Raw genomic sequence first — 55406 nt, forward strand, 5'->3', positions numbered from 1 at the left:
CTGAACACCAAGATCACCGACATCACGGCGGAGGCCGGACGCGCGGCGGGTTCGTTCTACAACCACTTCACGAGCAAGGAAGAACTGCTCGAAGCGCTCCTCGACGATCTGGCGGCGGAGAGCGATGTCAACGCGTCCTCACCGGAGCACATCCCCGACTTCACCGACCCGCAAGCCGTGCGCTGGCACGTCTGCGAATACTGGAACTTCCACCGCGACAACGCCGCGACGATGCTCGCGCTGCGGCAGGCCGCGATGGTCAGCGACGAGTTCGCACGCACGTACGCGCGCTTCGGCGCCGCTCAGGCGGCGGACCTCCTCGACCACCTCGGGTACATCACCGCGGCGGGTATGGAACTCCCGGCGTCGGAGCAGGTCACGCTCGCGATGATGGCCGAACTGGTCAACGGTTTCGCGCACACGTGGCTGCTCGACCCGTCGGCGATCTCAGAAGAAGAAGCCGTCGAGGCGCTGACGCGATTCGTCTACCGGGGTTTCACCGGTCGCGACGTGTCCTGAAGGTGCGTTGCGAAAGCCACTTTCGCAACGTTGAAGGTTGCGAAAGTGGCTTTCGCAACCCCGGTCAAGGCCGGCATCCAGGGACCGTGGCCGTGACATCCAGCCGATCAGGAAGCCAGCCGCTCCACGGCCGCGTCGATCCGCTCGTCGGTCGCCGTCAAGGCGATCCGGACGTGGTTCCCGCCGGTCGGCCCGTAGAACGTGCCCGGCGCGGCGAGGATGCCACGCCCGGCGAGCCAGTCGACCGTGTCTAGCGCGGATTCGCCGCGCGTGGACCAGAGATACAGCCCCGCCTCGGAATGCGAGATCTCGAAACCGCTGTCCAGCAACGCCTTCCGCAGCACCAGCCGACGGCGCGCGTAGCGTTCCCGTTGCACGGCAAGCGCTTCGTCGTCCTTCAGCGCGGCGACCATGGCCTCCTGCACCGGCCTCGGCACGATCAGCCCGGAATGCTTGCGGATCTCCAGCAGACCGGCGACGAGCTTCGGGTCACCGGTGACGAAACCGGCGCGGTAGCTCGCGAGGTTCGCGGACTTCGACAGCGAATGGACGGCCAGCAGACCGTCGAGGGAGCCGCCGTGCACGTCCGGGTGCAGGATCGACACGGGCTCGCTTTCCCAGCCCAGCGCCAGATAACACTCGTCGGAGACCACGACGACGCCGCGTTCCCGCGCCCAGTCGACGACCTTGCGCAGGTGGTCGACACCGAGCACACGCCCGGTCGGGTTGGACGGCGAGTTCAGCCACAGCATCGATGGCCGCTGCGGACCGAGCGCGAACGTGCTGTCCGCGCGCAGCAGCGAAGCACCCGCCAGCAGCACACCGACCTCGTAGGTCGGGTACGCCACCTCGGGGATGACGACGAGGTCACCGGGGCCGAAGCCCAGCTGCCGCGGCAGCGAAGCGACCAGCTCCTTCGAGCCGATCGTCGGCAGCACAGCGGCCTCGGGAACACCCGAGATGCCGTGCCGCCGCGAAAGCGCGTCGATCGCGGCGGCCCTGAGCTCGGGGATCCCGTGCGTGGTCGGGTACCCCGGGATCTCCGACACGGAGGCGAGCGCCGTGCGGATGCTCTCGGGGACCGGGTCCACCGGCGTGCCGATCGACAGGTCGACGATGCCGCCGGGATGTGCCTGAGCCTTCGCCTTGGCCTCGGCCAGGGAGTCCCAGGGAAAATCGGGAAGAGCGACCCGGCTCATTCGCCCTGCGGGGGAAGAGCCTTGATGAAGGCGGGGTCGTGACTGGTCTTGCCGACCTTGGAGGCGCCACCGGGCGAGCCGAGCTCGTCGAAGAAGTCGACGTTGGCCTTGGTGTAGTCGTTCCACTCGTCGGGGACGTCGTCCTCGTAGTAGATCGCCTCGACGGGGCAGACCGGCTCGCAGGCACCGCAGTCGACGCATTCGTCCGGGTGGATGTACAGCATGCGGTCACCCTCGTAGATGCAATCCACGGGGCACTCGTCGATACACGCCTTGTCGAGCACGTCGACGCAGGGCTCGGCGATCACGTAGGTCACTGCGTACTCCTGCTTTATCTCTGCTTCACCAGTCTGCAACGGACATTACGCGCCCACGGGCGCGACCGGCCCGCTTAGGCCACCCTTATCGCCTACCCCGGGTATGGGCTTTCAGCGGTCTTTCCGGCGCGGCGGCGGAGTGGCCCTGCTGTCCCCAGTGATGACGAACTGCGGCGCGGCGGGCTTCGCCGCCGCTGCGTCCTCGTCGACGGCCTTTTCCGCGCCCAACGCCCGGTTGAAGCCGTCGGAAATCTCGCGAACCAGGTCTTCGTTGTGCCTGTCGTCCTTGCGCGCGATGCTCATCGGGGTCCCTCCACTGCCTTCCTTGGCACAATCTAACCGTGAACAGTGCGGAAATGCTCGAGCTCACCTGTAGCCGGGCTTGGACTCCCCTGCTGGAGAGCCGGATCGGCGACTGGCGGCTCCGCTGGGCGGACGGGTTCACCGCCCGGGCCAACAGTGCCCTGGCGATCGGTGACCCGGGAAAACCGCTGCCAGACGCCCTGCGGGCGGTCTGTGACTTCGCCCACGATCATGCCATCCCGCCGGTCGTTCAGGTGATCCAGAACACGTCTCTCGAAGACCAGCTCGCCGCCTCCGGCTGGGTCCACTATGTGGAACACCGCCCCGCGCACGAGGTCCGCCTGCTCACCGGGCCGCTTTCGCGCGGGACCTCGGCGGGAGCGGAGATTCTCGACGAGCCGACGTCCGGATGGTGGGAGATGACGGCGGGCAGCGCCGACCCGCCGGAGGCGCCGCGCCACGTCCTCGGCACCGGCAAGGTCGGCTTCGGGATCGTGGAGCTGGACGGCGTCACGGCCGGCGCGGTGCGCGGAGCGGTCGTCGGCGAGTGGCTGCACATCGCCCGTTTGGAGGTACGGCCGGAGTTCCGGCGGCGAGGGCTGGCGCGCGGGCTGATGAACGCCGTGGGCGCCTGGGGCGCCGGTCAGGGCGCGAACGGGATGCTCCTGCAGGTCGCGATGGCGAACTCCGGCGCGCTGAAGCTGTACGAAAGCCTGGGCTGTACGGAGCACCACAGGTACCGCTACTGGGCCCCGGGACCCGGCGCGTGCGAGGATCGCCCGTCGTGAAGGTCGTCATTTTGGTCGGCGGAGTGGGCGGGGCCCGCTTCCTGCTGGGGGTCAAACAAGCACTGGGTCTGCCCGCGACCGGTTCCTCGCCGGACTCGCCGCACGAGGTGACCGCGCTGGTGAACACCGGGGACGACGTGTGGATGCACGGTCTGCGCATCTGCCCGGACCTGGACACCTGCATGTACACCCTCGGCGGGGGGATCGACACCGAACGCGGCTGGGGCCACGCCGGCGAGACCTGGACGGTCAAGGAGGAGCTCGCCGCCTATGGCGCCGAGCCGACCTGGTTCGGCTTGGGCGACAAGGACATCGCGACGCATCTCATCCGCTCGCGGATGCTGCGCGCGGGCTATCCGCTGTCCCAGGTCACCGAGGCGCTGTGCGATCGCTGGCAGCCGGGCGTACGCCTGCTGCCGATGTCGGACGACCGCGTCGAAACACATGTCGTGATCGACGACCCCGAAGATCCGGACCAGCGCAAGGCGATCCACTTCCAGGAGTGGTGGGTGCGTTACCGCTCCGAGCCGAAGGCGCATTCGATCATCGCCGTCGGCGCCGACGAGGCCAAGCCGGCGCCGGGCGTGCTCGACGCGATCGCGGCCGCCGACGTCGTGCTGTTCGCGCCGTCGAACCCGGTGGTCTCGGTGGGCACGACGCTCGGCGTCCCGGGAATCCGCGACGCGCTGCGCAAGACGCGCGCCAAGGTCGTCGGGGTCTCGCCGATCATCGGCGGGAAGGCGTTGCGCGGTATGGCCGACGCGTGCCTGAGCGCGATCGGCGTGGAGACCTCCGCCGAAGCCGTCGGGCGGCATTACGGCTCCCGCAAGGAATCCCCGGACGGGGTGCTCGACGGCTGGCTGGTCGCCGAGGGTGAGACCGTCGACGTGCCGGGAGTCGCGGTCCGCGACGTGCCTCTGCTGATGTCCGATGTGGACGCCACGGCCGCCATGGTGCGTGCCGCTTTCGATCTGGCTGGAGTTTCCGTTGAGTGACCACGCTTCGGCGAAGATCGAGATCCTGCCGGTCGAGGGCCTGCCGGAGTTCCGGCCCGGCGACGATTTGACCGGCGCGATCGTCGAGGCCGCCCCGTGGCTGCGTTCAGGCGACGTCCTGGTCGTGACGAGCAAGATCGTCTCCAAGGCCGAGGGCATGCTCATCCGGGTCCCGTCCGATCCCGAGGAGCGTGACGCCGCCCGGCGCAAACTCGTCGAGGAGGAATCCGTCCGCGTGATCGCGCGGATCAACCGGACGGTGATCACCGAGAACAAGCTCGGCATCGTGCAGGCGGCGTCCGGGGTGGACGCCTCGAACGTGGCTTCCGGCGAGGTCGCGCTGCTGCCGTCGGATCCGGACGCGTCCGCGCTCGCGCTGCGGAACGGGCTGCGCGAGCGGCTCGGCGTCGAGGTCGCGGTCGTGGTCACCGACACGATGGGCCGCGCGTGGCGGGTCGGGCAGACCGACGCCGCGATCGGCGCGTCCGGCCTGCGGGTGCTGCATTCGTACGCGGGCGAGGTCGACAGCCAGGGCAATGAACTCGCCGTCACCGAGGTGGCGATCGCCGACGAACTCGCCGCCGCGGCGGATCTGGTGAAGGGCAAGCTCGGCGGGACGCCGGTCGCCGTCGTGCGCGGCCTCCAGCTCACCGACGACGGCTCGACCGCCCGGAAACTGCTCCGGCCGATCGAAGAGGACCTGTTCCGCCTCGGTACCAACGAATCCATCGCGCAGGGCCGCCGGGAAGCCGTGCTCGCGCGGCGTTCGATCCGCTCCTTCACCGACGAGCCGGTCGATCCCGAGGTGCTGCGCCGCGCGGTCGGCACCGCCCTGACGGCACCCGCGCCGCATCACACGAAGCCGGTCCGGTTCGTGTGGCTGCGCGAGGAAGGCTTGCGCCGCAAGCTTCTCGACGCGATGAAGGCGTCGTGGCAGGCCGATCTCGAAGGCGACGACTTCACGCCCGAGCAGGTCGCGAAGCGGCTCAGCCGCGGCGACATCCTGTACAACGCGCCCGAGGTCGTGGTGCCGTTCCTCGTCGCCGAGGGCGCGCACACCTACCGCGACGACCGCCGGAACGCTTGTGAGCACACGATGTTCACCGTCGCCGGCGGAGCGGCCGTGCAGGGCCTGCTGGTCGCGCTCGCCGCCGAAGACCTCGGCTCGTGCTGGATCGGGTCGACGATCTTCGCGGCCGACATCGTGCGCGACGTCCTCGGCCTGGACGAGCGCTGGGAACCGCTCGGCGCGGTCGCGATCGGTCATCCCGCCGCCCTCCCGCCAGCGCGAGGCCCTGTCGAACCCGGTGAAGGACTTCTCGAACTGTGACCCTGCACGACGACGTCGTGTCCACATTGTCCGGTTGGCGACCGGCGGACGCGGCCCAGGAATCCTTGCGCCAGGCCTATCTCGGCTTCCTCGCCGCACGAGACGACGTCTGCCGCCGCGAATGCGCGGCCGGGCACATCACCGCGTCGGCCGTCCTTCTCGACGCCGACGCGGAGAACGTGCTCCTCACCCTGCATCCGCGGGTCGGGCGCTGGTTGCAGCTCGGCGGGCATTGCGAGCCCGGCGACGCGACGCTCGCGGACGCCGCACTTCGTGAAGCACGCGAAGAATCCGGCATCGACGACCTGGTGATCGACCCGGCGCCGGTACATCTCGACGTCCACCCGATCACCTGCTCGCTCGGCGTGCCGACCCGGCATTTCGACGTGCGGTTCGTGGTGCGCGCACCCCGCGGGGCACAACCGGTCCAAAGCGACGAATCGGATGATCTTCGTTGGTGGCCGGTGGATTCCCTCCCGAAAGGCTCGGAAGATCTCGCCGAACTGATGGAAGCCGCCGTGCCCGCGGCGTCCGCCCGTTAGGGTGTCGGCTGACGTTCTTAAGGGGGAATGATGATGCTGACGACGCTGACGCCATACCTGGACCGGGTCCGGGTCCACAGCAGCGGTGACGGTGACGGCTTCGGCTGGTTTCTGCTGATCTTGGCGATCATCGTCATCATCATCGTGATCGTGGTGATCATCGTGAAGGTCAACCAGGCGAAGAAGCCGCCGATGACCTTCCCTCAGAACCCGAACTTCGGCGGTGGCGGCCCGGCTCCGGGCTTCCCCCCGCCGCCCCCGCCCGCCGGCGGCCCCGCACCGCAGGGCAACTGGCAGCAGCCCGGTTTCCCGCCGCCCCCTCAGCCCGGTTTCGGCCAGGCGCCCGGCTTCCCGCCGCCTCCGGCCCCGGCTCCGGCTCCGGCGGGTTTCGCGCCGCCGCCCGGCGCCCCGGCGCTCAGCCCGTTCGGCGCGCCCGGCATGCCCCAGCCCGGTTTCCCGCCGCCCCCTCCGCAGGCCGGGCCGCCGATCGACGCCGACGCGGACCGCACCCAGGTCGTGTCCCCGCAGCAGCAGGCGGCCGCGGACCGCACGCAGGTGGTCTCCCCCGCGAACGCCGACCGCACGCAGGTCGTTTCGCCCGCGAACGCCGACCGCACGCAGGTCGTTTCGCCCGCGAACGCCGACCGGACACAGGTGGTGGCCGGTGGCACCGGTGACGCCACCCAGGTCGTGCCCGGTGGTGGCGGCGACCGGACCCAGGTGGTTCCGCCCGCCCGGTAGCCGCTTGCGTTTGTGTCAGCGATTGTGTCATCATGGCGATACGATCACTGACACAAAGGGGGAGTGGCATGGTGGTGGCACTCAGTGAATCCCAGCGGCTTCAGCTGGCCAGGATGAAGCTGCGGAGCCGGATCAAAACGCAGACGGTCGTCGTGGCCGTGGCGTTGTTCGCGGCGACCTGGGGCACCTGGTTCCTGCTGAGTCAGGAGTTCTTCGTCCGGGCTTCGGACGGCACGCCGGGGCTTTACTCGCGCCGGAAAGCCGACTGGCCGACGTTCTCCGCGTCAGCGGGCTTGATCGCGGTTCTGGTGAGCTTCGTCGTGCTGGCAGGGCTTGTCTCGTGGACCTTTCTGCGAGTGCGCAAGGCGGAACGGCGGCTGGCACGGTCGCTGCCGCGCCGGATGGCGCACGGGAAGAAGCTGGGCGTCCCCGACGTGGCGGGCTTCGGGTCGTTCGGGCTGTGGCTGCTGAGCACGATCGGCGGGATCGTCATCGGGCTGGGCATCGGCCTGTCCGCCGACGCGGCCGCGACCCGGCTGCTCGGCTTCACCTACGCGGCGGGCGTGGTCGTGCTCGGCGGGCTGTCGCTCGTTCTCGTCCGCCAGGTGATCGAGCAGCCCGCCCTGGCCGACGACGAACGTTCCCTGCGCACGGACGACGCCCTCCGCCGGAAGGATGCGCAGCTGGCCCTGGTGCCCGCCGGAATCTACCTCGGACTCCCCATGACCTCCGCGGTTCCGGAGTTCGCCGGGTGGCTGTGGTGGTTTCTCGTGGGATACGCCGCGATCGTCCTCATCGGCGCACTGGCGGCGTGGATCCGCAGGTCGGCACAGCGCCCGCCGAGCACGGTGCTCTAATCAAGCCCGCCGACAAGAGACCTGGAGCACGAAGTGATCGTCAGCGTCGACACGAACTCACCCGTCCCACCGTACGAACAGGTACGGGCCGCCTTCGCCGCGCAGATCACGGACCGGACGCTTCCCGTCGGAACGAAACTCCCGACGGTCCGCAAACTGGCCGAGGATCTGGGCATCGCCCCCAACACCGTCGCCAAGGCGTACCGCGAACTGGAAGAGACCGGCCTGATCGAAACCCGCGGCCGGGCGGGCACCTTCGTCGGGGACTCGGGTGACCAGAACCGGAAACTGGCGCAGAACGCGGCCGCCGAGTACGCGGCGATCACCCGGAAGCTGGGGTTGAGCCAGGGCGAGGCGAGCGCCATCGTGAACGCCGCACTGACCGCGAACGTCACCGCCTACCGCACGCGGCTGCAGGAACGCCCCGCGCACTGAGCCCGGCCCGATGGCCGCCGCGCCGGTGGCCGCACCGCGGGTTAGTCTCTCGGCATGGTCTTCCTTCTGGTGCTGGTGGTCGGCGTCCTGATCCTGGCCGGGATCGGCGTCGGGATCTACTTCCTGGTGAAGTCGAACAGCAAGCCACAGCCGCCCGCTCTGCCGTACCACCAGTACCCGCAGCAGCAGCCGCAGTACCCGAGCCAGCAGCAGCCCTACCCGCCGCAGGGCTGGGGCAACTGAGTCACATCGCCCGGTAGTCGCGGAGTTCGATCTTCGGCCCGAACCTCGGCCGCCGGAAACCGGCCGTCGACAGGTAGCGCACCGCGCGCTGCCGCTGCGGCGAATACGGCGCCAGCACTTCGGACATCCCGACGTCGTCGAGTTTCGTGCCGACGAGCGCGTGCCCGACCATCGACGGGATGTTGTAGTCCCCGAAGCTCACCGCGTCCGGATCGCCCCAGGCGCGCTGCGCGATCTCCGCCGCGGTCCACACGCCGATCCCCGGCACCTTCCGCAGCCAGGCCCGGCCTTCGACACCCTTCAGTTCGACGGCCTTCTCCAGCCGGGGCGCGACACGGGCCGCCGCGATCAGCGTCGTCCGCCGTTTCAGATCCACCCCGGCACGATGCCATTTCCAGTCCACAATGGAGCGGATGGCGACGGGGGTCGGCGGCACGCGCAGCCGTGACGGCCCCGGCCCTGGCGCCGGTTCGCCGAACCAGCGGCACAGTTCACCCCACGATCGCAGCGCCTCCGTGCTGGTCACCTTCTGTTCCAGCACGGCGAGCACCAGCGCGTCCCACACCCGGCCGGTCGAGCCGAGGCGCAGTCCCGGGTTCCGGCGCCGGGCCGACGCGATGACGTCGTGGTGCGCGACGAATTCGGAGTCGTCGTCGTGTGCGCCGAGCATCGCCGGGACACCTTCGAGCAGCCTGTCCGCGCCGAGCCCCCAGGCCTCCGCCTCGATCTCGCCGTCCGCGCGCCGCAGCAGCGCGAGCGTGCCCGGGCCGTCCGCGGTGTTCGCGGCCAACCAGGTGACCCCGCCCTCGGTCCGGACGACGTTGGGCGAGCGCGACCCACGGCTCAGCGGGCCCAGAACCGTGTCCAGGTCCAGCTCGAAGGCAGGACGGAATCGCACACACGGAAACTACCCGGCACTCGGCTAGGGTGAGCGGGCCACCCGAAACCGTAAGCCTACGGAGGACACCGACGATGACCGAGCGACCGGCGAAGGCCTCGATCGTCAGCGGGTACTTCAACCCGCTCCACCAGGGCCACCTCGACCTGTTCGAAGCCGCTCAGGCCAGGTCCGGCTACCTGATCGTCATCGTCAACAACGATCACCAGCAGGTCCTGAAGAAGGGCAGGGTGATCCAGGTCGAGGACGTCCGGGCCCGGATCGTCCGCGCGCTGCGCATCGTCGACGACGTGTACATCGCCGTCGAGCAGGGGCCGGGCATCAACGAGTCGTTCGACCTGATCCGCGCGGCGTACCCGGACACGGAGCTCGAGTTCTGCAACGGCGGCGACCGGCGCAACGTCGACGAGCTCCCGGCCGACGAGGTCGAGGCAGGAGCCCGGAACAACATCTCGATGATCTACGGCATCGGCGGCACGGACAAGGCCGACTCCAGCACCCGGATCCTTTCGGACATGGAAGCCTGACACCGATATTTGTCGGATGACGTTCGCGGGTCTGCTGACGGCGGCCGCTCCTAGGGCCTACCCTAGACAACACACAGTCGGCCCTGAACCCAGAGGGCCCCAGGTCAGTCGGGAGGCCTAGGGGAATGGACCCCCGTGCTCGGGCGGACGCCTTGCTCGCACGCGCAAGCGCGCGTGGAGCCTTCGTCGTGACACCGGACAACGCGACGTCTCCGATGGACTCCGCGAACACTCAGCAGATCCCCCGGTCGGTGGTCGCCGAGATCGACCGTTCGTCGGACCCGGACACGACCACTCAGCTACCGGCTTCGCTGATCGCGGAGAACGACCACCCGCTCGCGGGACCCGAACCGACGACACGGCTGGATCTGCCGGCGGTGCGGGGCGAAGGCTCGACCCAGCCGCAGCCGTACCCCCGGCGTCCCGGTACCCCTCAGCCGACCAGACCGCTGCCGCAGGCGACGACCCCGCTCACCCGGCGGCCGCCCGCCGCGCCGGTGCAGAGCCCGCTGATCGAGCAGCCGGAGCAGGAGACCGTCGAAAACGAGGTCGGCGGCTTGGTGCCCACGGTGAAGCAGAACCCCTCGGGGCGTTCGAACCTCTCGCGCCGGCTGGACGGCATCTAGCCCTTCCGCACGCGCTATGAACGGTCCGTTCCTTGCAAATTTTGCAAGGAACGGACCGTTCATAGCATCCGGATAGCCCGATCGATCTCCTTGATCGCCGCTCCCCCGCCGTACGTGGCGTTGGACAGCATCGCGACATCCAACCCTTCGGCGGGATAGTGCCGCATGAGCGAGCAAACGCCGACGTTCCCGCCGTCCTTGTAGTAGTGCCGCACCGAACCGTCCGGCGCCAGCACGAATTCGAGGCCGAAGCCGTACCAAACGCCGCTGCTGTGGAGAACCTGCGGGGTGAGGAACTCCTTCGTGCGCTCTGGGCTCAAGAGCCGCTCCTCGCGGATCGCGCGCAGAAGCCGGACGAGGTCGCCGACGGTGCAGTACGCCCCTCCGTCGGGTGAACCGATCGGCGGGTAGCTGAAGATGTTCTGCTTCCAGCCGGTGATCCGCTCGCCATCGAGGATCGGGTCCCAGCCTTCGGCGACCCTCGGCTGCGGATCACGCCGGTCGAAGAACCCCGAATCGGTCATCCCCGCGCGGTCGAGCACGGTCTCCCGGACGTGGTCGCGATACGGCCTCCCGGTGATCTCCTCGATCACCAGCCCGGCGAGGACATACCCCGAATTGCAGTACCGGCAGCCCTCACCCGGTGCGAAATTCGGTGCCCGGTAAGCGAAATTGGGCAGATGGTCACGCGTCTCGACGACCGAGTACACCGGCTTGTCGACCCACAACGCCTCGTAACTCTCGCCCGCTTCCTCGTCCGCGTCGTCGGCGATCCCGGACGTGTGCGTCAGCAGATGCCGCGTCGTCGCCCCGGCCGAGATCACCGTGCCGTCGAGGTCGATGATCTCGCCGATCGGGCGGTCGAGGTCCAACCGGCCCTCGTCGGCCAACTGCACTGCGGCGATCGAGGTGACGACCTTGGTGATCGACGCGATGTCGTACCGGATGTCCGGCGCGTTCGGCACCGACCAGCGGCGGCTGGCCAGGCCGTAGCCATGTTCGAACAGCGTCTCGTCGCCCCGCAGGATCAGCACGACCCCGGAGAAGCGGTCCTCCCCGGCGCGTTCCGTCAGCCAGGCGTCCAGTGCGGCGAAGTCCATGCACCGACGGTAACGACGACGGGGAGCCCGGTCGCGTGAATTCCGGTGGCCGGAACGACTACTTCCGGCGCGTTTCGAGTTTGAGGCGCAGCGCGAGACCGGCCTTCACCGCGAGCATGACCGGCTTCCACCGGAGACCGCGGTGACGGTCCGCGAGGTAGCGGTACGCGCTGTCGTGGTGCGCCCGCAGCATCTTCGCCGAAGCCTGCGAAGTCGAGTGCCCGCCGATGTGCATGACACTGGACGAAGGCGCGTACACGTTCAGCCAGCCGGCGCGGGCCAGCCGGTCGCCGAGGTCGACGTCCTCGAAGTACATGAAGTAGCGCGTGTCGAACCCGTCGACCGAATCGAAGGCCTCGCGACGGAACAGCTGGCAGGACCCGGAAAGCCAGCCCGCCGTGCGCTCGACCGGGGTGCCGGTCTCCTGCCGGTACTGCCGCGTCCACGGATTGCCCGGCCAGATCTTGCCGAACACCGCGTGCCCGATCCCGCGGCCGAACGACGGCAGCAGCCGGGCCGACGGGTACACGGTGCCGTCGAGATCGTGGATGAGCGGGCCGAAGGCGCCACCGCGCGGCCAGCGCTCGGCCACCTCGAGCAACGCGTCGAGCGAACCGGGCTCCCATTCGAGGTCCGGGTTCACCACGACGACCCAGCCGTAGCTGTCGTCGAGCTCCGCGACGCCCCGATTGGCTGCCGTGCCGTACCCGACGTTCTCGCCGATGCTGAGCAGCTTGACGTTGTCCCGGCGGGCGGCCTTCTCCGGCGCGCCGTCCGTGGAGTCGTTGTCGGCGACGACGACCTGGACGTCCCGGTCCGTCGCCTTCTCGAGGGTGTCGAGGAACTTCTCGAGGGTCTCGCCGGGGAAGTACGTCACGGTCACGACGGCGATCCCGTCGCCGTAGCTGGGGTGCTCAGTCACGCGGCCATTGTCCACCCGTCACCGAACGCGACTTCGGCCCCACCCCACCGGGGCGGTAGCAAAGGTCCCTTGCTCTCCGCCCGCCGCCGAGCGCGGGAGTCTTGAAGGCCCCCTTTGAGACGTTGAATGTCTCAAAGGAGGCCTTCAGGACAGCAGAGCTAGCTCGCCCGTCGCTGCGAGTGCCGATACCAAGCCTTCGCGTAAGCCTCCCGGTGCCGCTCCGCGGTCGTCGCCCACGAGAACTCCTTCGCCCGCCGAAGCGCGGCTTCAGCCAGCTCGGCCCGGCGAGCCGGGGCGTCGAGCAGTTCCGAGATGGCCGCGGCGACGTCTCCGGCGCCGACACCGCAGTAGGCGACCGCGTCCCCGCCGACCTCCGGCAGGGAAAGCCGTCGTGTCGTGAGCACGCTCGCGCCGCACGCCATCGCCTCCAGCACCGGCAGTCCGAATCCCTCGCCGAGGCTCGGATAGGCGACCAGCTCGGAGCCGCCGAGGAAACCGGCGAGCGTGTCGAACGGCAGATACCCGGCTCGGATCACCCGCAGCCGGTGCGGAACGGCGTCCAGCGCGCGTTCGACCTGCGAATCCCAGCCCGGCTGCCCGGCCAGCACCAAGGCGGGCGGGTTCGGCCTGCCGATCACGGCGTGCGCGAAGCCGCGGATCAGCGCGGGCACGTTCTTGCGTGGTTCCAGCGCGCCGAGGAAGGCGACGTACGGCGTCTTCCCGAGACCGACGGCCTTGCGCGCGGCTTCGATCTCCGCGGGCGAGGGCGGATGGAACCGATCCGGTTCGACGCCGTGGTGGATGATCTCCAGTTCCGCCGTACGCACCTGGCCGACGCGTTCCAGTTCGGCCGCCGTCGCGATGCTCGGCACGACACACAGCGTCGCGCGCCGAAGCGCCGTCGCGGTCCAGGCGCGGAAGAAGCGCGCCTTCACCGAAGAGTGCAGGACCGCGTCGGTGAAGAAGGTCGCGTCGTGCAGCGTCACCACTGAAGCGGCCGGACTGGCCAGCGGCATCGTGTAGTGCGGTGAATGGACGACGTCGGCGGCGAGCCGGCGGACCAGCCGGGGCAGGGTCGCCTGCTCCCAGGTCAGCCTGGCCGTCCTGGTCGATGTCGACGGCGAGGTGGGCACGATCCGCGCGCCGGGCGCGAGCCGGTCGTACAGCACCGCGTCCCGCGGCTGACAGACGACGGTGATCCGCGCGCCGTCCTCGTCCAGCGCCGCGACCAGCGAATCCACGTAACGACCGACGCCACCCCGGTCCGCGGGAACGGCAGTCGCGTCGATAAGCACGCGAGGGTCATCGGTCACCCTAGGAGGGTACGGCGGCGCACCAGGTCCGCGGTGGGGAACCGACAAACTGCTAGCGCAGGTGGAGTTCCCAAACCGCGGAAGCGGCTCGTTGCCAGGTGAACTCACTCGAACGACTGAGACCACTGTCACGCAGGGCTGCCGCACGCTCCGGCTGGTCGAGGACGTCGCGAAGGGCATCCGCAAGCGCTTGCGCATCGCCGACAGGGACGGCGACGCCCGCTCCCCCGGCCACCTCGACCAGGGCCGGGACGTCCGAATGCACCACCGGCACCCCGGCCGCCATCGCCTCGATCAGCGGCAGCCCGAATCCCTCCGCCCGGCTCGGCATCGCCAGCACCGACGCGCCCCGCAGCACGAACGCCAGCTCCGCGTCGCTCACCTTCCCCAGCACCCGGACGTCGGCGCCGTGCTCGCGCGCCAGCGCCGACGGGTCGATACCGCCCCAGCCCGGCTGACCGGCCAGCACCAGCGGCACGCCCAGCCGCCCGACGGCGTCGATCAGCACGTCGATGCCCTTGCGCGGCTCGATCGTCCCGATCGCGAGCACGTACCGCTCCGGCAGCGCGACCTCGGCGAATCCGGCGGGCGGCCGCACCCCGTGCGGGATCACGCGCACCGGCACCGAAACCGGCACCAGCCCGGCGAGCTCGTCCGCAATCGCTTGCGTGGGCACGGTCAGCGCCGTCGCCCGCGACGCGGCCCGCGCGATCACCGCTTTGTGCCACGCGACGCCGCGCGGGGTCAGCGTCTCGGGATGCGTCCACGGCACGGTGTCGTGCACCGCGACCGACAGCGTCCGCCCCTTCGGCACCCGGGCGGGCGCGAGCGGGGTCGGCGCGTGGACCGCGTCGCCGCCCGGCCACCACGGCAGGCCCAGCTGCCAAGCCGCGACCAGCCCGCGAGGCGGGATCGGCAGCACGCGCGGCCCCGCGACCCCCTCGACGACCGCGGCTTCGATGTCGGCGTGCCGCGCGACGACGCTCGACACCGTCCAGCCCGGCGGCGCCGTCTCGGCGAGCGCGCGCAGCAGCTCACCGGTGTAGCGGCCGGTCCCGCCGGGGACCGGCGCCAGCAGCTGCTCGGCGAGCACGACCAGTTCGGGCATGGTCTCTATTCTCTCCACCATGACCAGCACCACCGTCGTCGTGGTCACCTGGCGCGGCGCCGCGCATATCACCGCCTGCCTCGACGCCCTCGCCGCGCAGTCCCGCGCGCACCGGACCCTGGTCGTCGACAACGCCTCCGACGACGGAACGGCCGCCCTGCTCGCCGCCCATCCCTCGAAGCCCGAAGTGCTCCGGCTGCGGCACAACACCGGCTACGCGGGCGCCATGGCCGCCGCACTGGACAAAGTGGACACTCCGCTGATGGCCTGGCTCAACGACGACGCCGCTCCGGCCCCGGACTGGCTCGCGACCTGCGAAGACACCCTCGCGAAGGCGCCGCTCGCCGCGGCCGTGAGCGCCCGGCTGACGCTCGCCGACGGGACCGTCCAGTCCACCGGCGTCCGCCTGACCGCCGACGGCCACGGCGCCGACCTGCCGGAACCCGCCGACGAGATCTTCGGCTTCTGCGGGGGCGCGGCCGTGCTCGACGTCGAGGCGCTCCGTTCCGTCGGCGGCGTCCCCGCCTCCTACTTCTGCTACTACGAGGACACCGACACCGCGTGGCGGCTGCGGCTGGCGGGCTGGGACGTCGTAAGCGCCGAAGCCGACGTCACCCATCAGCATGGCGCGAGCACCCGGCCGGGTTCGGTCCGGTTCCACCTGTGGAATGAACGCAACCGCCTCCTCACCCTCCTGCGGTGTGCTCCGCGGGCGGTGGCGATCCGTCAGCTGGTGAAGTTCGCCGCGCTCACCCTGGTCCTGCCCCTCCGAGGGAAACCAGCCGCACCGAACTTCCGTCCGAGCCTCCGGTGCCGCGTCCTCGGCGACGTCGCCGCCCGCCTGCCGCGCACGCTGGTCGAGCGGCGGGCCATCGGGCGGCGGACGGCGCTCGACCGAGGCGCGGTCTGGGAGGCGTGGGCGGGCAATTAAGCTTGCCCCAATCGAGAGCAGGGAGTACGGCTTTGGCGCAGGGGGAAACGCAACCGGTCGTCTCGGTGATCGTCGTGAACTACCGGGGGGCCGCCGACACCGTCACCTGCCTGCGCGCACTCGCTGAACACGATTACCCGAACCTCGAGGTCATCTGCGTCGACAACGCCTCCGGCGGCACCGACGTGGCCGAGATCAAGGCCGCCGCACCGGGCGTCAAGCTCGTCGAATCCCCGGTGAACTCCGGCTTCGCGGGCGGCTGCAACCTCGGCGCGCGGCACGCCACCGGCACCGTCCTCGCCTTCCTCAACAACGACGCCCGCCCGGCTCCCGGCTGGGTCGGCGCGGCCGTCGCCGAACTGCGCGCGCAGCCGACCGTCGCCGCGGTGGCCAGCAAGGTCCTCGACTGGGACGGCACCGGCACCGATTTCGTCGACGCTGGCCTGACCTGGTTCGGCATGGGCTACAAACGCCACGCCGGCAGCCCGCTGGCCGACGTCCCCGCCGCCGAACACGAGATCGCCAAGGACGTCCTGTTCGCGACCGGTTCGGCGATGTTCGTCCGCGCCGGGGTGTTCGCCGAGCTCGGCGGCTTCGACGAGCGGTTCTTCATGTTCTACGAGGACGTCGACCTCGGCTGGCGGCTGAACCTGCGCGGCTGGCGCGTGCGCTACGTGCCGGAATCGCTGACCTATCACAAGCACCACGCCACGATGTCCACAGTGGACGCCCCGGACTCCGGGCGTGAGACGTTCTTGCTGGAGCGCAACGCCTTGGCGGCGCTGTACAAGAACCTCTCCGACGAGACCCTCTCGCGTGCGCTGCCCGCCGCGCTGGCCCTGGCCGTCCGCCGGGCGACGGCGCGCGGGGACCTCGACGCCACCCAGTTCGATCTCGCCAAGGGGGTCGGCCCGGCCGAAACCGGCCCCGTCGAGGTGCCGAGGACGACGTTGGCCGGGGTGCTGGCGATCGACCAGTTCGTCGAACTCCTGCCGTCGCTCGCCGAGGCGCGCGCCACCGAACAGGCCGCCCGTGTCCGCACCGACGCCGATCTGCTTCCCTTGCTGCGCAAGGCCTTGGAGCCCGCGTATCCGCTGCCGCGCTATCTCGCCGCGCACGACGTCCTGGTCGAGACGTTCGGCATCGACGCGCTCTTCGGGCAGCGCCGCAAGGTGCTGGTGATCACCGGCGACGCGATCACCGAGCGGATGGCGGGCCCGGCCATCCGCGCCTGGAACATGGCCGCCACGCTGGCCACCGAGCACGACGTCCACCTGGTGACGATCAACCCCCTCGCCGATCCGCCGCCCGCGCCGTTCCGGGTCAGCGCGGCGACCAGGCGCGATCTGGAGACGCCGATCGCCTGGGCCGACATCATCATCCTGCAGGGGCACGTCCTGGAGCTCGCGCCCTCGCTCAAAAAGCAGTACGCGCACAAGATCGTCGTCGCGGACCTGTACGACCCGATGCACTTGGAGCTGCTCGAACAGGGCAAGGGCGTGCCCGACGACAAACGGGCACTGGACCTCATCGGGGTCACCAAGGTCCTCGACGCGCAACTGGAACGCGGGGACTTCTTCCTGTGCGCGTCGGAGCGTCAGCGCCACTTCTGGCTGGGCCACCTGGCCGCGATGGGCAGGCTCTCGCCGAGGCTGTACGACGCCGACCCGACCACCCAGTCGCTGCTGTCGATCGTCCCGTTCGGCCTGTCGCCGCAGGCACCGGTCCGCACCGGCCCCGGCCTACGGTCCACTTTGGACGGTATCGGCGAGACCGATCACGTCGTGCTGTGGGCGGGCGGGGTCTACAGCTGGTTCGACCCGTTGACCCTGGTCCGGGCGATCGAACGGCTGCGGCAGCGCCGCGGTGACGTCCGCCTGGTGTTCCTCGGGATGAAGCATCCCAACCCCGAGGTCACCGAGATGGACATCGGCGCGCGCACGATGCTGCTCTCGGACACGCTCGGCCTCACCGGCAAGCACGTGTTCTTCAACCAGCAGTGGGTGCCGTACGAGGAACGCCAGAACTGGCTGCTCGACGCGAACTGCGGTGTCACGACGCATTACGAGCACGTCGAGACGACGTTCGCGTTCCGCACGCGGGTGCTGGACTACCTGTGGGCCGGGTTGCCGATCGTCACCACCGACGGCGACTCGTTCGCCGATCTGGTCCGCGAGGAGCGGCTCGGCGTCGTCGTCCCGGCCGAGGACGTGGACGCGCTGGCCGACGCGCTGGAAAAGGCGTTGTACGACGAGGAGTTCGCCGCCGGCTGCGTCGAGCGGATGGCCGCCGTCGCCCAGCGCTACACCTGGCCCGAGGCACTGAAACCGCTGGTGGAGTTCTGCCGGAACCCGCGGCCCGCCGCCGACCGGCTGCCAGGTTCGGAGGACCTCGTGGTCACGGCTCCGGTGCGGGGCAAGGAAATGCTGCGCCGTGACGTCGACCTGATCCGCGAGTATCTCGCCGACGGCGGGCCGAAGGAACTCGTGCGGCGCGTCGGCGGCCGGGTGGTCAAGGTCGCCAAGCAGAGGCTCGGCCGTGGCTGACCGCCCCTTGCGCGTCCTGCTCGACGGGACCCCGCTGCTCGGTGCCAGGACGGGTATCGGCCGGTACACCGTCGCTCTGTCCGAAGAGCTCGCCTCGATGTCCGAAGTGGACACTCGCGCGGTCGCGTTCACCTTGCGCGGCTGGCGACGGCTGCGGCACGTGCTCCCGCACGGTGTCCGGGCCCGTGGCATGCCGGTGGCCGCACGGCTGCTGCGGAAGGCGTGGCTGCGGTCGCAGCTGCCGCCGGTGGAGCTGTTCGCCGGGCCGACGGACGTCGTGCACGGCACCAACTTCGTGCTGCCCGGCCGGTTCCGCGCGGCGGGTGTGGTGACCATCCACGATCTGGCCTTTTTGGACGCTCCCGAAGAGCTCGCGCCGAGCGACCACGAGCTGCCGCGGCTGGTCCGGCGCGGCGCCCGGCTCGCCGACGCGATCTGCACGCCCACCAACGCCGTCGCCGATCAGGTCGCCGAACGGCTCGACGTGGACCGCGGCAAGATCATCGTCACGCCGCTCGGCGTGAACCCGGCGTGGTTCACCGCGCGCCCGCCGGATCCCGAGCGCCGCAAGGAACTCGGGCTCCCGGACAAGTACCTGCTCTTCGCCGGCGCCCCCGGGCCCCGGAAGGGCCTGCACTGGCTCCAGCAGGCCCACGAGGCCGCGCCGGACCTGCCGGATCTGGTGTTCGTCGGCCCCGGTTCGTTCTCGGTGGGCTCGCGTTCGCGGCACGTCGGGTACCTGTCGGACGTGAACCTCCGGCGGGTCGTCGCCGGGGCCAGCGCGCTGGTGCTGCCGTCACGCGACGAGGGCTTCGGGCTTCCGGTGCTAGAAGCGCTGGCGTCGGACGTTCCCGTGGTGTGCACGGACATCCCGGCGCTGCGCGAAGTCGCGGGCAACTGCGCGAGCCTGGTGCCCTACGAGGACGTCGACGGGCTCGTGGAGGCGCTGCGGATGGCCGTCAGCGACCCGCACGCCGTCGCCACCTCGGCCGCGCGCCGCGCCCACGTCGCGAACTTCACCTGGCGCGCGTGCGCCGAACTCACCGTCGCCGCGTACCGCCAGGCGAGCACGAAGCACTGACCTCCCGTGTTCCGTCTCCAATCACGCGAGTTCGCCTTTCAATCACGAATGATCGCCGTCTGATCACACGAGTCCCCCATCACCGCCCGTATGCCCTCCGTCCAGGAAGGGCGAACTCGCGTGATTGAAGGCGTAACTCGCGTGATTGAAGGCGTAACTCGCGTGATTGGGCGACGAACTCGCGGCAGATGCGAGCGGACTCAGGAAGCGAAATAGGCCTTCAGGGCGTCGGACCAGTCCCGAAGCGGCGCGAGACCCGCCTCGCGCCAGGAAGCGTTCGACAGCACGCCATACGCCGGACGCGCCGCCGGACGAGGGAATTCCGCCGTCGTACAAGGCTTCACGCGAGCCGGATCCGCGCCGAGCTCCGTGAAGATCGCCTTCGCGAAGCCGCACCACGTCGTCGACCCGCCACCCGTGCAGTGCAGCACCCGCTGCGAAGGCCCTTCACCCGCGGCGACCCGGCCTGCCAGCTCCAGCAGCCCGGCGGCGAGGTCGCGCGACCAGGTCGGCGCACCGGTCTGATCGTCCACTACGGACAATTCCTCGCGCTCCTTTTCCAGGCGCGCCATGGTCTTCACGAAGTTCGACCCGGTCTTGCCGTACACCCAGGACGTCCGCACGATCCAGGACCGCGCTCCGGACCCGAGCAGCGCGTCCTCGCCTGCCGCCTTCGTCCGGCCGTAGGCGTTCAGCGGGCCCAGCAGATCACCGGGCTCGTACGGCGAAGTCGCGTCACCGGCGAACACGTAATCCGTGGACACGTGGATGAGCGGCACCCCGCGTGACGAGCACGCCGCGGCGAGCACCCGGGGGCCGTCGGCGTTCACCGCGAACGCCCGCTCCTCGTCGGTTTCCGCCGCGTCCACGGCGGTGTAGGCCGCCGCGTTGATCACCACCGGCGACGTCCCCGTCGCCCGCGCCCGGTCCGCCAGCTCGGTCACCGCGGCGACGACCTGGCCGGTGTCGCGCACGTTCAGCTCCGAAGACGACGGTGCCGCGGCCTGCGGGGCCAGCGCCGCGAGGTCCTGTCCGAGCTGACCGGATCCGCCCGGTACGAGAATGCTCAGCACCTGCTCACGCCCCCGCACGGTTCTTCAGCGGCTCCCACCACGACCGGTTTCCGCTGTACCAGGCGACCGTTTCAGCCAGACCGTCCTCAAAGGACTGACGCGGCGCGTAGCCGAGCTCCGTCGAGATCTTGGTGATGTCGACCGAGTACCGGCGGTCGTGCCCCTTGCGGTCCTCGACCGGCTCGACGCTCTCCCAGTCCGCGCCGACGGCGGTCAGCAGCCGCTCGGTCAGCTCGCGGTTGGTGAGTTCCGTGCCGCCGCCGATGTTGTAGACCTCGCCCGGCCTGCCGCCGTCGGCGACGAGCTGGATACCGTGACAGTGATCGTCCACGTGCAGCCAGTCACGCACGTTGAGCCCGTCACCGTAGAGCGGGACCTTCTTGCCGTCGAGCAGATTGGTCACGAAGAGCGGGATGACCTTCTCGGGGAATTGGTACGGACCGTAGTTGTTCGAGCACCTCGTGACACAGACGGGCAACCCGTGCGTGCGGAAGAACGAACGGGCCAGCAGATCCGAGGACGCCTTCGACGCCGAGTACGGCGAATTCGGCTCCAGCGCGTGGTCTTCGGCCCAGGAACCCTTCTCGATCGAGCCGTAGACCTCATCGGTGGACACGTGGACGAACTTCCCGACCTCGGCCTCGAGCGCGGCCTGCAACAGGGTCTGCGTGCCCAGCACGTTGGTCAGCACGAAGTCGGCCGCGCCGGCGATCGAACGGTCCACATGGGACTCGGCGGCGAAGTGCACGACCAGGTCGACGCCCCGCATGAGCTCGCTGACCAGGGCGGCGTCACAGATGTCGCCCTTTTCGAACCGGTAGCGCGGATTCCCGCGCACCGGCTCCAGGTTCGCCTCGTTGCCCGCGTAGGTCAGCTTGTCGAGCACGATCAGCTCGGCGTCGGCCAAGCTCGGGTACGCGCCCGTCAGCACCTGCCGGACGTAATGCGAACCGATGAACCCGGCACCCCCGGTGACCAGCACTCGCATCCCGCGATCCTCCCTCTACGACTTCACCGACCGGCCGAGTGTGTCACGACCGGGGCAACCTTTCACCAGCCTACGGACGTCTAACACGAGGGTCAGTAGAGTTGTCGGGTAGGCACGCGTGTGCCCTGGGGAGATTCGTGGAGGACCGCACGTGACCGAGTGGCCCGGGCCACCCATTCCGGCGCGCCGTGGCGGCGGCGTCGTGGTCTTCGCCCGCCGCGGTGTGAAGGTCGTGTTCAGCCTGGTCTCGATCACGATCCTGGCGCTGACCTGGTGGGGCTGGCAGTTCATCGGTGACCCGTCGCAGGGCTTCGCGACCACGAACATCTTCGAGGACAACGGCCATCCGCCGGCGAAACCGCTGGACGGCGCGATCGACATCCTGCTCGTCGGCCAGGACAGCCGCACCGACGCGCAGGGCAACCCGCTGCCGCGCGAGGTCCTCGACATGCTGCACGCCGGCGTTTCGGACGGCGAGCGCCAGACCGACACGATGATCCTGGTGCACATCCCCCAGAACGGTAAGAAGGCGGTCGCGATCTCCTTCCCCCGCGACTCGTGGGTCGAGATCACCGGCGGTTTCGGCAAGCACAAGCTCAACAGCGCGTACGTGTACGCCTACAACGACACGTCGAAGACGCTGCAGCAGCAGGGCAACTCCGATCTCAAGGACGTCGACGCCAAGGCCAAGGACGCCGGCCGCAAGAACCTGATCGCGACGCTGGAGAAGTTCATCGGCAAGCCGAAGATGATCGACCGGTACGCCGAGGTGAACCTGTCGAGCTTCTACGAGATCACCAAGGCGATCGGCGGCGTCGAGGTCTGCCTCAACAACGCGGTCAAGGAGAAGAAATCCGGCGTGGACCTGCCCGCGGGCAAGTCGACCGTCGAGGGCGTGCAGGCGCTCGCGTTCGTCCGGCAGCGCTACGACCTGCAGAACGGCGACCTCGACCGGATCGCGCGGCAGCAGGCCTTCCTGTCGGGGCTGGCGAACAAGGTGCTCTCCTCCGACGTCCTGATGAACCCGGCGAAGATCTCCGACCTGATCGAGGCGGTGAAGAAGTCGGTCGTGCTGTCGGCGGGCTGGGACCTGCCCGAGTTCGCCGCCCAGATGCGCGGCCTGACCAGCGGAAACGTCGAGTTCCACACCATCCCGACCCAGGGCGACGCGAATATCGGCGGCGCCGCCGTGCTCCGGGTGGACCCGGCACAGGTGCAGGCCGAGGTCACCCGGCTGACGGCCGACGGCGAGACGGCACCGGCCGAGACCCCGGCCACCCTGCCGGGTGCGGAAGCGGTGACCGTCGAACTCTTCGACGGCTCCGGCTCGCCGACGGCGGCCACCGAGACCCGGAACCTGTTGCAGGGCAAGGGTTTCAAACTCGCGGCCGACACCAAGCTGAGCACCCGCAACTCGACGGTCGTCCGGTACGCGCCGGGCGACGACGACGCGCTGGCCCTGATCAAGCAGGTCTTCGGCACCGCGGTGCAGGCCGAGGCGGACCGTGACGTCGCCCCCGGCAAGGTGCGGGTGCTGCTCGGCAAGGACTACAAGGGCGCGAACGCGACTACGGCCCCGGCGAAGACTTCGATCCCCTCGAAGCCCGCTCAGCCGCCCTCCAGTGCTCCGGCGGCACCCAGCACGACGCCGATCGTCGCGGGCAATGTGCCCTGCGTCAATTAATCCCGGGTACTCAGCGTGGCCGACCTCACGGTGGCCTAGCCTTCTCCTACGATCGGACGAGCGGCAGTACAAGGGGAGGTGATCAGGGATGAGCGACGAGGAAAAGAGCGTCAACGCACGTTCTGAGCAGTTGGACGACGAAGAGCCCAAGTCCGAAGAGGACACCGATTCGGACACCGAGAGTGACGAAGAGCCCCGGTTCGTCCCGACGCCGTACCCGCGGAATCCGCCGCTCCCCCAGCCGTCCACCCCGGCCGAGGACGACGACGAAGCGGTCTCGGGCACGCTGGCCGTGCCCGAGCGCCCGCTGCGCCGCGCGGGCCGGATCACCCGCCGGATCGCGGTCGGCCTCGTATCGCTGCTCGCCCTCGGCACGACGGGCTACGCGTACGTCACCAAGGACCAGCTGCAGAACAACGTCCCCACGACGAACGCGCTGAGCAAAGCCGACGACCCCGCCGCCCCGCCCGCCGACGACGGCGCGAACGACATCCTCCTGGTCGGCAGCGACGCGCGCACCGACGCGCAGGGCAATCCGCTGCCGCCGCGGGTGCTCAAGGAGCTGCGCACCGAGGAGAAGCCGGGCGTCAACACCGACACGATCATCATCCTGCGGATTCCGAAGAACGGCGGGAAGCCCTCCGGTGTCTCGATCCCGCGCGACACCTGGACCGAGATCCCAGGCCGCGGCCAGAACAAGATCAATTCGGCCTACGGCGTCGCGAAGACCAACTACGCGAACGCGCATCGCGGTGAATCCGATCAGGCGAAACTCGAACGCGATTCCGATCAGGAAGGCCGCAAGGCACTGGTCCAGACCGTTCAGGACCTGACACAGATCCGCATCGACCACTACGCCGAGGTCAATCTGCTCGGGTTCTATCTGCTGACCGAGGCGCTGGGCGGCGTCAAGGTCTGCCTGAACCACTCGACCGAGGACAAGGACTCCGGCGCGAACTTCCGGCGCGGCGAACAGACCGTGTCGGGTGGCGAGGCGCTTTCGTTCGTCCGGCAGCGCAAGAACCTGCCGCGTGGCGACCTCGACCGCATCGTGCGGCAGCAGACGTTCCTGTCGTCGGCGCTGAACCAGGTGCTCTCGGCGGGGACGCTGACCAGCCCGTCGACGATGGCGGGCCTGATGGACGTCGTGCGCCGGTCGATCGTCCTCGACGAAGGGCTGGACCTGCTGGAGTTCGCGCAGCAGGCGAAGGGGATCGCGTCGGGCGACCTGACGTTCACGACCATCCCCGTGGTGAACATCAACGGCCGCAGCGCCGACGGCCAGAGCATCGTCGAGATCGACCCCAATGCCGTCCGGTCGTTCGTCTCCGGCCTGGTGGGCCGGGGCGGTGGCGGTGGGGCGCCAGGGGCGGCTCCGCTGCTCGCCGCGTCGAGCGTTCCCTGCGTGAACTAGCGTTGGGGGCGTGAGCCTCACCGAACTGCTGCTGCGGCCCGTGCTCGGGTCGCCCGCGAAACCGCTGATCACGCACTACGACGACAAGCAGGGCAGCCGGGTCGAACTGTCCGTGGCGACCACGGTGAACTGGGCCGCCAAAACGGCGAACTGGCTGGTCGACGAGTTCGACGTCGAACCGGGCGACGAGGTCGCCGTGGTGCTGCCGTCGCATTGGCAGACCGCCGGTGTGCTGCTGGGCGCGTGGTGGTGCGGCGCCAGGGTGGTGATGGAGACCGCGGGCGCCCGGGTGGCGTTCGTCGCACCGGGCGGCGCCTCCGACGCGGCCGCGACCGCCGTCGTCTCGCTGCACCCCATGGGTCTCGGGCTGCCCGCCGGCTCCGTACCCGATGGAGCGATGGACTACCTGACCGAAGCCAGGCTTTCGGGTGACCAGTTCAGCCCGCTGTTCCCGGTACCCGGCGACACTCCCGCACTGGGCTCGTCCACTGTGGACGAAGTGCTCGCCGAGGCTCGCTCTCGGGCTTCCGGGCTGGGACTGTCCGCCGAAGACCGCGTTCTGTCCACTGTGGAATGGGTCGGCGCGGAAGGGATCCTGGCGGGTTTCCTGACTCCGCTGGCGGCGGGTGCGCATCTGGTCCAGGTCACCGACGCAGATCCGGCCAAACTCGCTTCTCGGCGCGAAGCGGAGCGGACTACCGCGGATCTCCCCTCCTGAAATGTCATGAAAGGGTCGTTCCTGACATATTTCGTCAGGAACGACCCTTTCATGACATACGGGGTCAGGCGTCCTGGAGCTGCTTCGCCTCACGCTTGCGTCCGAAGAGCGCGTGGTCGAGCGACAGTTTGCCGGGGTTGAAACCGAGCGCGAGCCCGGCGACCGCCAGGACCAGGACGAGTTCGTAACCGCCCTGTCCGGTGAGGCCGTTGTCGAGGTGCACCGAGAGCAGAGCGCCGACGGAGACCACGACGAAGCCGAGGCCCACCAGCTGCGTCAGGAAACCGACGATGAACAAGATGGCTCCCACGATCTCCACCGCGATCGCGAAGATCGCCGCGAGCGTCGGGAGCGGGATTCCGGTCTGCTCGAAGAACTTCGCGGTGCCGTCGATCCCGTTTTCCCACTTCTGCAGGCCGTGTGCGAGGAAGACCACACCGACACCGATCCGGCCCAGCAGGAGGGCGACATCCTTGAAACGAGCGAACATCGGGTATCAGCTTTCTGGTCGGTGAATATTCAACTTACCCGGATCACGGTAGGGCACCGAACGCCTCCGGCGGCACCTCCGGAGCGTGATCGACAGGTACCCGACAGGAACTTCCGTACGGCAGAATCCCCTTCGTGACGGACGAACGACTGGTCGGGCTCTGGTCGGATGAGATCGTGCATCCGGGCAGCGTCGAGTCCGTCGACCTGGCGTTCCTGGACAACGGCTCCGGATGGCTCTATTGGTCGAGCTGGAGCTCCGAATTCGCGGTGTCGCGCTTCACCTGGGCGACTCCGGACGAACTGGTCTTGAATTTCCATCGCGCTCTCGGCGGCACGTGGTCGATCGAAGACGGTGTCACCTGTCACGAAGTCGAGTCCGACGAGAAAGAAGAGTCCGTCATCCGGCTCGGCTACGAAATCGCGCCCGGCGAGGACCCGTTCGGCAATCCGGTGACCCTGCTCTCGCTGGACCGCCCGTTGGACGATCACCTCGCGGGATCACGGTTCGCCAGGGTCGAGAAAACGGAGTCGCTCAGCGACCCGTCCGTCGATGCTCCGCGGCCAGACCCGTCCAGCCGCCACTGACGGCCAGCAACTCGAGCACCCGCTCCGCCTGTTCCGCGAATCCGGCCAGATCGGCGTGCAGCAACGCTATCCGCTCGGCGTCGAGCGGGACCTCGTCGTCGGCCCACAGCTCGATCACCGTGCTGACGGTCCACACGAGGAACTGGATGATCCGGATGAACTCCTCGGACGGCTCGTCGACGGCGCCGCGGTAGCCCGTCTCGATCTCGTCGCAGGCCGCGACCAGCTCCCGCAGCGGCCTGACGACGTCGGCCGCCGTCCCGTCCCACGCGGCCGACGGCCACGTGCGATCCCCGAGTTCGAGCCACAACCGCCAGCCGGCGATCAGCTCGGCCTCGTCGTGCGGTGTCCACGACACCGGAGCGAACCAGAACATCCTTCGAGAGTGACACCGGCGGCCCATGATCGCCGTACTTCCGTGAAGCATCTCACCGAGGGTTAAACCGATCGCCTGCGCGAACCGGCGCATCTAATCTCACACCGTGCCCGACACGAACCAGCCCTGGTCGGGCGACGACGAGAACTTCAACCGCGCCTGCCACGCACGCTGGCGCGAACGATTCAACCGCCTCGGCGACCGTCAGGGCGAGCAATGCGGCGGCTGCGCCTTCTGGGTCGCCTTGCACGGACGGCTCGGCGGCGACTACGGCGCCTGCACCAATGCGCGTTCGTCCTTCGACGGCGTGGTCCGCTTCGAACACGACGGTTGCATCGCTTTCACAGAACGCGGCGACGGATCTTTCGGCTGATGCATCCGGAGTACATGAAGGCCCCCTTCCTTGCGCCTATCGCAAGGAAGGGGGCCTTCATGTACTTACCGCAGATTCAGCCCTTGAGCAGGGCGCGCGCCATGACCATGCGCTGGATCTGGTTGGTGCCTTCATAGATCTGCGTAATCTTCGCGTCACGCATCATGCGCTCCACCGGGAAGTCGCGCGTGTAGCCCGCGCCGCCGAAGAGCTGCACCGCGTCCGTGGTCACCTGCATCGCGATGTCCGACGCGTACGCCTTCGCGGCCGCGGCCATGTAGCCGCCACGCGAGTCGCCACGCTCGGTCGCCGCCGCGGAGGCGTAGACGAGGTTCCGGGCGGCTTCGATCTTGATGCCCATGTCGGCCAGCATGAACTGGACGCCCTGGAACTCCGAGATCGACTTGCCGAACTGCTTGCGCTCCTTGACGTACGCGATGGAGGCGTCGAGCGCGCCCTGCGCGATGCCCAGCGCCTGCGCGCCGATGGTCGGCCGGGTGTGGTCGAGAGTGCGCAGCGCGGTCTTCAGGCCGGTGCCGGGCTCGCCGATGATGCGGTCGGCCGGGATGGTGCAGTTCTCGAAGTGGATCTCGCGGGTCGGCGAGCCCTTGATGCCGAGCTTCCGCTCCTTCGAGCCGACGGTGAAGCCGGGGTCGTCCTTGTGCACGACGAACGCGGAGATCCCGTTGGCCTTCTTCTCGGCGTTGGGGTCGGTCACCGCCATCACGGTGTACCAGGACGATTCACCCGCGTTGGTGATCCAGCACTTGGTGCCGTTCAGCACCCAGTGGTCGCCGTCGAGCTTCGCACGGGTGCGCATCGAGGCGGTGTCCGAGCCGGCTTCGCGCTCCGAAAGCGCGTAGGACGCCGAGGCCTCACCGGAGGCGATCGAAGGCAGCACGAGCTTCTTGAGGTCTTCCGACGCCGAAAGGATGATCGGCACCGTGCCCAGCTTGTTGACCGCCGGGATGAGCGACGCCGACGCGTCGACGCGCGCGACCTCTTCGATGACGATGCAGGCGGCGATGGCGTCCGCGCCCTGGCCGTCGTAGGCCTCTTCGATGTGGACGGCGTTGAAACCCGACTTGACCAGCGCGTTGTACGCCTCGATCGGGTAGCGCTCGTTCTCGTCGACCTCGGCCGCGTACGGCTCGATCTCCTTCTCCGCGAGGGCACGCACCGCGGCCCGCAGCTCCTCGTGCTCTTCGGCAAGCTGGTACAGACCCGGGCCGTCAGACACCTTCGTCACCTCTTCTAACCGCGTTTGGGAGTTTGACCGATGTTAGCGCTCGTTCACATGGTGCGACATCGCGAGCGCTTGTGTCTTTGACCGCAAAGTCCGTACGTTCGAGTGATGGAGCTCACCCCGTTCCCCCGGTCGCTCGATTATCCCGAGGTCCCGGTCGGCTCGGTGCTCGCAGGCGCCGCTGCTCGCTGGGGCTCCCGCACGGCCTTCGCCCACGGAGACCAGAGCCTCACCTTCGCCGAGACGTACAGCGCGGCCTGCCGGTTCGCGAACGCCCTGCGTGCCGAGGGCATCGGGCGGGGCGACGTCGTCGCGCTCCACCTGCCGAACTGCCTGGCGTACCCGGTCGCCTACTACGGAACGCTGCTCGCCGGGGCCACCTTCAGCCCGGCGAATCCCCTGCTCCCACCGGAGGACCTCGCCCTCCAGCTGGCCGACGCCCGGGCGGTCGCCGCCGTCACCGTCGGCCCGGTCGCGCGCGTTCTCGCTTCGGTGCGTGATCGGACGTCGGTCCGGCTGACCATCGTCGTTCACCCGCCGGAGGGACTTGGGCAGGGCGAGGTCGAGTTCACGGAGTTCCACTCCGGTCACTCCGACGAGCGGCCGGACGTCGAGATCGACATCTACCGCGATCTCGCCCATCTGGCGTACACCGGCGGCACCACCGGACGCTCGAAAGGTGTCCGCCTGCCGCATCGGAACGTCGTGGTCAACAGCCTGCAAAGCTCCTGCTGGCGGCTGGGCGCTGTCCCCGCTGTCGACGAGTCGGGAGACGTGATCGTCGACCAGTTCGGCGGCCCGGACGAGTGGCCGTCGCGGATCGGCACCGGGATAGCCCTCAACCTGACGCCGTGGTTCCACGCCATGGGCACCATCGCCGCGCTCAACGTCCCACTGCTCGACGGCGGCACCATCGTCCTGCACGACCGCTTCGACCCGGCCGCGTACGTGGCCGACGCCGAACTGCTGCGGGTCACCACGATCGGCGGCGCGCCCGCGCTGTTCGCCGCGTTGCTCGCCTGCCCCGAGTTTCACACAGCCGACCTGTCTTCGGTACTGACCATCGGCTCCGGCGCGGCGCCGATGAACCACGAGATGATCCGCGCGCTGCAGAAACGCTTCCCCGGCGTGCTCATCATCGAGGGTTACGGTCTCACCGAGGTCACCATGGGAGCCGTCATCGCGCCGGCCTACCGCTCCGCGGTCCGGAAGGTGGGCTCGGTCGGCCTTCCTCTCCCCGACACCGAGATCAAGATCGTCCCGGCCGAAGGCGGCGAAGATCCTTTGCCCGCCGGGGAAAGCGGCGAGGTCTGCCTGCGCGGCCCGCAGGTGATGACCGGCTACCGCGACCGCCCCGAGGAGACCGCGGCCGCGCTCGTCGACGGCTGGCTGCACACCGGCGACATCGGCATCCTCGACGAGGACGGCTATCTGTCCATTGTGGATCGTAAAAAGGACATGCTGCTGTACAAGGGATACAACGTCTTCCCGCGCGAGCTCGAAGAGCTGCTGATCACCCTGCCCGGCGTCTCGGCGGCGGCCGTCGTCGGCAAACCGGACACCGAGGTCGGCGAACTGCCGGTCGCGTTCGTGGTGCGCAGCGACGAGAACGTCACCGCCGAACAACTGCTGGAAGCCGTCGGCGCACGCGTCCTGCCGTACAAACGGCTGCGGGCGATCCACTTCGTCGACCAGATCCCGGTCTCGGCGGCCGGGAAGGTGCTCAAACGGGAATTGCGGAAGCAGCTCGCCGACTGACGCTCAGCGGCCGCGGAGGTTGCCGATCACGAACTCCGCGGCCTTGAGTGCCACCGCACACCTGTCATCGCCCCAGTACTGCGACTTGGCGTCGTTGACCTGGGAATATTGGAACTCCAGCAGTTCGGTGTCCGTGGCTCCGACCTCGACAGTGCAGGCTTTGAGCGTGGAACCGTTGTACTCGAAGGTCGGCGGATTCCCCACCTGTTCGACCGCGGGAAGGCCGCTGATCGACAACTCCCGCCAGTGGGAAAACTTCGACGGATCCCGCTTGTGCTGGTCCACCCGCTCCTCAAGACTGCCCGTGGCCGCCCGAGGAATCCCTACGGTCAGCGAGCCCGCGCGAAACTGGTCCCACTTGCAGGCGCGGTCATATCCGACGGAGTACCGCTCCGCTTTCACCTTGTCCGGCGGATCAGCGATCAGCGCGGCGACTTCAGCACGACCGAGAACGCCACAAGGGTCCACATTGAAGGAATCCAAGGGCAGTGGATCCTGCACCGGCGCGGCGGGGATCGCAGGCCCCGTCAGAGCACGCGTCGGCGGCGCGTCGAGGACTTTGCCGAATCCACAACCGACAACAAGCGATGCCGGCAAGATACAGATGCCCAAGAACAAGGATCGCACATTTTGTCCTTCCAACACTCGCAGAATGTCAATGGCCGCGGAGGGTGCCGATCACAAGCTCCGCGGCCTTGAGCACACCCGCACACCGATCGGTGCCCCAATACTGCGAATCAACCCCATCGGGATACATGTAGTCGAACTCGAGAGCCTCATCGTCCGACACACCGACCACCATCGCGCACGACTTCATGTCTCCGAGCAAATGGTACTGCGCCGCAGGCAGACCTTCGATCGACAATTCCCTCCACCCGGAGTATGTGCCCTGATTGCCGGCACTGAGCGCCGTCAGTCCGGCAAGGCTTTTTTCTTTCACTGCCGGGCTCTGCACACGCAACTGCGGCGCGTCCCGGATGACCCACGCACACCCTGTCAAAGGAGGATCCGCCCGGCTGGGCTTGACTCGATCCGGCGGATCGATGACCAGCGCGGCGATATCCTCGCGTTTCAGCGCGCTGCAAGGGTCTGCTCGAAAAGACGCGAGATCAATGGGCTGCTCGACCGGCGTAACCGGGATCGCGCCTCCCGCTTTGGCCGGCGTCGGCCGTTCCTTGAGCAACGGGTCAGGCTTGCCCGGACCGCACCCGCCCATGAGCACAGCCGCCGCGAGTACGGCGATGGCCACAAACTTGGTGAGACGTGCTTCCATCACCCGCGCCTGATCCCGAAACACTCCTGTATCACCTGCTCCCCCCACCGCCGGCCATTCTGACCAGCAGTGCCCGCACGACACTTTACTGTGACGACTCACGCCCGCAAGCAGGGTTCCAAGGAGTCAACTGCTGGTGTTGGTTCGATGGCGAACCACCGCATTCAGAGGAGGAAATAGCGCGGATTCAGCCTTCGACGCGTTTCCGCAGCGCGGCGTCCTTGTCCAGCACCAGCTGCTCCAGATCCGCCTGGAACCGCGCCATTTTCGCCTGAAGCTCCACATCGGACGCGGCGAGGATGCGCACCGCGAGCAGCCCCGCGTTGCGCGCCCCGCCGACGGAGACCGTCGCGACCGGGACACCGGCGGGCATCTGCACGATCGAGAGCAGCGAGTCCATGCCGTCGAGGTACTTCAGCGGCACCGGCACCCCGATCACCGGCAGCACGGTCGCCGAAGCGACCATGCCCGGCAGGTGCGCGGCACCGCCCGCGCCCGCGATGATCACGCGCACACCGCGCGAGGCGGCCGACGTCGCGTAGTCGAGCATCCGCTGCGGAGTGCGGTGCGCCGAGTAGACGCCGACTTCGTATCCGATGCCGAACTCGGCCAGCGCCTGCCCGGCCGCTTCCATCGTCGGCCAGTCCGAATCGCTGCCCATGATCAGGCCAACCTGCGGCGACATACTCAGTTACTCCTAGTGGATCTCGTAGCCGTCGAGCCAGACGGCGTGGGAAAGCCAGTGCGCGGCGAGCAGCGCGCGGTCGCGCAGCTCCTCCATGCGTTCGCCGACGAGGTTGACGTGGCCGAGTTTGCGGCCCGGGCGCTCTCCCTTGCCGTACAGGTGAACGCGGATGTCCGGGTACCGCGCGAACAGGTGGTGCAGCCGCTCGTCCGGGCCCATCTCCGGCGTCTCGGGCGCGCCGAGGACGTTCGCCATCACGCAGGCGGGGGCGATCAGGTCGGTCACGCCGAGCGGGTAGTCGAGAACGGCACGCAGGTGCTGCTCGAACTGCGAGGTCTTCGAACCGTCCTGGGTCCAGTGGCCCGAGTTGTGCGGGCGCATCGCGAGTTCGTTGACCAGCAGGCCTTCGTCGGTCTCGAACAGCTCGACGGCGAGCAGGCCGGTCACGTTCAGCGTCGCGGCGATCCGCAGCGCCAGGTCCTGCGCCTCCTGCGTGCGCTCGAGGCTCAGCCCCGGGGCCGGGGCGAGCACCTCGGTGTTGATCCCGCCGGACTGCACGGTCTCCACCACCGGCCACGCCGCGCCCTGCCCGAACGGGGACCGGGCCACGAGCGCGGACAGTTCGCGCCGCATGACGACCTTTTCCTCGACCAGCAAGGGGGTTCCGGCGTCGAGCAGTTCGGGGACGGTCTCGCGGGCGTGCTGCGCGGTGTCGAGCATCCAGACGCCGCGGCCGTCGTAGCCGCCTTGCGCCGCCTTGAGCACGACCGGCCACGAGTGCTTGTCGCCGAAGGCGAGCACATCGTCCACAGAGGACACTTCGGCGAAGGCGGGGCCGGGAATCTCGAGCCCGGCCATCATCTCGCGCATGACGAGCTTGTTCTGCGCCATCGACAACGCGGCCGGATCCGGCCGGATGGTGACGCCTTCCATCGCGAGCGTCAGCAGATGCTCGCCGGGAACGTGTTCGTGGTCGAAGGTCAGCACATCGACCCCGGCGGCGAACGAGCGCAGCGCTTCGAGGTCGGTGTGGTGCCCCTGCACGACCTCGCCCGCGACGAGGCCGGCGGATTCGTTCTCCCCGGCGGCGAGCACGCGCAGGGACTGGCCGAGGGAGATCGCCGCCTGGTGGGTCATCCTGGCCAGCTGTCCGCCGCCCACCATGCCCACGATCGGAAGACCGGTTCGTTTGTCCATAACGACGCAGAGATTACTTGGCCGCCACCGCCGCGACCTGGGCGGACCCGCGTCGCAGCTCCCGCACGGCCAGGCCTGTGATGGCGATCGCAGCGGTGAGGACGTAGACGTTGCCGAGCAGCGACCAGCCCAGCCCCCAGCCGAACTCGGTGTCCCCGCCGTTGGGCACGAACATGATCACGCCGCTCGCGAACAGCACCGCGACGCCCGCGGCCGGAACCCATGCCCGGCGGACGACGAGCAGGACGAGCAGCGGCACCGTCCACACCCAGTGGTGTGACCACGACACCGGCGAGAGCAACAGCCCGTAGAAGGCGGTCACCAGCAGCGCACCGACCGGGTCGCCGCGGCGATGCAGGCGCACGACCAGCCAGACGGCGGGAACGGCCAGGACGGCGGCGACGGCGATGGCCACCGCCAGTGACCACGACGCGAGTTCCGAAGCGCGGTTCACCAGCCCGTTGAGCGACTGGTTGAAGATCCAGTGCACGGAGCCGACCCGGCTGGGATCGGTCGCCGACTCGGTCCAGAACCGGACGGCGTCACCGGGGATCACCGCGAACATCACGGCTTCGAGCCCGGCGAACGTGCCGAGCGCCCGCAGCGCGTCCTTCCAGCGGCCGGTGAACAGCAGATGCGGTACGAAGATCAGCGGCGTCAGCTTGATCGCGGCCGAGATCCCGATCAGTACGCCTGCCCAGCGCGAACCGCGTGCCGAAAGCACCAGGACGTCGAGGACGATCAGCGCCATCAGGATGAGGTTGATCTGCCCGAGGAAGATCGTCTTCCAGACCGGTTCCAGCGCCAGCGCGCCCGCCGTGGCCAGCGGCAGCACCCACCATCGGGTGAGCGGGGCGCCGCAGGCGCGGGCGACCACGGAGATCACGACGCTGAGGCAGACCAACGACAGAGCGCCGACGACGCCCCAGGTCAGCCCGGCCGGCACGATCGCGAGCGGCAGGAACAGCGGCGCCGCGGCCGGGGTGTAGGTGAACGGCAGCAGCACCCACGGCGGCAAGGTCGTCAGCGCCTCGCGAGTGTAGAGCGGTTCGCCCTTCAGCAGCGTGAGGGCGCCGGCACGGTAGACGGCGCTGTCCGCGCCGAGGTGCCATTCGCCGAGCCAAGCGACGACACCCAGCGTGAACATCGCCAGCGCGAGCACGCCCGCCAGCGTGATCCCGACGAGCCGGGCCTCAGCCGCCGGACGTGACTTCAGCATGCTTTCCGGTGTCCCCCGTGCCCTGCTTCCGCCGCAGGTACCACCAGCGTCCGGCGAGCGCGAGCGCCAGCACCAACGGCATTAAGATGTACGCGCTGCCGAGGATGTTCTGCCACACCTTCCAGTGCAGCTCGACGTTGCGGCCGTTCGGCAGGATCAGCAGCACACAGCTGATGAAGACGAAGAACACCGCGAAGGTGCCGAGCCAGCGTTTCCACGCGGTGGCGGGCGTGGTCTTCGGCAGGCGCGAGACCAGCAGGACGACCAGCGGCGCCACCCACACCCAGTGGTGGGTCCAGGAGATCGGCGAGATCAGCAGGATCCAGAACGCGGTCACCAGCATCGCCGCGAGCGCCTGGCCCTTGCGGTGGAAGCGCAGCACCAGCCAGATCGCCGGGATCGCGAGCAGCGCGCCGATCCCCATCGCCGCCTTCGACGCCCAGGGCGCGAGCTCGGTGAAGCGGTTCATCAGCGCGTTCAGCGACTGGTTGCCCGCCCAGTGCACCGGGCCGATCCGGCCGGTGTCGGGCAGCGTGTAGGTCCAGTACCGGGCCGCGTCGTGCGGGATGATCAGGAACATCAGGCCCTGCATCACGACGAACGTGACGAGCCCGCGCACGGCGTCCATCCGGCGGCCGGTGATGAACAGATGCCCCAGGAACACGATCGGGGTGAGCTTGACGGCGGCCGCGACGCCGACGAGCACGCCGCCCCAGCGGCTGCCCCTGGCCCCGATGACCAGGATGTCGAGCATCACCAGCGCCATCAGGATGATGTTGATCTGGCCGAGGAAGATCGTGCGCCACACCGGCTCGAGGCCGAGGAAGACCAGGAAGAACGCGATCGTCGACCGGGCGGGCGAGGCCCACCAGCGGGGACCGTCGGTCGAGGGCTTCGGGAGCGCGCCGATGGCGATGCGGACGCACAGGGCCAGCGCGAGCAGCGAAACCGCGGTCAGGAGCCCCCAGGCGACCTGCGTCGGGACGATCGCGAGCGGGATGAACAGCAGCGCGGCAGTGGGCGGGTAGGTGAACGGCAGCAGCGCCCACCACGGCTCCACCGGAAGGGTGTTCGCGTCGTACAGCGGGTCGCCGTTCAGCAGCGTCTCGGCACCCGCGCGGTACACCGCGCTGTCCACGCCGAGCACCCAGTCGTGCTGCCATCCCCAGATGCCGAAACCGATCGCGACCAGCGGGATCACCGAGAGGATGAGGATCGATCTCGGCCGGACGGACAAGCGGGCGAGCGACTTCCGCAGCGACAGACGGTGTTGCGGTCGGCTCGCCGAAACATCGCCGTTGGCGTCGGCGGGAACAGTCCGGGTCACGCGAACAGGAAATCATGAACCGGGTAGTGCCTGGTCGACAGGGTCGGCCGTGACCTGGAGAACCTCTTGCGGTACCCGGCGTCAGGAACGCGCGAGACTGCCGAGCAGATCGCACGCCAGGTCGTAGGTCGCCGGGAGCCGGACCGCGGAAATCTGCGGACGGCCGGTGTCACGCAATTGCGCGTCCACCGAAAGCCGCTCGTTGAGCGCCCTTCGCAGCGCGACGCCGGACGAAGCGAGCCTCACGTCCTTCGGCACGAGGGCGCCCGCGACGGACGGCCCGATCGAGGCGACGCTCTCCCCGCCGTCGAACACCTGCTTCAACGCGTCCGCGACCAGGATCATCCCGGTGAGCCGGGGCCAGCCCGCGACGGAACTGAAGTCCATCGAGACCACGAGCAGCGTGTGCGCCTCCGCGACCGGCCGCTCGTCGCGGCGGGCCTGGCGGTACAGCTCACTCAACCGGGTCCTCAGATAGGCGGCGGTGGGCAGGCCGGTGAGGGGTTCGGTGACCTCGGTGTTCACCAGCTGGTCGGTCGCGACGTCCGCCCAGGCCAGCGCCGTCACCCGGAGTAAGCGGGAAGGCGTGGAATCGACATCCGGAGCGAGGAAACCGTCCACCGCGTCCGGGTCGGCGAGCACGGCGTGCAACGCCGCGAGGTCGGCGAGCGTCTCGGCCAGTCCAGCGCCCGCGGCGGCCCGTGCCCGGCCCAGCCCCGCGAGGGCGGTCTCCGCCACTTCCGCGGGAGCGACCCGGCCGTTCTTGATCACCGCCGCGCAGACGGCATCGACCTCGGGCAGGCCCCAGTCGCTGGGGAAACGCCAGCCCGCGGCCAGGCTGGCCGTCCGCCAGCGGGCCCGCAGTGCGCGGAGCGTGCGATCTCGTTCGAACCGGTTCCAGGCGGCTTGCCCGTCGGATCCCCCGGACGGCGCACCGGTGGCCGGTACGTCCACTGCCCACCGCCCCTTTCCGTTCCGATCTTTTCGATCTTGCGATCGCTTCACGGTGGGGACGCCCGTCCACGCCGCGCGTGACGGCGTTTTTCAAGGATCTTTCCGAACTCTTCGGTAACCCGTCCCGGGTGATGGCGTTGCGCCCTCCGGGTCATCGAAGGGACCGCGAGGTGACGTGCGTCGCCCAGTCCGTCACACTGAGCGGGTTCGGGCGTTTAAGACAGTAGACCCGCCGAACCAGCAGATGAAGGAGCCCCGTGTCCACCGTTCCCGCCGATCTCTCCGGTAAGAGTGACGCCGAGCTGATCGCCGAGGTGCGTGACGGGAAGATCGCGTCTTACGGAACCCTTTACGAGCGCCACGCCGGCGCGGCGCACAACCTCGCACGCCAGCTCGCCCGCTCCAGTTCCGAGGCCGACGACCTCGTTTCGGAAGCCTTCGCGAAGGTGCTGGACACGCTGCGCGGTGGCAAAGGCCCCGACGCCGCGTTCCGCGCGTACCTGCTGACCGCGCTCCGGCACACCGCCTACGACAAGACGCGCAAGGACAAGCGCGTCGACCTGAACGAGGACATGTCCGACGTCGGCGGTGCCGTCGGCGAAGCGCTGACTGTCCCCTTCTCCGACACCGCCGTCGCCGGGCTCGAGCGCACGCTCGCCGCGAAGGCGTTCGCCCGGCTGCCCGAGCGGTGGCAGGCGGTGCTGTGGCACACCGAGATCGAAGGGCAGACGCCCGCCGAGGTCGCGCCGCTGCTGGGGCTGACCGCGAACGGTGTCTCCGCGCTCGCGTACCGGGCGCGTGAAGGCCTGCGGCAGGCCTATCTGCAGGTCCACCTGGCCGAGAACTCCGCCGAACGTTGCCGCGCGAGTGCGGACAAGCTCGGCGCGTGGACCCGCGACGGGCTGTCCAAACGCGAACGCGCCCAGGTGGAGAGCCACCTGGACGAATGCGAGAAATGCCGCGCGCTGGCCGCGGAACTGGCCGACGTCAACACCGGTCTGCGCGGGATCATCGCGCCGATCGTGCTCGGTGGCGCGGCTCTCGGATAACTGGCGACGACCGGGGCGGGCAAGGCGGGCGCGGTCACCGCGGCCGCGACGGCCGCCGCCGCGGGTTCGACCTCGGGCGGCGCCGCCGGTGCCGCCGCGGCCGGACCGCGCCAGTTCGCCGGCGTGGCCGGATCGAGTGCGGCCATCGTCGCCGCCGTCGCGGTGGCGCTCGCCGCCGGTGGCGGCACCCAGGAGATCCCGGCCGCCGCGGCGGTCCCTCCGCCCGCCGTCGCGCCGCCGACCGCTCCGCCCCCGCCCCCTCCCCCGGGGCCGCCCGCCGCCCCGCCGGGGCAGCAGCCCGTGCCGCCCGCTCAGCAGGCGCCACCTCCGGCCCAGCCCCCTGCTCCGGCTCCGACACCCGGTCCTTCTCCGTCGAACCCGGCGTCTCCGACGATGACGGCGTCGACCCCGCCCGATGGTGTCCAGCTCAAGCCCGGCGAACCGGCCAACCTGCCGATCACCGTGCGCAACAACGGTGGATCGAAGTCCGAGCCGGTGGCGGTCTCCCTGAATCTTCCGCAGGGTGTGCGGGCCGTTCCCGCCGGAGGTGGCGGCGCGATGGGCGCCGGCGGCTTCCGGCAGCAAGCGCCGGCCACGATCGCGGTGAGCTGCCCCGGTGGCACCGGCACGGTGACCTGCCGGACCGGTACCGGCCTCGAACCGGGCCAGTCCGCGGTGCTGACGTTCCGGCTGCTCGCGGACGAGACGGCCAGGGACGGCAGCGTGGTGACCGGCTCGGTCACGGCCGGCGCGCGGATCAACGTCCGGGTCGAGGTACAGGTCAAGGTGCCGCCACGGCCGAAGCCGCCGGAACCGAAGCCACCGCGGGACGACCTCACCCTGACGGCCAAGAGCGACGACCTGTCCGCCTTCCCGTGGAACCGCAATCCGCTGGTGATGATCCGCGTGACGAACACGGGCGAGTCGACCAAGCCGGTCACGATCACGCTCGATCACCGCGTGCTCAACTCGTGGAGCGTGTCCGGCATCCCGTGCACGCCGACCGGCGAAGGCGCGTCGTGCACTTCGCGCGGCTCTCTGAAGCCGGGACGCCAGGCGAGCCTGTGGGTCCGGCTGAAGGGCCGCCCGCCGGAGAGCGTCCCGGTGACGGTGAACGCCACTCTCGGCTCCGCGAAGGCCGATCCCGCGCGGGTCTACTTCGACTGCTGGCGCCACTGGTGTGACGACAACGCGCTGCTCCCGCCGACCACGGTGCCTTCGCTGCCTTCGGTTACTTCGAAGCCTTCGGCTCCTCCGGACACGACGAAGCCTGGGCGTCCTGGATGGCCTGTTCCGACGAAGAAGCCTTCGCCGGCCGTGACGCCTTCGCAGCCTGTGCAGCAAGAGCCGGCCCAGCCGACGACGACCACGAGCGCGCCGCCGCAACCCGGCAAGTCCAAGCCGTCCACGCGGCCCAACGGAGTGGTCGACCGCGTTTTCCAGTAGCGTCGCCCGCATGCCGGCGAAGCATCGCGAACTGCTGCGGTTCGTCCTGGTCGGGGGCGCGAGTTTCGTCATCACGATGACGATCACCTACGGGCTGAAGTTCACCGTGCTGACCGACAAACCGGTGACCGCGCTGATCATCGGCGTGCTGGTGGCGACCGTCTTCTCGTACGTCGCGAACCGCGAATGGTCCTTTCGCACCCGCGGCGGACGTGAGCGCGCGCACGAAGCGGCGCTGTTCTTCCTGCTCAGCGCGATCGCGCTCGGCCTCAACGCGCTGCCGCAGCTGGTTTCGCGGTACGTGTTCGAGCTGGAGCAACCGCATGTCTCGCTGCTGACCCAGGAGGTCGCCGACTTCGTCAGCGGGGTGCTCGTCGGGACCCTGCTCGGTACGGCGTTCCGGTGGTGGTCGTTCAAGAAGTGGGTCTTCCCGGAGGCCGGCGCGCGGCCGCGGCTGCTGCGGGGCGGCGGGCGGGAGATTTCCGGCATTCCGGACGATTCCGCCGCCTGACCTGCCAAGTGGTAGCAAAGGTCCCTTGCTCCCCCGGTCCCGTGGGTCGTGAGTGGCGNNTCTAACCCGAATCGCCACTCACGACCCACGCGCCGAAACGCCCAAAGCGTCATATACCGCGCTGTCCATCCCCTGCCGACCCGTTCGACGGGCGACGCGAATTAGACTGATCTGGTGACCGTGGTCGAATCCGTCCTCTCCAGGACGCCCGAGCCGCTCCGATCCGTGCTGATCAAGCACCGCGAGCTGTTGAAGTTCGCGATCGTGGGCGGCACGACGTTCCTGGTCGACAACGGCGTCTGGTACCTGCTGAAACTCAGCGTGCTGGAGTCGAAGCCGACCACGGCGAAGGCCATCGCGATCATCGTCGCGACGATCGTGTCCTACATACTCAACCGCGAGTGGTCCTTCCGCACCCGCGGCGGCCGCGAGCGGCATCACGAGGCGGCGCTCTTCTTCGTGATCAGCGGTATCGCCGTGGTGGTCAACCTGATCCCGCTCTACACGTCGCGCTACATCTTCGATCTCGAAGTGCCGCACGTGACGCGGTTCGTCCAGGAGTTCGCGGACTTCACGAGCGGGTCGATCATCGGCATGCTGCTGGCGATGTTCTTCCGCTTCTGGGGTTTCAAGAAGTGGGTCTTCCCGGATGAGCTGGGCAAACGCCGCCGGGACAGCGACGAGCCGGACGACGACGTCGTTCCGCTCCACTGAAACACTTGTCAAAAGACATGTGATTGTTTAAGGTCATCCATGTCAACGTTCCTTCACTGATGACGCCGGCCGGGTTCGTACGGTCGAGCGGGACGAATTCGAGGTGATCGCCAAGCGCGAAGAGGACCGCATCCGGTTCGGATGACGGTTGAGCCTTTTCCCGTCTTGGCGGGGATCCGGAGTGCTGCTCCGCGTCCCTCGCGTTCCCTCGTTTCTTCCAGTGAACGGATCTCTTTCTTGAGCCCCACTCTCGGCGCGCCTCCGCGCGCCCGAAACACCCTTGCCCTCGTCGGGCTCTTCGCCGCCGTGTTCCTGGCGATGCTCGACGCCCAGGTCGTCGCGACCGCCCTGCCGCGCATGGTCGGCGAGCTCGGCGGAGCCACGTCATTCGCCTGGGTGACCACGTCCTACCTGCTGGCGGGCAGCGTCAGCGCGCCCGTCTACGGAAAACTCGGCGATCTCTTCGGCCGCAAGCGCGTCGTCCTCGTCGCGATCGCGCTGTTCGTCCTCGGCTCACTGGCCTGCGCCCTCGCGCCGACGATGCCGCTGCTGATCGCCGCCCGCGTCCTGCAGGGCATCGGCTCCGGCGGCCTGTTCGTCGCGGTCGCCGCGATCATCGGCGAACTGTTCCCCGGCCGCGAAGGCGCCCGCTACTTCGCCTGGTTCTCGATCTGCTTCGCCGGGTCCTCGCTGGCGGGTCCTGTCGTCGGCGGCGTCCTGACCGACCTCGCGGGCTGGCGGTCGATCTTCGGCCTCAACGTGCCGATCGGCCTGGTCGCGTTCGCTGCCGTCGCACGGTTCCTGCGGCTCGAACGACGCCGGACGGCCGCACCGTTCGACTTCGCGGGCATCGTCGTCCTGTCCGGCGCGATCGTCGGCCTGACGCTGGCGACTCCCCTGTCGACGTCGATCGGCGCGGTGCTGCTCGCCGCCTTCCTGCTCATCGAGCGCCGCGCGGCCGAACCGGTCGTCCCGCTCCGGCTGTTCCGCTCCCGGATGTTCAGCCTGAGCGTGCTGGCCAGTGCCGCGGCCGGGTTCGTCTTCCTCGGTTCCGTCAACTACCTGGCGCTCTTCCTGCAGACCGCTGGTGGCGCCGGACCTTCCGAAGCCGGGCTCCTGCTGCTGCCCATGACGCTCGCGGTCGCCGCGTCGTCGATGGTCGCGGGCCGGATCATCGCCAGGACCGGCGCCTACCGCTGGGCGCCGATCCTCAGCATGACCCTCGGCCTCGCCGCCGCGCTCGCTATGTCCACAATGGACGAAACGACGCCGTTGCCGCTCGTCGTCGCCTATCTCGTCGTGTTCGGCGCGGCCGCCGGGCTCAACATGCAGGTGCTTTCCATGGCGGCCCAGCAGAACGTCGCCAGGACCGATCTCGGCGCGGTTTCGGCGACCGTCGGCTTCCTGCGTTCCCTCGGCACCACGGCCGGGCTGATCGTTTTCGGCGCGATGTTCACGAACGCCTTCACCGACGACAGTCCGGCCGGTTACTCCTCCGCGCTCAACGGCGTGTTCTGGGTGATGGTCCCCGCCTTGACGGTCGGCCTCGCCGCTTCCCTCTTCCTGCCGCGCGTTTCGTTGCGGCGCAACCACTAAGGAGTCTTCCGATGATCCTCGTTCTCGGTTCCACCGGCAAAATCGGCCGTGAACTCGTTCCCGCACTGCTGGACAGGGGCGCTCGAGTCCGCGCTCTGACGCGCGATCCCTCCCGCGCCCGGATCGATCCGCGTGCCGAGGTCGCCGCCGGCGACCTCGACGCCTTCGACCCCGCGCTGCTCGACGGCGTCGAGCGCGTGTTCGTCCTGACATCCGGCCACGGCTCGGACCCGCTCGCCCAGGAACAAGCCGTGCTCAAGGCCGCCGGCGGCGTCTCGCACGTCGTCAAGCTCTCCACCACCGGGGTCCACTTCGGACAGACCGACCCGGTCTCCCTCGTGCACGCCGAGGCCGAGCGGGCCGTGCGCGAAGCCGGGCCGGCCTGGACGATCCTGCGCCCCGGCACGTTCATGGACAACCGGTTCGCTTGGCTGCACGCCGTGCGCGGTGACGGGGTCATCCGCGTTCCCGAAGGCGATCCGGCGTCCGCGCTGGTGCACGTCCGCGACATCGCCGAGGTCGCCGCGACCGTGCTGACCGGTGACGGGCACGCGGGCAAGACCTATCCGATCACCGGCGGCGAAGCGCTCACGACGCGGCGGCAGGTCGAGATCCTCGGTGACACGCTCGAGCGGCGGTTGACCTACGTCGAAGAGCCCGAAGCCGCTTCGCGCGCCCGGATGCTCGGGCACGGCTGGCCCGCTTCGGCCGTCGACGGGATCTTCGAACTCAAACGGCAGTCCGCCGGGAAGGAGGAGATCGTGTTCGGCACCGTTCGCGAACTCCTCGGCCGGGCGCCGCTGACGTTCGCGGACTGGGTTCGCGAGCACGCCGCCACCTTCGCCTGACCTGCGGAAGGGGAGCAAGGGACCTTTGCTACCACTCGCATCGCCGATCGTCCACAAAGGACACTAGGCGCGCCTAATTGTCCGTTTGCTGTCAATTTGACCGGTTAGCTCAGTCCGTGAAGGCCCCCTTCACTGCGCTAGACGCAATGAAGGGGGCCTTCACGTGCTTCAAACACAGGCTTGGTTCCCGGCCCTCGCAGCCACGCGCACCGGGAGGGAGCGAGGGACCTTTGCTACCACTCGGGCTGAGGCGCAGTCCGTGAAGGCCTCCTTGAGGGACCCAGAGTCCCTCAAGGAGGCCTTCACGGACTTGAGACCCGAACGTGGGCCGAAAGGGTTAATGGGTTGGGTGAGTCACCGGGATACGCGATACTCATCAGGCGTTTAATTCTCGCCGGTCCGCTGTCCGGACCTCGCATTGTTCGTGACCGGCCCTCTCGCTTAACGTGCCGCGTCGGGGAGACAGGGGGAACCGTATGAACGAACGTCTTCGCGTGCTCGTGGTCGACGACCATCCGCTGTTCCGGTTCGGGGTCTGCACACTGCTCGACAACGAACCGCTGATCGACGTGGTCGGCGAGGCCGCGAGCGGCGCGCACGCGATCAGCGCGGCGAGCGCACTCACGCCCGACGTCGTGGTCATGGACCTGCATTTACCCGACATCAGCGGCGCCGAAGCGACCCGGCACATCGTCGCCGAACGGCCCGGCGTCGGCGTGCTCATGCTGACGATGGCCGACGAAAGCGAATCCGTTTTCTCCGCGATGCGGGCCGGAGCCCGCGGATATCTGCTGAAAGACGCGGAACCCGACGAAATCATCCGCGCGGTTCACGCCGTCGCGAGGCGCGAAGCCATCTTCGGGCCCGACATCGCGACGCGGGTTCTCGGCTTCTTCAACCACACTCAACCGGCCACGGACACGGTGTTCCCGGAACTCACCGTCCGCGAACGAGAGGTCCTCTCGCTCATCGCGGGCGGGCACAGCAACACGGTCATCGCCAGCACTCTGTGTCTCAGCCCGAAGACGGTGCGGAACCATATTTCGAACGTCTTCAGCAAGCTTCACGTCGCGGATCGCGCCGAGGCGATCGTGCGCGCTCGCGAAGCGGGGCTGGGTCGCTGAAAAAGCGACCCCGATAAGGGCGGCTTTTCGGGCAATTCCGGGACCGGAGTCCCATGCGCTCGGGACACCTCACCCGGCAGGGTGAGTAGCGCGAGGGGTGGGGCCCTCGCACTGTTCGAGGGGAATGGGAATCACATGTTCGAACCGAACCGGACACCGGTGGTCGTCCGCGCGACCGATCCGATCCTGCACAACGGCGTCTGCATGACGCTCCGCTCCCGTGACGACGTCTGGCTGGTGGACGGGGAGACCGCCGACCCGACCATGGTGGCCCTCCTGGTCACCGATCGCCTCGACGAGGCGATGACGCAACTGCTGTCCGCCTTGCACCACCAGGGGTTCACCCGCATCGTGCTCATCGCGGGTGAAGTCGACGACAACGAGATCCTCAGCGCCATCGAACACGGCGTCTGCGCCGTCGCCCGCCGTTCCGAGGCGGGCGCCGACGTCCTGGTCCGGCTGATCAAGGCGGCCGCGGCCGGGGAGGGCGCGCTGCCGCCCGACCTGCTCGGCAGGCTGCTGCACCGGGTCTCACGGCTGCAGCGTCAGGTGCTGCAGCCGCGCGGCCTGCACCTCGGTGGGATGAGCAACCGGGAGACCGAGGTGCTCAAGCTGGTCGCGTCGGGGTTCTCGACGCAGGAGATCGCCGACCAGCTCTGCTATTCGCAGCGCACGGTGAAGAGCATCCTGCACGACGTGACCAACCGGTTCCAGCTCCGGAACCGCTCGCACGCGGTGGCTTACGCACTGCGTGAGGGATTGATCTGACCCCGTGATCAGCCAGGTCGACGAGGCGTTGTGCCGGCTCATCGCGCCCCATCTGCCGGAGGGGACGGTGGTTCGGCTCGATCCGCCGAAACCGACCTGGCAGACCGAGACGCGGGTGTCGAGCGTCGATCTGTTCCTCTTCGCCCTGCACGGCGCCGGCCCGGGAACCGGCGCCGTGCGGGCGAAGCGGTGCCGACTGTCCTATTTGGTCACGGCGCGGGCGGACAAGGTCCGCGACGAACACACGCTGCTCGACCGGTCGCTGGGGGTCCTGATCGGGACGGAATTCCTCGTGGTCGGCGAGCAGCCGTTGCCGATCACCCTGGAGGAGACCGATCCGACGGGGCTGTGGGTCAGCCTCGGCATGCCGGCCCGTGCGGCGTTCGTCGTCACGATCACGGCGGAGTACCGAGACTGAGCACCGACGACCGGCGCAGGACCACACCGCCGATGGACGCCAGCTCCCCGCCGAAGAGGTCGCACCATTCGGCGGCGTTCCCCGGCGGGCCGCAGTCACCCGCCCGTCTCGCCCACTCCGCGCGGACTTCGAGGCGGTAGCCGAGGATGCCGGTCAGGGTCAGCCCGTTCCGGCTGACGCCGACCCCGCACATGCCCCGGTAGAGCCTGCCGTCCGGCGGCTCGAACTCGGCGCTCTGCTGGACGAACCGATGGCCCGCCGCCCCGGTGACGGTCGCGACCGGGGTGTCGATCCCGCTGACGAACAGGCCTTTGGAGAGCAGGTCGAGGGCTTCGGCCTCCATCCGCTCCACCACGCCGGGAGGACGGCGGCACGCGTACAGCGCGCCGTCGAAGGACAACCGCACGGTGATCGCCACCTTGCCGATCTCCAGGGTCGCCGCGGCCACCGGACTCACCGGTGGGCGGTACCGGAACGCCGACGCATGCACACCCCCGACGGTAAGTCGCCGCGCCGCCGCGGCCTTGCCCGATCGGGACGTTCTTGGGGCGGCACTTAGCGAGGGACCCGCTCGGCCGGCCACCGTACTTCGGCCACATCACCCGGCCGGGGCACCTTGAGGAAGAGGCTGAACACCGCCGGCTGCTTGCTCGACAGCTCCAGCCTGCCCCCGTCGGCCTCGATCAGCGCTCGCGCGAGCGCGAGACCGACGCCGGTCGATCCGCCGCCGGAGAATCCGCGTTCGAAGATGTGCGGCGCCAGCTCGTCGGGCACCCCCGAGCCGGTGTCGGCGACCTCGACGACGACGGTGCCTTCCGTGTCGCCGCGCCGGGCGGCGAGCGTGACCGTTCCCGCACCGTGGCGCAGCGCGTTGTCGAGCAGGACGCCGACGACCTCGCGCAAGCGGCCGGGCGTCGCCCTCGCCCTCAGCCCTTCGGAGACACGGATCCGCAGATGCCTGCCCTCGGCGCGAAGCAGCTGTCGCCACTCTTCGGAGACCTCGGGGAGCACTTCCGCCAGGTTCACCGGTTCCGCGCCGACCTCCCGCGCCGCCCGCGCGGCGGCCAGCAGCTCGTCGAGTGCTTCGGCGAGCCGGTCCGCCTGTTCCTGCGCGGCCTTCGCCTCGTCGACGACGTCCTTGTCGGAATGGACGGTCAGCGGTTCGAGCCGCAGCTGCAACGCGGTCAACCGGCTCCGCAGCTGATGCGAGACGTCGCCGACGAGCTGCCGTTCCCGCTGGACGAGCTGTGCGAGCGCCGAGCCGGACGCGTCGAGCGCTTCGGCGACCATGTCGAGCTCGCCGACGCCGTAGCGCTTCGGATCCGGCCGGAAATCCCCGCCGCCGAGTTTGACCGCGCGATCCGCGACGTGTCTCAGCGGTTTCGCGAGCCTGCGCGCGGTCACCGTCGCGACCACCGTGCCGGTGCCGACCGACAACACGACCAGCAGCACCACCAGCAACGTCACCTGGGTCTGGCGGGTGCGCATCGGCCCGGCGGGCACGGACAGCTCGACCTCGCCGTGCAACGCGATCGGGGCCCGCTCGGACACCACGTCCGAGCCGGGGTCCGAGCCGTAGCGTTTCTCGATCTGCCCTTGCGCGCGGACGGTCAGCAGACCGCCCTGCGGCACGGCGACCCGGACCAGGTCGAGGTTGATCGGCTGGCCGACGGCGATCTCGTTGTCCAGCGTCGCCGCGATCCCGCGGGCCGAGGACGCGAGGTTCTCGCGGTTGAGGTTCTCGACCAGCTGCCACGCGGTGATCCCCAGCGGGATGCCCAGCACCGCGGCGGTGACCGCGACGGCGAGCAGGATCGCCAGGAGGATGCGGCGGCGCATGCTATTCCGCGTTGAAGCGGAAGCCGACGCCGCGGACCGTGGCGATCCGCCGTTCGCCGTCGCCGTTCCCGCCGGGTTTGCCCGCGCGGCCTGCCGCCTCGTCGGCGGCGATGGCGAGCTTCCGGCGAAGCCACGACATGTGCATGTCGAGGGTCTTCGAGGTCTTCGATTCGAGGTCGTTCCAGACCTCGGCGAGGATCTCGTCGCGGCTGACCACCTGGCCGGCGCGGCTCATCAGCACCCGGAGCAGCTCGAACTCCTTGTTCGCCAGCTGCACCTCGTGCAGGTCGACGGTGACCATCCGGGCGCCGAGGTCCATCCGCACTCCCCCGGCTTCGAGCACGTCGGGCGCCCGGCGGCGGAGCAGCGCCCGGATACGGGCCAGCAGCTCGGCCAGCCGGAAGGGCTTGGCGACGTAATCGTCGGCGCCGGCGTCGAGCCCGACCACGAAGTCGACCTCGTCCGTGCGCGCGGTGAGCATCAGGACCGGGACCTCGGTGCCGCTGGCGCGCAGGCGGCGGCACACCTCGAGCCCGTCCATGCCCGGGAGGCCGAGATCGAGGACCAGCAGATCCACGCGGTCGCTCTCGGTCGCGTCGAGGGCGGCGGGCCCGTCACCGACGACCCGCACCTCGTACCCCTCCCGCTGGAGTGCGCGGGAAAGCGGATCGGCGATGGCCGGGTCGTCCTCGGCGAGTAGCACCATGCTCACCTGGCCAACTCTACGACTGCCGGGCGTGAAACCATCGTGACCGTGCCCGGCTACGAGAATGATCTTGAACTCGCCACTCGGCTGGCCGACGCCGCCGACGCCATCACCACCGCCCGGTTCCGCGCGCTCGACCTGGCCGTGGAACGCAAACCCGACCGGACGCCGGTCACCGACGCGGACACCGCCGTCGAGGACGCCATCCGCGCGATCCTCGCCACGGACCGGCCGGACGACGCGGTGCTCGGCGAGGAACGCGGCGGCACCGCCGCGACCGGGCGGGCCTGGGTGCTCGACCCGATCGACGGGACCAAGAACTTCCTGCGCGGCGTCCCGGTGTGGGCGACGCTGATCGCGCTGGTCGAGGACGGGGACCCCGTGGTGGGCATGATCAGCGCACCGCTGCTCGGCCGCCGCTGGTGGGCCGCCGCCGGGGACGGCGCCTGGATGAGCGACTCCGCCGGGGAACGCCGCATCTCGGTGTCGAAGGTCGCGGCGCTCGAAGACGCCTATCTGTCCACAACGGACCTGAACTCGTGGGTGGAGTACCACTCACGCGAGAAGTACATCGACCTCGTCGACGCTTGCTGGGAAAGCCGCGCTTTTGGCGATTTCTGGCACCACTGCCTGGTCGCCGAGGGCGCGCTCGACGTCACCGCGGAATGCATCGTGAACCCGTGGGACGTCGCCGCGGCGCAGGTGCTGGTCACCGAAGCCGGTGGCCGCTTCAGCGACCTGAACGGCGAAGCGCGCTACGACAACGGGTCGGCGCTTTCGACGAACGGGCTGCTCCACGATGAGGTCTTGGCGATCCTGAAGCGCTGAACGCACGCTCACGGCGTCGGAGCATGTCGCTTCACTACCACCTGGGCCGACCGGTTTCCGGACGTTGCGAAAGCCGCTTTCCCCACCTCCAACGTTGCGAAAGTGGCTTTCGCAACACGTCCCCTTGCCTCACCCCTCAATGAGAACCCAGATCGCAACCCACGGCCCTCACGACCCGGTCCTGAAGCGCTGAACGCGGTCACTGCGCGCCGGGCAGCAGCCCGACGGCGCCGCGCGCGACCTGCGACCACGCGAGACGCCCGAAGAGGTAGTGGCAGGCGACCTGTTCGCTGGTGAACCGCGCCCAGTCGTACCGGTTGCCCTGCTCCCGCCAGAAGACCTCCCAGGCGGGCTCGGCCCCCTCTTCCTCCGTGCGCATGAGGCACCAGGCGTTGTCCACCTCCGCGCCGACCGAGACCACTTCGGGCGGCACGCCCAGCGCGGCCAGCCACCGCAGGATCGTCCCCGTGTTCACCGAACCTCCCCCGTGACGTCCGCCAGGAAGCCCAGCGTGACGAGTTCATCGGCGCCCAGCACCGTGCGGAAGCGCACCCCGCCGCCCGGCTGGCCGAACCATCCCGCGGTCACCGAGCGCCAGACCGGTAGCGGCCGGACGACGCGGTAACGCCGGTAGACACCGACCTGGTCGGGCGGCAGCGAGCGCATGGGGAACAGGGTCGCGTCCTCGGCGAACACCCGGCCGTGCTGATCCCCGAAGCGGTCGAGATGAGTACCGGCCTCGAGCATCGTCGGCGTCGCCGGATCGCCGTCGGACGGCCACAGGTAACCCGTTCCGGTCACGAAGCGCTCTTTCCAGTCCTCTTCGGACATTTCGCCCCACGGATGGTGCCCCCTGGTCAGCTCCGGCGGCGGAACCGCGGCCGGAGTCGTCGGCGAACGCCGGAATCCGCTGCTGACATGGGACAACGCGTCCAGGTCGTCGAGCACGTCCGCCTCGGGATGGTCCTGCGGGCCGGAACCGCCGTCGGGCAGCGGCAGCTGACGCGCGGGTTTCCCCATCGCGACCGGAAGATGCCCGATGGGGAACATGTGCACGAGGAACAGCGCGATCACGCTCTCCCGTTCCGTCCGCAACGCCCCCATCGGCGGCGGGGCGGCGGGCTTCGCCGGGAAGGGCACCCGCAAGGGCGCCACCGCGGGCGGCCACGGCGAAGGCGCGTACGGAGCGCGAGCCCCGTGCGGCGGTGTCGGGGCGTCGTACTCGACGGGCAGCCGGATCGGGCCCGTCCCGGCCTCGCTCGGATCGGTCACCGCACCTCCCCCAAGGAATCGGTTCCCACCGGTGAACGGGGGAGGCAGCGGACAGGACGCGCTACGACCTTAGCGCCGGACGGCGTTCCCGTCGGCGGATACCCGAAAGCGCGGCGAACCTCATCCGGCGAGCGCGTTGACCACCCGCGACGGACTCGGCCTGCCGAGCTTCCCGGCCATCCACTTGCTCGTCGCCACCAGCGCGTCGAGATCGACGCCGGTTTCGACACCGAGACCGTCGAGCATCCACACGAGATCTTCGGTCGCGAGGTTCCCGGTGGCCGATTCGGCGTACGGGCAGCCGCCGAGGCCACCGGCCGAGGAGTCCACAGTGGACACACCGCACCGGAGGGCCGCCAGCGTGTTCGCGAGCGCCTGGCCGTACGTGTCGTGGAAATGGACGGCCAGCGCGTCGACGTCGGGGAACTCCCCGATCAGTGTCTCGACCTGGCCCGCGGTGGCGACACCGATCGTGTCGCCGAGCGAGAGCTGCGAGCAGCCCAGGTCCAGGAGCCGTTTACCCACTCCGGCGACCTGCGCGGCGGGGACGGCGCCTTCCCACGGGTCGCCGAAGCACATCGACACGTACCCGCGGACGTCCAGCCCCGCGGCCCGCGCCCTGATGACGACCGGCTCGAACATCGCGAACTGGTCGTCGACCGTCGAGTTGAGGTTCTTCTCGGCGAAGGTCTCGGTGGCGCTGGCGAAGATCGCGATATGCGAGACGCCGGCCTCCAGCGCCCTGTCCAGCCCGCGCTCGTTCGGCACGAGCACCGGGTACCGGACGCCCTCACGCTGGTCGAGCCCGGCAAGGAGCTGCTCGGCGTCGGCCAGCTGCGGCACCCATTTCGGGCTCACGAAACTGGTCGCCTCGAGCGTGGTCAGCCCGGAATCGGCGAGCCTGTCCAGGAATTCGAGTTTGACCTCGACCGGGACGATCGACTTCTCGTTCTGGAGACCGTCACGCGGGCCGACCTCCCAGATCGTCACCCGCTCCGGCAGGGAGTGGACGGACGGGACCTTCTCGGGCAGCCCCAGCTCTCGCGTGCCCATCAGCGGCGCCTGTTTCCGCGCGGCGGGTGCCCCTGCGGCGGCAGCGGCTCGGTCTGCTGCGGTCCCGGCGCGAAGTCGTCGTACGGGTTGTCGTTGACTTCGCGGTAGATGACCGTGTGCACGCGCTCGACCTTGGGGATGTCGTCGAACTTCAGCGGTTCGTCCGAAGCGGACTCGATCACCAGGGTGCCGCAGCCGAACACGCGGTCCAGCAGCCCGTGCTCGAACTGGACGCTGTTGATACGCGACAACGGGATGTCGATGCCGGTCCGCTTGAGCACACCCTCGCGGGCGATCAACCGGTCCGTGGTGACGATGAAATGCGTCGTGCGCCACCGGACGAACGGCGCCAGGAACAACCACACGACGAGACCGAGTCCGACCGCGGCGATCGCGATCTCGGAGATCAGGTCCCACGGGGCCGTCGCGTCCTTCGCGATGACGGCCAGCCAGATCCCCGCGCCGAGCGTGACGATCAGCGCGAGGAACGGGAAGATCAGCATCTTGAAATGCGGGTGACTGTGCACCACGACGTGCTCGTTCTCGCTGAGCAAATCGTCCGGATAGGCCACGACGGACGCTCCCAAAGTGTGTTCGGCGCTGGTGAGCTCACCGTACCGGCGAACGGTCCCGGCGGAAGAGGAGACGCCGGAAATCGAGACGCACGGATCAGGCCTTGGCGGGCCGCACGTGGACGACGTCTCCGGCGAACACCGTGTACCGCTCACCACCGGGAACGTCGACCTGGAGCTGGCCGGCGGGATCGATGTCGGCGGCGCGGCCGGTGAGCGCCGAACCGTCGGGCAGCTGGACCTCGACGTCCTGGCCCAGCGTGGCGCAGTACCGCCGGTAATCCCCGAGCAGACCGGCCTCGGCCAGCGACCCGCCCGCGAGCCGCCAGCGGCGTTCGAGCTCGTCGAACGCGGTGAGCAGCCGGACGGCGATCTCGGCGCGATCGGTCTCCGTCGCCCCCTGCTCGGCGAGCGAGGTCGCGGGCAGACCGCCGGGCCCGGCCGGGACGTTCTCGCCGAGCGGCAGCACGTTCAGGCCGATGCCGAGGATCACCGTGGTCTCGTCACCGGCGACGGCCTCCGCCAGGATGCCCGCGCATTTGGCGCGGTCCGGGCCGGCGAGGACGTCGTTCGGCCACTTGAGGACGGCGTCGACACCCAGTCCCTCGGCGATCTCCCGGACCGCGAGCCCGGCGACCACGGAAAGTGAACCCAAATTGGCGAACGGAACGCCGCCCGGGCGCAGCAGCACACTGACGTAGAGGCCCGGTCCCTTCGGCGAAGACCAGTGCCGGGCGCGGCGGCCGACCCCGGCCGTCTGCTCTTCGGCGATCAGCACCGTGCGGTCTTCAGCCCCCTTCGCGGCGGCTTCCCGCAGGTCGGCGTTGGTGGACCCGGTGCTCGCCACGACCTCGATCGCGGCGTACCGGCCGGACAGCGCGGCGCTCAGACGCCCGGCGTCGAGCGCTCCCGTCTCACTCATTCGTCCAGAATATGAGAGTCCCCCTAACGTGCAAGGCGTTCGCTCGTTACGCAGAGGTGGTCTCCAATAATCTGGACGGCGTGACCGAGCCCGAGCCCGCGCCGAGCGCGTCCGAAACCAGCCGGAAGAAGTCGTGGGCGCACGGCGTGGCGATGCGCGGCCTGGTCGCCCTCCCGCTGGTCGCGGGGCTCGCGACGGCGGGCTGGCTGCTCGCGGGCGGGAACGATCCGGCCCCGGCGGACGGACGTCAGCCAGTGCCCCTTCCCGCCGCGAAGCAGGATCCGGCCACCGTCGGCGGCGGCGCGGGCCCGTCGGTCCTGGAGGTCAGCGCGCCGGTCAAGGCGCAGGAGACCCCGAAGGGCGCCCGGCCGCTCGAAGAGTGGGCCGACAAGCTGGCCGGACCGCTCGACATCCCGGCGAAGTCGCTCATGGGCTACGCGAACGGCGAACTGGCGCTGCGCGGCGAGCAGCCCAACTGCCACCTGTCCTGGGTCACCCTGGCCGGGATCGGCGCGGCGAGCTCGAACCACGGCCGCGGCGGGGACAACCCGCTCGGCCTGTCGGCGCAGCAGTGGAAGAAGCACGGCGCGTCGATCCCCGGCATCGCGAAACCCGCGCTCGCCGATCCCGACTCCGCTTCGGTCGCCGCGGGCCGCGCCCTGTGCGCTTCCGGGGCCGACCTCGGCGGCGGCAACGGCTGGTGGAAGGCCATCGCCGGCTACCAGGGCGGCAAGGGCAACGAGGCCGAACTGTTCCGCCAGCGTGTCCTCGGCAACGCGCAGCTGTACGCGACCCTGTCCCTCGACCCGGCGCGCTCCGCCAGCCCCGCCGTGAAGGCGACGCGTTTCGCCCTCGGCCAGCTGGGCCTGCCGTACGTGTGGGGCGGCAACGGCCCCGAAGCGGGCGCGGCGGGCTTCGACTGCTCCGGGCTGACCAAGGCGTCCTACGACGAAGCCGGTGTCGCGCTCCCGCGGACCGCGGACAGCCAGTTCCGCGCGCTGCCGCAGGTGCCCGGCGAGCCGAAGCTCGGCGACCTCGTGTTCTACGGGAACCCGTCGACGCGGATCCACCACGTGGGGCTGTACCTCGGGAACGGGCTGATGATCAACGCGCCCACGCAGGGCCAGGCGATCCAGATCCACACGTATCACTCGAAGGGCGACGATTACACGGGTGCGGGGCGGCCCGCGGCCTGACCTCAACCGGCCAACCTCCGACGACTCCTGTCGCCGATGCCTACCGTGTGGTCATGCGTGAGATCGAGTTCCGCAGGTTTTCCACGGAGCCAAGGCGACCGGACGAGCGGGATACGTGGCTCCAATTCCTGATCGACGGTGTTTCCTTCCTTGAACTGGTGCGCGAGGCCGAACTTCCCGACGCGCTCGCGGAACAGAAGGAGCGCAGCGCGGAATTCCCGACGGAACCCGCGCCCTTGCTCGCCGGGGATTACGCGAATTCGACGTGCCTTTCAGCCGGGCATCTGCTCGGCGAAGCGCCGGACCGCGTTCCGCACGGCGCGGAAGACGACGAGTACCTGTTGCTGGGGTGCGCGTGCGGCATCGAGGACTGCTGGGCGCTGGTGGCGAAGATCGCGGCGGACGAGGACACGGTGACGTGGTCGGATCTCCGCAACACCTACCGGGACTGGAACTACGACGCGATGGGCGTTCTGACGTTCTCGCGCCGGCAGTACGAGAGGGCGCTCAGCGCCGTTTTCACGGCGTGATCCAGACCGTCGCCCGGGTGGGCCGATGCCGTCCCGATCCCGGCGACGACTGACGCACGACTCGCCCCTCCGAGCCCCCTGTCAACGGCGTCGTCGCGTCTGCCTCGTACAGCACGATCTCGGCTTCCGCGGCCAGGGCGAGAGCCTGAGCGACCGAAAGCCCCACGAACTCCGGGACCGGCCACGGCAGGTCGTAGTTCAGATTCCGTGACACGCCACCCATGGCACCTCCGGACATACGCAGCCGATGAACGGCGGGCATCGGCATGTCGCGGGAGAACGCCCAGTCGATCCCCGGCCGGACTCCGGCCAGCAGCCGGGACACGAACGTTCCATGACTGCCCACCAGCACGACACCGCCGTCGTACTCCTCCGCCAGCCGATCAACGGCGGCCATCGCCCGTGCCGTCAGCTGCCGCAGGCTCTCGCCGCCCGGACGCGTGAAATCCGGATCCGCCCAGCTGCGCTCGTAGTGGACGGCGTAGTCCGATGTCGGCTCCAGGCCCGAGTCCCACTCGCGCAGCTCCCAGCGCGTCGTGACTTCGAGCCCGACGGCCTTGGCCCCGGGCGCGACCGTCGCGACAGCCCGCCGGTAAGGGCTCAACACGACCGCCGTCGGGTTCAAGGCGGCGAGTTCGGGCGCGAGCAGCTCCGCGGCCGCCACGCCCGCCGCGGTCAGCGGCCGCTCCGGATCGTCGGGCTTCCCCGGCGAAGGCGGAACGGACTCGGCGTGCCGGACGAGGACGATCTCGCAGCTCACTGCTGAGCGGCCAGCCACTCGAGCGCGCCCGCCCCGTGGCGCAGAACCGAGACGTGCCCGTCTTCGGGGAACACGCGCGACTCGGCCGTGGCGCACTGCCGCGCCAGCCACTCGCCGTGCGCGAGCGGCACGATCCGGTCCTCGCCACCGTGCAGGAACAGGGCCGGGGCCCGGACATCGGACGGCTGGCAGCCCCACGGCGCGACGTACGCGAGGTCGTCGTCGATCAGCGCGCCGGGCCCGCCCTCGACCGCGGGGCCGACGACGTCGAGGATCCACTTCCAGTCACCCGACAAGGCCGCGTGGTCCGCCGGGGTGAACATCTCCGCGTCGTACTCGGCCGTCGCCTCGTACCGCTCCTTTTCGGCCCGCCCCGCCACGGCGGCCGTCAGGGATCCGGCTCCCGCCGCGCCCATCCCCGCGAACCAGTCCAGCCCGGCGGCGCCGTACGGGGCCAGGCTCGCGACGCAGACCAGCGCCGACACCCGGTCCGGCAGCAGTGCCGCGCAGGCGAGCGCGTGCGGCCCGCCGCCGGAATGCCCGAAGACCGCGAAGCGCCCGATTCCCAGGG

The 55406-nt window shown here is 69.4% G+C and carries 60 protein-coding genes and 1 pseudogene (2 of these 61 cut by a window edge); 31 read left to right on the top strand and 30 right to left on the bottom strand.

Going from position 1 to position 55406, the window contains the following annotated elements; genetic code table 11:
• A protein-coding gene (locus AVR91_RS26845) for a TetR/AcrR family transcriptional regulator (RefSeq protein ID WP_063272162.1) crosses the window boundary here: on the top strand, positions 1 to 519 show its 3' portion. The gene continues 90 nt to the left of window position 1, outside the view; 519 of the gene's 609 nt are visible here — the last part of the coding sequence; the start codon falls outside the window, past its left edge; its stop codon occupies positions 517 to 519.
• Between the two features lie 107 nt (positions 520 to 626).
• On the opposite strand, the gene dapC is transcribed toward AVR91_RS26845, so the two are convergent.
• The 3 genes from dapC to AVR91_RS26860 all read right to left on the bottom strand — a co-directional run bounded on the left by dapC (position 627) and on the right by AVR91_RS26860 (position 2338).
• Positions 627 to 1718 carry a succinyldiaminopimelate transaminase gene (gene dapC, locus AVR91_RS26850; protein ID WP_063272163.1) on the bottom strand — a complete coding sequence of 364 codons (1092 nt, stop codon included), beginning with the start codon at positions 1716 to 1718 and terminating at the stop codon, positions 627 to 629.
• Positions 1715 to 2035, bottom strand: a complete 321-nt coding sequence (gene fdxA, locus AVR91_RS26855) for a ferredoxin (protein ID WP_016331413.1) — start codon at positions 2033 to 2035, stop codon at positions 1715 to 1717. The genes dapC and fdxA overlap by 4 nt, the downstream gene beginning before the upstream one ends.
• A gap of 111 nt (positions 2036 to 2146) precedes the next feature.
• The gene (locus AVR91_RS26860) at positions 2147 to 2338 is read right to left on the bottom strand and encodes a hypothetical protein (RefSeq protein WP_063272164.1); all 192 of its coding nucleotides are present in this window, start codon (positions 2336 to 2338) and stop codon (positions 2147 to 2149) included.
• A 53-nt stretch (positions 2339 to 2391) separates the two neighbouring features.
• Between AVR91_RS26860 and AVR91_RS26865 the strand changes: the two genes are divergently transcribed.
• The 8 genes from AVR91_RS26865 (at position 2392) to AVR91_RS26900 (ending at position 8269) form a co-directional block, all read left to right on the top strand.
• Positions 2392 to 3126, top strand: coding sequence for a GNAT family N-acetyltransferase (locus AVR91_RS26865; protein WP_063272165.1), 735 nt, complete (start codon positions 2392 to 2394; stop codon positions 3124 to 3126).
• Positions 3123 to 4121, top strand: coding sequence for a 2-phospho-L-lactate transferase (cofD, locus tag AVR91_RS26870; RefSeq protein WP_063272166.1), 999 nt, complete (start codon positions 3123 to 3125; stop codon positions 4119 to 4121). The genes AVR91_RS26865 and cofD overlap by 4 nt, the downstream gene beginning before the upstream one ends.
• Positions 4114 to 5451, top strand: coding sequence for a coenzyme F420-0:L-glutamate ligase (locus tag AVR91_RS26875; protein ID WP_063272198.1), 1338 nt, complete (start codon positions 4114 to 4116; stop codon positions 5449 to 5451). Before cofD ends, AVR91_RS26875 begins: the two co-directional genes overlap by 8 nt.
• Positions 5448 to 5993 carry an NUDIX hydrolase gene (locus AVR91_RS26880; RefSeq protein WP_016331408.1) on the top strand — a complete coding sequence of 182 codons (546 nt, stop codon included), beginning with the start codon at positions 5448 to 5450 and terminating at the stop codon, positions 5991 to 5993. The genes AVR91_RS26875 and AVR91_RS26880 overlap by 4 nt, the downstream gene beginning before the upstream one ends.
• 33 nt (positions 5994 to 6026) lie before the next feature.
• A complete protein-coding gene (locus tag AVR91_RS26885) occupies positions 6027 to 6734 on the top strand; it encodes a hypothetical protein (RefSeq protein ID WP_228709357.1) in 708 nt (235 codons plus the stop codon).
• 68 nt (positions 6735 to 6802) lie between these two features.
• A complete protein-coding gene (locus AVR91_RS26890) occupies positions 6803 to 7591 on the top strand; it encodes a hypothetical protein (RefSeq protein ID WP_063272167.1) in 789 nt (262 codons plus the stop codon).
• A gap of 33 nt (positions 7592 to 7624) precedes the next feature.
• Entirely contained in the window at positions 7625 to 8026 is a 402-nt protein-coding gene (locus AVR91_RS26895; RefSeq protein WP_063272168.1) for a GntR family transcriptional regulator, read from the top strand.
• A gap of 54 nt (positions 8027 to 8080) precedes the next feature.
• Complete coding sequence (locus AVR91_RS26900) at positions 8081 to 8269, top strand: hypothetical protein (protein ID WP_063272169.1); 189 nt, start codon at positions 8081 to 8083, stop codon at positions 8267 to 8269.
• Position 8270: 1 nt separating this feature from the next.
• Here the strand turns inward: AVR91_RS26900 and AVR91_RS26905 are convergent, their stop codons facing one another.
• Positions 8271 to 9167 (bottom strand): DNA-3-methyladenine glycosylase family protein, encoded by an 897-nt coding sequence (locus tag AVR91_RS26905; protein ID WP_063272170.1) that lies wholly within the window; start codon positions 9165 to 9167, stop codon positions 8271 to 8273.
• Positions 9168 to 9241: 74 nt separating this feature from the next.
• Between AVR91_RS26905 and AVR91_RS26910 the strand changes: the two genes are divergently transcribed.
• Both AVR91_RS26910 and AVR91_RS26915 read left to right on the top strand, forming a co-directional pair.
• Positions 9242 to 9694: an HldE family cytidylyltransferase gene (locus tag AVR91_RS26910; RefSeq protein WP_016331402.1), complete on the top strand. Its 453-nt coding sequence runs from the start codon at positions 9242 to 9244 to the stop codon at positions 9692 to 9694.
• A gap of 188 nt (positions 9695 to 9882) precedes the next feature.
• Entirely contained in the window at positions 9883 to 10320 is a 438-nt protein-coding gene (locus tag AVR91_RS26915; protein ID WP_083715431.1) for a hypothetical protein, read from the top strand.
• Between the two features lie 59 nt (positions 10321 to 10379).
• On the opposite strand, the gene AVR91_RS26920 is transcribed toward AVR91_RS26915, so the two are convergent.
• The 4 genes from AVR91_RS26920 to AVR91_RS26935 form a co-directional block, all read right to left on the bottom strand.
• Positions 10380 to 11420, bottom strand: coding sequence for a serine hydrolase domain-containing protein (locus tag AVR91_RS26920; protein ID WP_063272172.1), 1041 nt, complete (start codon positions 11418 to 11420; stop codon positions 10380 to 10382).
• Positions 11421 to 11478: 58 nt separating this feature from the next.
• Complete coding sequence (locus AVR91_RS26925; protein WP_172843529.1) at positions 11479 to 12342, bottom strand: glycosyltransferase family 2 protein; 864 nt, start codon at positions 12340 to 12342, stop codon at positions 11479 to 11481.
• A 158-nt stretch (positions 12343 to 12500) separates the two neighbouring features.
• Positions 12501 to 13637, bottom strand: coding sequence for a glycosyltransferase family 4 protein (locus AVR91_RS26930; protein WP_063272173.1), 1137 nt, complete (start codon positions 13635 to 13637; stop codon positions 12501 to 12503).
• Positions 13638 to 13707: 70 nt separating this feature from the next.
• Positions 13708 to 14763 carry a glycosyltransferase family 4 protein gene (locus tag AVR91_RS26935; RefSeq protein ID WP_063272174.1) on the bottom strand — a complete coding sequence of 352 codons (1056 nt, stop codon included), beginning with the start codon at positions 14761 to 14763 and terminating at the stop codon, positions 13708 to 13710.
• Between the two features lie 19 nt (positions 14764 to 14782).
• Here AVR91_RS26935 and AVR91_RS26940 point away from each other — a divergent pair, with 19 nt between their 5' ends.
• From AVR91_RS26940 to AVR91_RS26950, 3 genes are read left to right on the top strand one after another with little or no spacing between them, the layout of a single operon-like run.
• On the top strand, positions 14783 to 15694 hold the full coding sequence (locus tag AVR91_RS26940) for a glycosyltransferase family 2 protein (protein ID WP_063272175.1): 912 nt from the start codon (positions 14783 to 14785) through the stop codon (positions 15692 to 15694).
• Positions 15695 to 15726: 32 nt separating this feature from the next.
• Positions 15727 to 18240 carry a glycosyltransferase gene (locus AVR91_RS26945; protein WP_063272176.1) on the top strand — a complete coding sequence of 838 codons (2514 nt, stop codon included), beginning with the start codon at positions 15727 to 15729 and terminating at the stop codon, positions 18238 to 18240.
• Positions 18233 to 19321, top strand: a complete 1089-nt coding sequence (locus AVR91_RS26950; RefSeq protein WP_016331393.1) for a glycosyltransferase family 4 protein — start codon at positions 18233 to 18235, stop codon at positions 19319 to 19321. The genes AVR91_RS26945 and AVR91_RS26950 overlap by 8 nt, the downstream gene beginning before the upstream one ends.
• 200 nt (positions 19322 to 19521) lie before the next feature.
• Here AVR91_RS26950 and rfbD read toward each other — a convergent pair whose 3' ends face one another.
• A complete protein-coding gene (gene rfbD, locus AVR91_RS26955) occupies positions 19522 to 20412 on the bottom strand; it encodes a dTDP-4-dehydrorhamnose reductase (RefSeq protein ID WP_143254100.1) in 891 nt (296 codons plus the stop codon).
• On the bottom strand, positions 20399 to 21382 hold the full coding sequence (gene rfbB / locus AVR91_RS26960) for a dTDP-glucose 4,6-dehydratase (protein ID WP_063272177.1): 984 nt from the start codon (positions 21380 to 21382) through the stop codon (positions 20399 to 20401). Before rfbB ends, rfbD begins: the two co-directional genes overlap by 14 nt.
• A gap of 151 nt (positions 21383 to 21533) precedes the next feature.
• On the opposite strand from rfbB, the gene AVR91_RS26965 reads away from it, so the two are divergent.
• The 3 genes from AVR91_RS26965 to AVR91_RS26975 all read left to right on the top strand — a co-directional run bounded on the left by AVR91_RS26965 (position 21534) and on the right by AVR91_RS26975 (position 25198).
• Complete coding sequence (locus AVR91_RS26965) at positions 21534 to 23066, top strand: LCP family protein (protein WP_063272178.1); 1533 nt, start codon at positions 21534 to 21536, stop codon at positions 23064 to 23066.
• 88 nt (positions 23067 to 23154) lie between these two features.
• Positions 23155 to 24480: an LCP family protein gene (locus AVR91_RS26970; RefSeq protein WP_063272179.1), complete on the top strand. Its 1326-nt coding sequence runs from the start codon at positions 23155 to 23157 to the stop codon at positions 24478 to 24480.
• A gap of 10 nt (positions 24481 to 24490) precedes the next feature.
• The gene (locus AVR91_RS26975) at positions 24491 to 25198 is read left to right on the top strand and encodes a TIGR03089 family protein (protein WP_063272180.1); all 708 of its coding nucleotides are present in this window, start codon (positions 24491 to 24493) and stop codon (positions 25196 to 25198) included.
• 64 nt (positions 25199 to 25262) lie between these two features.
• Here the strand turns inward: AVR91_RS26975 and AVR91_RS26980 are convergent, their stop codons facing one another.
• Positions 25263 to 25688, bottom strand: coding sequence for a DoxX family protein (locus AVR91_RS26980; RefSeq protein ID WP_063272181.1), 426 nt, complete (start codon positions 25686 to 25688; stop codon positions 25263 to 25265).
• 134 nt (positions 25689 to 25822) lie between these two features.
• On the opposite strand from AVR91_RS26980, the gene AVR91_RS26985 reads away from it, so the two are divergent.
• Positions 25823 to 26275, top strand: a complete 453-nt coding sequence (locus tag AVR91_RS26985; RefSeq protein ID WP_063272182.1) for a hypothetical protein — start codon at positions 25823 to 25825, stop codon at positions 26273 to 26275.
• On the opposite strand, the gene AVR91_RS26990 is transcribed toward AVR91_RS26985, so the two are convergent.
• The gene (locus AVR91_RS26990) at positions 26223 to 26651 is read right to left on the bottom strand and encodes a hypothetical protein (RefSeq protein WP_037332246.1); all 429 of its coding nucleotides are present in this window, start codon (positions 26649 to 26651) and stop codon (positions 26223 to 26225) included. The two genes, AVR91_RS26985 and AVR91_RS26990, sit on opposite strands and share 53 nt — an antisense overlap.
• 106 nt (positions 26652 to 26757) lie before the next feature.
• On the opposite strand from AVR91_RS26990, the gene AVR91_RS42505 reads away from it, so the two are divergent.
• A complete protein-coding gene (locus AVR91_RS42505; RefSeq protein WP_063272183.1) occupies positions 26758 to 27024 on the top strand; it encodes a DUF3027 domain-containing protein in 267 nt (88 codons plus the stop codon).
• 76 nt (positions 27025 to 27100) lie between these two features.
• On the opposite strand, the gene AVR91_RS27000 is transcribed toward AVR91_RS42505, so the two are convergent.
• Positions 27101 to 28273 carry an acyl-CoA dehydrogenase family protein gene (locus AVR91_RS27000; RefSeq protein WP_172843530.1) on the bottom strand — a complete coding sequence of 391 codons (1173 nt, stop codon included), beginning with the start codon at positions 28271 to 28273 and terminating at the stop codon, positions 27101 to 27103.
• Between the two features lie 105 nt (positions 28274 to 28378).
• Here AVR91_RS27000 and AVR91_RS27005 point away from each other — a divergent pair, with 105 nt between their 5' ends.
• Positions 28379 to 30028 (top strand): class I adenylate-forming enzyme family protein, encoded by a 1650-nt coding sequence (locus tag AVR91_RS27005; protein WP_063272184.1) that lies wholly within the window; start codon positions 28379 to 28381, stop codon positions 30026 to 30028.
• 3 nt (positions 30029 to 30031) lie between these two features.
• Here the strand turns inward: AVR91_RS27005 and AVR91_RS27010 are convergent, their stop codons facing one another.
• The 7 genes from AVR91_RS27010 to AVR91_RS27040 all read right to left on the bottom strand — a co-directional run bounded on the left by AVR91_RS27010 (position 30032) and on the right by AVR91_RS27040 (position 36683).
• The gene (locus tag AVR91_RS27010; protein WP_158077414.1) at positions 30032 to 30655 is read right to left on the bottom strand and encodes a DUF3558 family protein; all 624 of its coding nucleotides are present in this window, start codon (positions 30653 to 30655) and stop codon (positions 30032 to 30034) included.
• A 28-nt stretch (positions 30656 to 30683) separates the two neighbouring features.
• Positions 30684 to 31301, bottom strand: a complete 618-nt coding sequence (locus AVR91_RS27015; protein ID WP_143254102.1) for a DUF3558 domain-containing protein — start codon at positions 31299 to 31301, stop codon at positions 30684 to 30686.
• A gap of 187 nt (positions 31302 to 31488) precedes the next feature.
• Entirely contained in the window at positions 31489 to 31986 is a 498-nt protein-coding gene (gene purE, locus AVR91_RS27020; RefSeq protein WP_063272187.1) for a 5-(carboxyamino)imidazole ribonucleotide mutase, read from the bottom strand.
• A gap of 12 nt (positions 31987 to 31998) precedes the next feature.
• The gene (locus tag AVR91_RS27025) at positions 31999 to 33183 is read right to left on the bottom strand and encodes a 5-(carboxyamino)imidazole ribonucleotide synthase (protein ID WP_016331380.1); all 1185 of its coding nucleotides are present in this window, start codon (positions 33181 to 33183) and stop codon (positions 31999 to 32001) included.
• Positions 33184 to 33196: 13 nt separating this feature from the next.
• Positions 33197 to 34402 (bottom strand): glycosyltransferase 87 family protein, encoded by a 1206-nt coding sequence (locus AVR91_RS27030; protein WP_063272188.1) that lies wholly within the window; start codon positions 34400 to 34402, stop codon positions 33197 to 33199.
• Positions 34377 to 35729 (bottom strand): glycosyltransferase 87 family protein, encoded by a 1353-nt coding sequence (locus AVR91_RS27035; RefSeq protein ID WP_063272189.1) that lies wholly within the window; start codon positions 35727 to 35729, stop codon positions 34377 to 34379. The genes AVR91_RS27030 and AVR91_RS27035 overlap by 26 nt, the downstream gene beginning before the upstream one ends.
• Before the next feature lie 81 nt (positions 35730 to 35810).
• Positions 35811 to 36683 carry a nucleotidyl cyclase domain-containing protein gene (locus AVR91_RS27040; protein WP_037332256.1) on the bottom strand — a complete coding sequence of 291 codons (873 nt, stop codon included), beginning with the start codon at positions 36681 to 36683 and terminating at the stop codon, positions 35811 to 35813.
• Between the two features lie 257 nt (positions 36684 to 36940).
• On the opposite strand from AVR91_RS27040, the pseudogene AVR91_RS43915 reads away from it, so the two are divergent.
• The 8 genes and pseudogenes from AVR91_RS43915 (at position 36941) to AVR91_RS27080 (ending at position 45157) form a co-directional block, all read left to right on the top strand.
• Positions 36941 to 39178 (top strand): annotated as a pseudogene (locus tag AVR91_RS43915) (sigma-70 family RNA polymerase sigma factor).
• Between the two features lie 10 nt (positions 39179 to 39188).
• Positions 39189 to 39689: a GtrA family protein gene (locus tag AVR91_RS27050; RefSeq protein WP_063272190.1), complete on the top strand. Its 501-nt coding sequence runs from the start codon at positions 39189 to 39191 to the stop codon at positions 39687 to 39689.
• A gap of 174 nt (positions 39690 to 39863) precedes the next feature.
• Positions 39864 to 40403, top strand: coding sequence for a GtrA family protein (locus AVR91_RS27055; protein WP_016331373.1), 540 nt, complete (start codon positions 39864 to 39866; stop codon positions 40401 to 40403).
• Between the two features lie 237 nt (positions 40404 to 40640).
• Positions 40641 to 41999, top strand: coding sequence for an MDR family MFS transporter (locus AVR91_RS27060; RefSeq protein ID WP_063272368.1), 1359 nt, complete (start codon positions 40641 to 40643; stop codon positions 41997 to 41999).
• Between the two features lie 11 nt (positions 42000 to 42010).
• A complete protein-coding gene (locus AVR91_RS27065) occupies positions 42011 to 42847 on the top strand; it encodes an NAD(P)H-binding protein (RefSeq protein WP_063272367.1) in 837 nt (278 codons plus the stop codon).
• A 476-nt stretch (positions 42848 to 43323) separates the two neighbouring features.
• On the top strand, positions 43324 to 43971 hold the full coding sequence (locus tag AVR91_RS27070; protein WP_063272366.1) for a response regulator: 648 nt from the start codon (positions 43324 to 43326) through the stop codon (positions 43969 to 43971).
• 135 nt (positions 43972 to 44106) lie between these two features.
• A complete protein-coding gene (locus AVR91_RS27075) occupies positions 44107 to 44739 on the top strand; it encodes a helix-turn-helix transcriptional regulator (protein WP_016331368.1) in 633 nt (210 codons plus the stop codon).
• Positions 44740 to 44743: 4 nt separating this feature from the next.
• Entirely contained in the window at positions 44744 to 45157 is a 414-nt protein-coding gene (locus AVR91_RS27080; protein ID WP_016331367.1) for a hypothetical protein, read from the top strand.
• Here the strand turns inward: AVR91_RS27080 and AVR91_RS27085 are convergent.
• The 3 genes from AVR91_RS27085 to AVR91_RS27095 all read right to left on the bottom strand — a co-directional run bounded on the left by AVR91_RS27085 (position 45135) and on the right by AVR91_RS27095 (position 47702).
• Entirely contained in the window at positions 45135 to 45605 is a 471-nt protein-coding gene (locus tag AVR91_RS27085) for a hypothetical protein (RefSeq protein ID WP_016331366.1), read from the bottom strand. The genes AVR91_RS27080 and AVR91_RS27085 overlap by 23 nt on opposite strands.
• Before the next feature lie 107 nt (positions 45606 to 45712).
• The gene (locus AVR91_RS27090; RefSeq protein WP_063272365.1) at positions 45713 to 46996 is read right to left on the bottom strand and encodes an ATP-binding protein; all 1284 of its coding nucleotides are present in this window, start codon (positions 46994 to 46996) and stop codon (positions 45713 to 45715) included.
• Between the two features lies 1 nt (position 46997).
• Positions 46998 to 47702, bottom strand: a complete 705-nt coding sequence (locus AVR91_RS27095) for a response regulator transcription factor (protein ID WP_038519243.1) — start codon at positions 47700 to 47702, stop codon at positions 46998 to 47000.
• A gap of 42 nt (positions 47703 to 47744) precedes the next feature.
• Here AVR91_RS27095 and hisN point away from each other — a divergent pair, with 42 nt between their 5' ends.
• The gene (gene hisN / locus AVR91_RS27100) at positions 47745 to 48530 is read left to right on the top strand and encodes a histidinol-phosphatase (RefSeq protein ID WP_063272364.1); all 786 of its coding nucleotides are present in this window, start codon (positions 47745 to 47747) and stop codon (positions 48528 to 48530) included.
• 199 nt (positions 48531 to 48729) lie between these two features.
• Here the strand turns inward: hisN and AVR91_RS27105 are convergent, their stop codons facing one another.
• From AVR91_RS27105 to AVR91_RS27125, 5 genes are all read right to left on the bottom strand, one after another.
• A complete protein-coding gene (locus AVR91_RS27105; RefSeq protein ID WP_007031910.1) occupies positions 48730 to 49005 on the bottom strand; it encodes a hypothetical protein in 276 nt (91 codons plus the stop codon).
• Positions 49002 to 49802, bottom strand: a complete 801-nt coding sequence (locus AVR91_RS27110) for a TNT domain-containing protein (RefSeq protein WP_063272363.1) — start codon at positions 49800 to 49802, stop codon at positions 49002 to 49004. Before AVR91_RS27110 ends, AVR91_RS27105 begins: the two co-directional genes overlap by 4 nt.
• Before the next feature lie 120 nt (positions 49803 to 49922).
• Positions 49923 to 50855 carry a hydroxymethylglutaryl-CoA lyase gene (locus tag AVR91_RS27115; RefSeq protein ID WP_063272362.1) on the bottom strand — a complete coding sequence of 311 codons (933 nt, stop codon included), beginning with the start codon at positions 50853 to 50855 and terminating at the stop codon, positions 49923 to 49925.
• Complete coding sequence (locus AVR91_RS27120; protein ID WP_016331358.1) at positions 50855 to 51427, bottom strand: PH domain-containing protein; 573 nt, start codon at positions 51425 to 51427, stop codon at positions 50855 to 50857. Before AVR91_RS27120 ends, AVR91_RS27115 begins: the two co-directional genes overlap by 1 nt.
• Positions 51428 to 51524: 97 nt before the next feature.
• A complete protein-coding gene (locus AVR91_RS27125; RefSeq protein ID WP_063272361.1) occupies positions 51525 to 52349 on the bottom strand; it encodes a biotin--[acetyl-CoA-carboxylase] ligase in 825 nt (274 codons plus the stop codon).
• Between the two features lie 80 nt (positions 52350 to 52429).
• On the opposite strand from AVR91_RS27125, the gene AVR91_RS27130 reads away from it, so the two are divergent.
• Together AVR91_RS27130 and AVR91_RS27135 are read left to right on the top strand one after the other, a co-directional pair.
• Positions 52430 to 53545 carry a C40 family peptidase gene (locus AVR91_RS27130; RefSeq protein ID WP_172843532.1) on the top strand — a complete coding sequence of 372 codons (1116 nt, stop codon included), beginning with the start codon at positions 52430 to 52432 and terminating at the stop codon, positions 53543 to 53545.
• Between the two features lie 53 nt (positions 53546 to 53598).
• Entirely contained in the window at positions 53599 to 54075 is a 477-nt protein-coding gene (locus AVR91_RS27135) for a hypothetical protein (RefSeq protein ID WP_143254103.1), read from the top strand.
• Here the strand turns inward: AVR91_RS27135 and AVR91_RS27140 are convergent.
• Together AVR91_RS27140 and AVR91_RS27145 are read right to left on the bottom strand one after the other, a co-directional pair.
• Positions 54065 to 54835, bottom strand: coding sequence for a histidine phosphatase family protein (locus AVR91_RS27140; RefSeq protein WP_228709360.1), 771 nt, complete (start codon positions 54833 to 54835; stop codon positions 54065 to 54067). The genes AVR91_RS27135 and AVR91_RS27140 overlap by 11 nt on opposite strands.
• Positions 54832 to 55406, bottom strand: the 3' portion of a protein-coding gene (locus AVR91_RS27145) for an alpha/beta fold hydrolase (protein ID WP_063272359.1). 256 nt of this gene lie beyond the right edge of the window; 575 of the gene's 831 nt are visible here — the last part of the coding sequence; its start codon lies off the right edge, out of view; its stop codon occupies positions 54832 to 54834. The genes AVR91_RS27140 and AVR91_RS27145 overlap by 4 nt, the downstream gene beginning before the upstream one ends.

The sequence above is a fragment of the Amycolatopsis keratiniphila subsp. keratiniphila genome (assembly GCF_001620365.2).
In the GTDB taxonomy this organism is placed as follows: domain Bacteria; phylum Actinomycetota; class Actinomycetes; order Mycobacteriales; family Pseudonocardiaceae; genus Amycolatopsis; species Amycolatopsis keratiniphila.

Bases quoted from the DNA above. Each gene is read 5' to 3' on its own strand.
- dapC (WP_063272163.1), bottom strand. From the start codon at position 1,718: ATGAGCCGGGTCGCTCTTCCCGATTTTCCCTGGGACTCCCTGGCCGAG.
- AVR91_RS26860 (WP_063272164.1), bottom strand. From the start codon at position 2,338: ATGAGCATCGCGCGCAAGGACGACAGGCACAACGAAGACCTGGTTCGC.
- AVR91_RS26865 (WP_063272165.1), top strand. From the start codon at position 2,392: ATGCTCGAGCTCACCTGTAGCCGGGCTTGGACTCCCCTGCTGGAGAGC.
- AVR91_RS26885 (WP_228709357.1), top strand. From the start codon at position 6,027: ATGCTGACGACGCTGACGCCATACCTGGACCGGGTCCGGGTCCACAGC.
- AVR91_RS26890 (WP_063272167.1), top strand. From the start codon at position 6,803: ATGGTGGTGGCACTCAGTGAATCCCAGCGGCTTCAGCTGGCCAGGATG.
- AVR91_RS26900 (WP_063272169.1), top strand. From the start codon at position 8,081: ATGGTCTTCCTTCTGGTGCTGGTGGTCGGCGTCCTGATCCTGGCCGGG.
- AVR91_RS26910 (WP_016331402.1), top strand. From the start codon at position 9,242: ATGACCGAGCGACCGGCGAAGGCCTCGATCGTCAGCGGGTACTTCAAC.
- AVR91_RS26920 (WP_063272172.1), bottom strand. From the start codon at position 11,420: ATGGACTTCGCCGCACTGGACGCCTGGCTGACGGAACGCGCCGGGGAG.
- AVR91_RS26935 (WP_063272174.1), bottom strand. From the start codon at position 14,763: ATGCCCGAACTGGTCGTGCTCGCCGAGCAGCTGCTGGCGCCGGTCCCC.
- AVR91_RS26940 (WP_063272175.1), top strand. From the start codon at position 14,783: ATGACCAGCACCACCGTCGTCGTGGTCACCTGGCGCGGCGCCGCGCAT.
- rfbB (WP_063272177.1), bottom strand. From the start codon at position 21,382: ATGCGAGTGCTGGTCACCGGGGGTGCCGGGTTCATCGGTTCGCATTAC.
- AVR91_RS26970 (WP_063272179.1), top strand. From the start codon at position 23,155: ATGAGCGACGAGGAAAAGAGCGTCAACGCACGTTCTGAGCAGTTGGAC.
- AVR91_RS26980 (WP_063272181.1), bottom strand. From the start codon at position 25,688: ATGTTCGCTCGTTTCAAGGATGTCGCCCTCCTGCTGGGCCGGATCGGT.
- AVR91_RS26990 (WP_037332246.1), bottom strand. From the start codon at position 26,651: ATGTTCTGGTTCGCTCCGGTGTCGTGGACACCGCACGACGAGGCCGAG.
- AVR91_RS27005 (WP_063272184.1), top strand. From the start codon at position 28,379: ATGGAGCTCACCCCGTTCCCCCGGTCGCTCGATTATCCCGAGGTCCCG.
- AVR91_RS27015 (WP_143254102.1), bottom strand. From the start codon at position 31,301: ATGGAAGCACGTCTCACCAAGTTTGTGGCCATCGCCGTACTCGCGGCG.
- purE (WP_063272187.1), bottom strand. From the start codon at position 31,986: ATGTCGCCGCAGGTTGGCCTGATCATGGGCAGCGATTCGGACTGGCCG.
- AVR91_RS27025 (WP_016331380.1), bottom strand. From the start codon at position 33,183: ATGGACAAACGAACCGGTCTTCCGATCGTGGGCATGGTGGGCGGCGGA.
- AVR91_RS27030 (WP_063272188.1), bottom strand. From the start codon at position 34,402: ATGCTGAAGTCACGTCCGGCGGCTGAGGCCCGGCTCGTCGGGATCACG.
- AVR91_RS27050 (WP_063272190.1), top strand. From the start codon at position 39,189: ATGCCGGCGAAGCATCGCGAACTGCTGCGGTTCGTCCTGGTCGGGGGC.
- AVR91_RS27065 (WP_063272367.1), top strand. From the start codon at position 42,011: ATGATCCTCGTTCTCGGTTCCACCGGCAAAATCGGCCGTGAACTCGTT.
- AVR91_RS27070 (WP_063272366.1), top strand. From the start codon at position 43,324: ATGAACGAACGTCTTCGCGTGCTCGTGGTCGACGACCATCCGCTGTTC.
- AVR91_RS27075 (WP_016331368.1), top strand. From the start codon at position 44,107: ATGTTCGAACCGAACCGGACACCGGTGGTCGTCCGCGCGACCGATCCG.
- AVR91_RS27090 (WP_063272365.1), bottom strand. From the start codon at position 46,996: ATGCGCCGCCGCATCCTCCTGGCGATCCTGCTCGCCGTCGCGGTCACC.
- AVR91_RS27095 (WP_038519243.1), bottom strand. From the start codon at position 47,702: ATGGTGCTACTCGCCGAGGACGACCCGGCCATCGCCGATCCGCTTTCC.
- AVR91_RS27115 (WP_063272362.1), bottom strand. From the start codon at position 50,855: ATGGGCACGCGAGAGCTGGGGCTGCCCGAGAAGGTCCCGTCCGTCCAC.
- AVR91_RS27125 (WP_063272361.1), bottom strand. From the start codon at position 52,349: ATGAGTGAGACGGGAGCGCTCGACGCCGGGCGTCTGAGCGCCGCGCTG.
- AVR91_RS27135 (WP_143254103.1), top strand. From the start codon at position 53,599: ATGCGTGAGATCGAGTTCCGCAGGTTTTCCACGGAGCCAAGGCGACCG.